A 57,671-nucleotide genomic window follows, 5' to 3' on the forward strand; every position below is an offset into this window, starting at 1 on the left:
GCGGCAACCTTTCTGAAATACGCGGCCGAAATCTATCTTGGCCTGGCAATGGCCTCGCTTGGCCCGTCGGTGTCGTCCATCTATAGCGGTCGTGTAAAGCTCAATCAGGCACTTGTGATCGCCATTTCGCAGTCCGGTGCAAGTCCGGACATCCTGTCGGTTGTTGAAAGCGCCGACAAGCAGGGGGCCTTCACGGTCGGTCTGACCAATACAGCCGACAGCGCGCTTGCCCGTTTGTCCAAGGCGACGGTGGATATCGGCGCCGGACCTGAGCGCAGCGTTGCCGCAACCAAGACCTTTGTGAACTCCGTTCTTGCGGGGCTGTTGCTGCTGGCCGAAATCGGCGGCGACAAGACTTTGCTCAAGGCGCTGGCAGATCTTCCCGGGCAGTTCGAAAAGGCCATCGACATGGATTGGCGGGCCTTGGCCGAGCCGATTGAAAAACGTGGATCGCTCTATGTGATCGGTCGTGGTCCCGGTCTCGCCATTGCCCATGAAGCTGCCCTTAAGTTCAAGGAAACGTGCCAGATTCATGCGGAGGCCTATTCGTCTGCGGAAGTGATGCACGGGCCTGTTTCCATCGTCGAAAACGGTTACCCCATCCTGGCGCTTGGCGTGCGCGATGCGGCGGAAGAAGGGCTTGCTCAGGCCGCTGACCGCATGGTCGATCAGGGCGGCAGCGTTTTTGCCACCAGCGACAAGGTGCTGCGCGCGCACAAATTGCCGTTTGTCTCGGCAGACCACCCGCTCACCGACGCGCTTGTGCAAATCGTGTCTTTCTACGCCTTCATCGAGTGGTTCGCACGTCATCGGGGCTTCAATCCCGATGTTCCCAAACATCTGAAAAAGGTGACGCAGACGGTATGACCGCCGCAACCGCCTATCTTTGCAGCCGGATCTTTGACGGCCGGACGCTTCACGAGAAAGCTGCGCTCGTTGTCGCCGACGGCGTGATTTCTGGTCTGGTTTCCTTCGATCAGCTCGACGAAAACCAGCGTCAGGTTGATCTCGGCGACGGGATCCTTGCACCGGGACTGATCGACCTGCAAGTGAATGGCGGCGGTGGATTGATGCTCGGCGATGCGGAGAGTGTCGAGGACATGGCACGCATTTGCCATGCCCACCTGCGGCTCGGCACGACGTCCCTGACACCAACCCTGATCACCGACACACCTGAAACAACACGCAAGGTGGTCAAGCTCGGGATCGAGGCCTGGGCGCGCGGCGTGCGCGGTTTCCAGGGGCTTCATCTTGAAGGACCGCATCTTTTCAAGGGGCGCAAGGGCGCGCATGACCCGGATCTGATCCGGCCCATGACAGAAGACGATATTGAACTCTACCTGTTCGCCGCCAGGCAGCTGCCCAGCCTGATCGTGACAATTGCACCGGAGACCGTCACCCCGGATCAGGTCCGCAGGCTTGCGGAGGGCGGCATCCATGTCAGCCTCGGCCATAGCGGTGCTTCCTATCGGGAGTGCAAGGCGGCTGCAGAGGCGGGGGCGTCCTGCGTCACCCACCTCTTTAATGCCATGAGCCCGTTGCAGCACCGGGAGCCGGGACTGGTGGGCGCGGCCCTCGATCTTGGAAGCCTGAGCGCAGGACTGATCGCCGACGGCGTTCATGTCGATCCGGTCGCGATCAAGGTTGCGTTGAAGGCAAAGAACGGCCCTGGTCGTATCTTCCTGGTGACTGATGCCATGTCACAGACCGGCACCGATGTGACCTCCTTTCACCTCGGTGGACGCGAGATTTTCCGCCGGGACGGCACGCTGACCCTTGCGGATGGCACACTGGCCGGCGCAGACATCGATCTGCCCGCTTCCTTAAGATACCTGACCGGGACGCTGAACATGCCGGTGGATGCGGCGCTTGCAATGGCGACTGCCGACCCCGCCGACTTCCTTGACCGGCCGCTGGGACACTTGCAACAAGGGCGAGCGGCGGATCTGGTGCATCTTGACGAGGACTTCGGCGTTGCCGGTGTCTGGGTCAACGGCCAGCCGCTCTCCTGACACTCTCGCTTGCGTTTCACATCTAGCCCTTAAACGCTGAACTCCGCGCTCTTAAAGCTGATTGAGACAGGTCAATGTTGGTCTGAGCGGGTCTTTGTACGCTCCCTCAATGTCCGGTTGCGACAAGCGCCGGATGCTTGAACGGGGGAGAGGACGTGTTCCAGGTACGATTTCACGGCCGGGGCGGTCAGGGTGTGGTCACCGCCGCCGAACTGTTGTCGATCGCGGCCTTCAAGGAAGGCAAGCACGCGCAGGCTTTTCCAAGTTTCGGGTCTGAGCGCATGGGCGCTCCGGTGGTCTCCTATTGCCGGATTGCCGATAGCGAGATCCGCTCCCGCGAACCGGTCGAGCACCCCGATGCCCTGGTGATCCAGGATCCGACCCTGATCCATTCCGTTGATCTTTTTTCCGGCCTCGACGCGACCGGATACATCTTGATCAATTCCCGCCGCAGCTTCGAAGAACTGGGCATTGCAGACTTTGCTGCCGGCTTTCCGGAAAACCATTTCCGGGATGTCGGCGCCAGCGAGATCGCCCGCAGGCATATCGGCAGACCGCTGCCCAATGCTGCCTTGCTCGGCAGCCTGGCTGCCATGTGCGGGAAAGTCTCGCTCAAGGCGGTAGAAGAAGCGATTGCCGAAAAATTCCCGGGGCAGGTCGGAGCCGCAAACGTGGCCGCCGCACGTGAAGCCTTCGACATTGCTGCCCGGACGGAGAAAGTCCATGCTTAAACAGATTGAAGGCTCCGCTGCCGTCGCCGAAGCTGTCGCACTCTGTCGGCCCGAAGTTGTCTGCGCCTATCCGATCACTCCGCAGACCCACATTGTTGAGGGCGTCGGCGCTCTGGTGAAGTCAGGTGCGCTTGAGAACTGCGAATATATCAACGTTGAATCCGAATTTGCGGCCCTGTCCGTTGCCATTGGCGCTTCGGCCGCCGGCGCGCGGGCTTACACTGCGACGGCCAGCCAGGGGCTGCTGTTCATGGCGGAGGCGGTTTACAACGCTTCCGGTCTCGGTTTGCCGATCGTCATGACCCTTGGCAATCGGGCCATCGGTGCGCCGATCAACATCTGGAACGATCACACCGACGCCATGTCGATGAAGGATGCCGGTTGGATTCAGCTTTTTGCCGAAACCAATCAGGAGGCCCTCGATCTTCACATCCAGGCCTTTCGTCTGGCCGAAGAACTGAGTTGTCCGGTCATGGTCTGCATGGACGGGTTCATTCTGACCCATGCCTATGAACGTCTCGACATCCCCACCCAGGAAGAAGTCGACGCCTTCCTGCCGCCCTATGAGCCAGTGCAGGTGCTGGACCCTGCAGATCCTTACTCCATCGGTGCCATGGTCGGTCCCGACGCCTTCACCGAAGTGCGCTATCTGGCGCATCACAAGCAGCTCCAAGCCCTGGAACTGATCCCCGAAATTGGCACGATCTTCAAGAAGGTATTCGGGCGAGACTCTGGCGGGCTGGTGCATTCCAACAAGGCAGAGGACGCCGACACCGTGTTCGTAGCCCTCGGATCCGTCAATGGCACGATCAAGGACGTCGTCGATCAGGAACGCGCAGAAGGTCGATCAGTCGGGTCCGTCAGCATCTGTTCATTCCGCCCGTTTCCCCTGGACCAGCTGAAAGCCGCTCTTGTGAACGCCAAGCGGGTCGTTGTGGTGGAAAAGAGCCTGGCGCCCGGCCTCGGCGGCGTTCTGGCCTCCAATGTGCGCATGGCGCTCCGCGAAACGACGCAGCCGGTACACACAGTGATTGCCGGACTTGGCGGACGACCGATCACAATGAAAGGCATTTCCGGCATCGCCAATGCGGCACAGGCCGGTGACCTTTCCGATGTCACCTTCCTTGGCATGAACCAGGCCGTGGTTGATCGAGAGATCGCGCGCACAGCCGAGATGCGTCACGCCGGGCCGGCGGCCGAGAGCGTCCTTAAGGCCATCCAGAACCGTCCTGCGGCAGAGCGGAGCAAAGCATCATGAGCGAGGAAACGGCACTGCAACGGGTGAAGTTCTACCAGACCGGAACCCACACGGTTGGCAACAGGCTGATGGATGCGGAAGCGCGCAGCGTGCAATCTTCCATTGATCGCTCCAACGCGATCACATCCGGTCACCGGGCCTGCCAGGGTTGCGGCGAGGCGCTTGGCGCGCGCTTTGCCCTCGACGCTGCGATGCGCGCCTCCGGCGGCGACATGGTGGCGGTAAATGCCACCGGCTGTCTGGAAGTCTTTACGACGCCCTATCCGGAAACCTCGTGGCAGATCCCGTGGATCCATTCCCTTTTCGGCAATGCGCCTGCGGTCGCGACGGGCGTGGCTGCGGCCATGCGTCGACGCGGCAAGGGGAAAACCCGTGTCGTTGCCCAGGGCGGCGACGGCGGCACGACGGATATCGGCTTCGGGTGTCTCTCCGGCATGTTCGAACGCAACGACGATGTGCTTTACATCTGTTACGACAACCAGGCCTATATGAACACGGGCGTGCAGCGGTCATCTGCAACACCGCCGGCTGCGCGCACGGCGACCACGCCTGCCGTGGGCAATGCGCCGGGCAATGTCTTCGGCACCGGCAAGAACATGCCTCTGATCGCGATGGCCCATAACATTCCCTATGTCGCAACTGCGTCGGTCGCCGATCTGCATGATCTGGAGGCCAAGGTGACCCATGCCATGGGCATGAGCGGGTCGCGTTACATCCACGTTCTGGTGACCTGTCCGCTCGGCTGGGGCTCGGCCACCGAGCATACGATCCTGCTGGCGCGCCTGGCCGTCGAAAGCGGTCTTTTCCCTTTGTTTGAAGCCGAACATGGCGAAGTCGTGCGCAGTCAGAAGATCCGGCGAAAGGTGCCGGTCGAGGACTATCTGAAACTCCAGAAGCGCTTTGCACATCTTTTCCGGAAGGGCCACGAGGACCGGGATTGCATCGCTGCTATTCAGCGCATGGCCGACGCGAATATCGAGCGCTTCAATCTTCTCGGAGAAAGGACGGCGCCATGACCCACGAACTGCCATTTGCCATCACGCTTGATCCGAGCACCAGCCTTGCCAACAAGACCGGATCCTGGCGTACCGAACGGCCGGTCTATCTGGACCGCCTGCCACCCTGCAACAACGCCTGTCCGGCCGGTGAAAACATCCAGAAATGGCTGTTTCACGCCGAGGAGGGCGATTATGAGCAGGCGTTCCAGGCGTTAATGGAAGACAACCCCATGCCCGGCGTCATGGGGCGTGTGTGTTATCACCCGTGCGAAAATGCCTGCAATCGCGGCCAGATGGACGAGCCCGTAGCGATCCATGCCATCGAACGGTTTCTGGGCCGGATTGCGTTTGAAAAGGGCTGGAAACCGAACATCCCGTCAGAGCCGAGCGGAAAGCATGTTCTTGTGGTCGGTGCGGGTCCGAGCGGGTTGAGTGCCGCCTATCACCTGCGCCGGTTCGGGCACGCGGTCACGATCCGTGAAGCTGGGCCGATGGCGGGCGGCATGATGCGTTTCGGAATTCCGAAATACCGGTTGCCCCGGGACGTCCTGGACTATGAGATCCAGCGCATCCTGGACACAGGTGTGACCCTGGAACTCAACACCAAGGTTGACGATATTGACGCTGCCTTCACGAAGGAAGGCTTCGACGCGGTTTTTGTTGCGGTCGGGGCGCATCTTGCCAAACGGATCGACATTCCGGCCCATGCGGCGGGCAAGATCCTCGACGCCGTCAGCGTCCTGAAGGACATGGAAACTGGCGAAGAACCGCCCAAACTCGGCCGCCGGGTGATCGTCTATGGCGGCGGCAACACGGCGATGGACGTTGCCCGAACCGCCAAGCGCCTCGGTGTCGACGAGGCCATGATTGTCTATCGCCGGTCGCGCAAGGAAATGCCGGCGCATGATTTCGAGGCAACCGAAGCCGAGGACGAGGGCGTCCTGATGCACTGGCTGCGCACCATCAAGGAGATCGACGGGTCAAGCGTGACAGTCGAGAAGATGGAAATTGACGATAGCGGCCGACCGCAGCCGACGGGAGAGTTCGAGACGATTGAGGCCGACACGCTGATTCTGGCGCTTGGCCAGAACGTCGACACCAGCTTCCTGGAACGGGTCGAGGGAGTCGAGATTGCTCGCGATGGTGTGGTCACGGTCAGTGATCAGATGATGACGGGCCGGGCAGGGTTGTTTGCCGGCGGCGACATGGTGCCGGCGGAGCGAACGGTCACGGTCGGCATCGGGCACGGCAAGAAGGCAGCGCGCAACATCGACGCCTGGCTGCGCGGGGAAACCTACGCAAAAGCAGACAAGCCGGAACTGGCCACCTTTGAAAACATCAATCCCTGGTATTACGACGACGCACCGCAGAGCAAACAGGACCAGCTGGATCCCGTCCGTCGGCAGACCGGTTTTGAGGAAGTGCTCAAGGGCCTGACGGACGACAATGCGCTTTACGAGGCGCGCCGCTGTCTTTCCTGCGGCAACTGCTTTGAATGCGACAATTGTTACGGCATCTGTCCGGACAACGCCGTGATCAAGCTCGGCCCAGGAAATCGCTTTCAGTTCAACTACGACTACTGCAAGGGCTGCGGTCTCTGCGCCTTCGAATGTCCTTGCGGAGCGATCAAAATGGAACGGGAAGGGGTCTGATAACCGATGAACGCAAATGACAGCGAATTGTCGAGCGTTCATTTCTGATTTTCAGGAAGGAGTGGTGATGGCTCCCCAGGCCGGACTCGAACCAGCGACCCAGCGATTAACAGTCGCTTGCTCTACCAACTGAGCTACTGGGGATCACCACGGTCGGGGTCAACACGTTGCCGCCCCGTCGATGGAGATGCGTATATCAAAGGCTTGATCCGTTTGCCAAGCCCCTCAAGGCGTTTTTTTCATCAAGCCGTCATTTTTTTGTGCTCGGTGTGGAAAACTTCAGTTTTTTCAGTTGCCTAAGCGTTACCTGCGACAAGGAAAACTCTGTGTTTTTGCGGTCAAGCACACGATCGCACGGGACACTAATGTAGCATGTTGCGCGAATTGAGCCCGGTGTGACCTTTCAGGAAGTGGTCTGGCAGGGCATTGCAGATCCAAACTGCGGCTTGTGCCGGTCTCAAGTTCCGGTTACGAAGTTCGGGACGGTTTCGGAAAGGGCTTGGCCCGATCCGGATGAAACGGGAATCCGGGACGGGCGTGTTGGCCCTTTGCCGGAGCTGCCCCCGCAACTGTGAGCGGTGAGCGGCTGCACAAAAACCACTGGCGTCAAAGGCCGGGAAGGAGTGCAGCTGGCGCGGATCCGCAAGCCAGGAGACCGGCCGTCGATAAGATCAACCTCGAACGCTGTCGGGTGGACGGCCGGGAGATGGAAGTGACGGATCATTCAAAACCGCGAACCGCCCTTGTTCTGGGTGGCGCCCGCTCCGGCAAGAGCACATTTGCCGAAAGACTGGCGGAACAGACCGGCCTCCAGAAAGTCTATGTCGCAACCTCGGCGGCCTTTGACACAGAGATGGAAGAGCGGATCGGGACCCATCGTCACCGGCGCGGGCCCAGCTGGATCACGATCGAGGAACAGCTGAACCTGAAGGACGTGCTCTTGCGCGAAAGTGCGCCTGATCGGGTTATCCTGGCGGATTGCCTGACGCTCTGGCTGTCCAACCTGACTTTTTCCGGCAAGGATATCGGCGAGGAAACCGCTGCCCTGTGCGAGACGGTCGCGCATCTGAAGGGGCCTTGCATCTTTGTCTCAAACGAAGTCGGCCTGGGCATTGTGCCGGAGAACCGCCTCTCCAGGTCGTTCCGCGACGCTCAGGGGCGTCTCAATCAGGATATGGCGGAAGTCTGCACGCAGGTTGTCTTTCTGGCGGCCGGCCAGCCGCTTCTTCTCAAACCCCGCACCCAACCGGACATCACACTATGAGCATACCTTCCCATCAGCCGGGTCAGAAAATCCCGGCAACGATTGTCACCGGGTTCCTGGGCGCGGGCAAAACCACCCTGATCCGCAACCTCCTGACCAATGCCAACGGCAAGCGCATTGCTTTGATCGTCAACGAATTCGGCGACATGGGGTTTGACGGGTCGCTGGTGAATGGCTGCGCGGATCCGGACTGCGCTGCCGAAGAAGTGGTCGAACTCACCAATGGCTGCATCTGCTGCACCGTTGCAGATGATTTTCTGCCGACCATGGAAATGCTGCTTGCCCGCGAAACACCGCCTGAACACATCGTCATTGAAACGTCCGGCCTTGCGTTGCCGCAACCGCTTGTGCGCGCCTTTTCCTGGCCGAGCGTGAAGCCGAAAGTCACGGTGGACGGGGTTGTGACCGTGCTCGATGCTGCTGCGCTGGCCGAAGGCCGGATCGCACTCGATGAAGAAGCTCTCGAAGCCCAGCGCGCGGCCGACGAAGCCCTTGACCATGAAAGCCCGGTGGAAGAACTCTTCCACGACCAGCTCCGCTGCGCCGACCTTGTGGTCCTGAACAAGGCCGATCTCGTCTCCGCCGAGGTTCTTGAAACCGTGCAGGGAAGAATATCCGAAGACGTGCGACCGGCTGTTCATGTCGTGTCGTCCGAAAAGGGCACATTGCCGATCGAGGTTCTGCTGGGCAGGGGCTCCGCAGCAGAAGACGACATGGACAGCCGTCACGAGCATCATCATCATCACCACGATGATCATGACCACGATCACGATGACGACCACCATCATCACGACCACCATCATGACCATCATCATCACGATGATTTTGAAAGCCATGTGCTTGATATCAGCCCCTTTGCCAGCCTGAAGGAAGCTGAGGCAAAAGTTCTCGAGGTGATGGCTCACAAGGGTGTGCTGCGTATCAAGGGGGCTGTTCACATTGACGGCAAATCGGCACCGGCAATGGTTCAGGCCGTTGGTCCGCGGGTGGAAACCTGGTTTGCAGCTGGTGCGGAAAGCGCCGGGCGCCTGGTCGTCATCGGTCTAAAGGGCCTTGATCTGGACGCAGCACGGGCTGTTCTCGGGCAGGCGGCCGAGGCCGCCTAACCGCGATCCTCAAAGCCGCGGCCAGCAAAAAAATCAACAAGAAGACATAAATGCACATTCTCGCCAGCCAGACGCGCCGTATCGATGACGGTGGAGACGCCGTCGATCTCGGCCAGTCGCCCGCCGAAATCCTGTTTTTATCAGCCGCCGACACGGAGCTCGGTAGCTTTGCTGCTGCGCAAAGGCGTCTTGGAACCACGGCCGCGAGCCTGCGTCTCGCCAATTTGATGGCGCTTTCGCATCCCTACTCGGTGGATCTTTATGCCGAGCAGACGATGCGTGGGTCGAAACTCGTCATCCTGCGCGTTCTGGGCGGGGTGGAATACTGGCGCTACGGGCTGGAGCGCTTCGAGGAAGAGGCACGGGCCAGCGGTGTCGAGCTGATCGTCATTCCGGGCGATGACAAGTGGGACGAAGAACTGACCGCGCGGTCTACAAGGCCGAGCGAAGAGGTTCACCGTTTCTGGCGGTATTGCGTCGAGGGCGGTGCGGAAAACTATGCCAACGCGCTCCTGTTCGCGGCCAGTCTCTTGAACAAGGGAGAGGAACCCGCGCATCCGGTTCCGCTGCCACGCGCCGGCATCTACCTGCCCGGAAGCGCAACACCAGACCTTGAGGCACTCAAGGCGACCTGGCGGGATCCATCGCGTCCTGTTGCGGCGATCACCTTCTATCGCGCCCTTGTCCAGGGTGCGCAGACGGCACCTGTCGACGCGCTCGTGGCCGCTCTCGACGAGGCTGGTGTCAACGCCTTGCCCGTGTTTGTGTCGAGCTTGAAAGAAGCCGAAAGTGTTGCCGTTCTTGAAACCCTGTTTGAAGGTGCCTCACCCGATGTCGTGCTGAACGGCACGGCCTTTGCCGTTTCCAAGGCTGGCGCTGCGCATCAGCCAACGCCCCTCGATCGGCCCGGCAAACCGGTGCTGCAGGTCGTCTTTTCCTCCTCTTCCAGAGAGGGCTGGGAGGAAAGCGATCAGGGCCTGTCGATCCGCGACCTTGCCATGCATGTCGTGCTGCCGGAAATCGATGGCAGGATCCTGTCCCGCGCCGTCTCTTTCAAGGAAGAAGGCGTTTTTGACGATGCCACGCAGTCCACGCCTGTCGCCTTTACGCCGGTGCCAGACCGGATCCGTTTTGTCGCCGATCTTGCGGCTGCCTGGGCTCGGCTTGGCCAGTCGCCGGCGCATAGCAAGAAAACGGCGCTGATCCTCGCCAACTACCCGAACAAGGATGGGCGCCTTGCCAATGGCGTAGGCCTCGACACACCTGCCTCCTGCGTTTCGGTTCTGAAGGCCATGGACGCGGGCGGTTATGATGTCGGAAACGCTCCTCACGACTCCTCAATCCTCATGGAGCTTTTGACCTCCGGAGTAACCAACGCGCTTGACGGGCGAGACCAGCGCGAAGGCTACCAGTCTTTGCCTTTAATTGACTATCTGCGCGTCTTTGAGAAGCTGCCGGTCTCTGTGCGCGAATCGGTTCAGGAGCGGTGGGGACGTCCTGAGAACGATCCGCATCTGGTGGATGGGGTATTTCGCCTGGGTCTTCATCGTTTTGGCAATCAGGTGGTCGGCATTCAGCCCGCGCGCGGTTACAATATCGATCCCGAGGACACCTATCACGATCCGGATCTGGTGCCTCCGCATCACTATTTCGCCTTCTACATCTGGCTGCGCGAAAGTTTTGACGTGGATGCGGTGATCCATCTTGGCAAACACGGCAATCTGGAATGGCTGCCGGGCAAGGCTCTGGCACTGTCGGCGGACTGTTTTCCCGAAGCTGCTCTGGGGCCGACGCCGAACATCTACCCCTTTATCGTCAACGATCCGGGCGAGGGGGCACAGGCCAAGAGGCGGACCTCCGCGGTCATCGTCGATCACCTGACACCGCCATTGGCCCGCGCCGAAAGCCACGGGGTTGCCGAAGAACTCGAAACGCTGCTCGACGAGTATTATCTGGCGAGCGGTGTCGATCCGCGCCGTCTCAAGGCGCTGACCCGGGACATCCTGGATGCAGCCACGCGCCACGGTCTGGACAAGGATATCGGTCTCAACGACGACATGGACGAGGAGACACGTCTTGCCCGGCTTGACGCGCATCTGTGCGACCTGAAGGAACTCCAGATACGGGACGGACTGCACGTCCTGGGCGAAAGCCCGCAGGGCAACCTGCTGACGGATCTGCTTGCCGCCCTGGCGCGCGTGCCGCGGGGGCGTGAACCGGGTCAGGAAAGCCTGCAACGGGCTATTGCCGCTGATCTTGGCCTTGACGGCTTCGATCCGCTCGATTGCGATTTCGCCGCCTCCTGGGCCTGGCGGAAACCGGAGATTTTGCAGGCGGTCAGCGAAGCTCCCTGGCGCTCGAACGGCGATGCGGTCGAACGGATAGAATTGCTGGCAAGCCGTTTGCTGGCAGGCGAGATCGAAACTCCTTTGGACTGGAACGTGACCAGCGCAGTGTTGCAGTCGATCGAAACCGGGCTGAAGCCGGCCGTGATTGGGTCCGGACCTTCGGAAACCCGCGCAGTCCTGACGGCCCTCTCAGGTGGGTTTGTGGAGCCTGGTCCTTCCGGGGCACCGTCTCGCGGCAGGCCCGATGTCTTGCCGACGGGCAGGAATTTTTATTCCGTTGATGTCCGGGCGGTGCCGACCGAAACCGCCTGGCGTCTCGGCTGGCAATCCGCCTCTCTGGTCGCGGACCGGTACTTCCAGGAAGAAGGCGACTGGCCGACATCTCTGGTGCTGACCTGCTGGGGCACGGCCAATATGCGCACGGGCGGCGACGACATTGCCCAGGCGCTCGCCCTGATTGGAGCAAAACCCGTCTGGGAACAGGCGTCCGGCCGCGTGACCGGCTTTGAAATCCTGAAACTGTCCGAGCTCGGGCGCCCGCGCATCGATGTCACCTTGCGTGTCTCCGGCTTTTTCCGCGATGCCTTCCCGCACCAGATGGATCTGTTCGACAGTGCTGTCAGGGCAGTTGGTGCGCTGGAAGAGCCCGCTGAAGCCAACCCGGTCGCGGCCCGCATGCGCGCGGAAGCTGAAAGACTGCGCGCAGAAGGGTTTGACGCGGAAACCGCGAAGCAACGCGCCGGCTTCCGCGTTTTCGGATCCAAACCCGGGGCCTATGGGGCCGGACTGCAGGCGTTGATCGACGAGGGTATCTGGCAGGAAAGGGGCGATTTTGCCGACGCCTTCCTGACCTGGGGCGGTTATGCCTACGGCGGCGGCGCCGAGGGCGCGGGAGCACGTTCCGAACTTGAAAACCGGCTGGGCGCGGTCGACGCGGTCCTTCACAATCAGGACAACCGCGAACACGACCTTCTCGACAGTGACGACTATTACCAGTTTGAAGGGGGGCTGGCCGCGACGGTCGAGACCCTTAAGGGTGAGGCGCCCAGGATCTATCACAACGATCATTCGCGGCCGGAACGCCCCGTGGTCCGCTCGCTCGCCGAGGAAATCGGCCGGGTGGTCAGAGGCCGGGCCGCCAATCCGAAATGGATCCGCGGGGTCATGCGGCACGGCTACAAGGGTGCGTTCGAAATGGTGGCGACGCTCGACTACCTCTTTGCCTTTGCCGCGACCACCCGCACCGTCGGCGACCATCATTTCGACCAGCTCTACGAGGCCTATCTGGACAACCCGGAGGTTCTTGAGTTTCTTCAGGACGCCAATCCGGCCGGCCTGCGGGAAATGCTCGACAGGTTTTTGGAAACAATCGATCGCGGCCTCTGGACGCCGCGGCGCAATTCGACCCATGCTGCCTTGGCCGACTTGAAATCAAAACTGGAAGGGACGGACGCATCGTGACTGCCGACAAGGACAAACCCGAACTCTCCGAAGAAGAGCTCAACGCTCGTCACGCGGAAAAGATGCGCAAGAAGAAGGCCGCCCGCGACAAGATCATGGCGACAAAGACCATCGAAAAGGGGCTCCTGATCGTCCACACGGGCAAGGGCAAAGGCAAGTCGACGGCCGGTTTTGGCATGGTGTTCCGCTCGCTCGGCCATGGTCACAAGGTCGGGGTCGTGCAATTCGTCAAGGGACGGATCGAGACCGGCGAGCGCATGGCGCTGGAACGGTTCTCCGATCTGGTGACCATCAAGCGCATGGGCGAAGGTTTCACCTGGGAAACCCAGGACCGCCAGCGAGACATCGACGCCGCGCAGGAAGCCTGGAATGCGGCCAAGGCAATGATCACCTCCGGCGATTACCGGCTGATCCTGTGTGACGAGCTCAACATCGTGTTGCGCTATGATTATCTCGATATCAACGAAGTGGCTGATTTCCTGAAAAACGAAAAGCCAGACGATGTCCACGTGGTCATCACGGGACGGAACGCCAAGGACGAGCTGATCGACATTGCCGATCTCGTCACCGACATGACCCAGGTCAAGCACCCGTTTCGCTCGGGCGTGAAACCGCAGGAAGGCATCGAGTTCTAGGCTTGTCCAGGGGTTCCGGGAAAACCACGCCCGCCCTCATGATCCAGGGCACCGGGTCCAATGTCGGCAAGAGCCTGGTTGTCGCCGGGCTTTGCCGTCTGTTTGCCAACAGGGGCATGCGGGTCAGGCCCTTCAAACCGCAGAACATGTCGAACAATGCCGCTGTCACGGTCGATGGCGGCGAGATCGGCCGTGCGCAGGCCTTGCAGGCGATGGGCTGCCGCGTGCCGCCCAGCGTGCACATGAACCCGGTGCTCTTGAAACCGGAAACCGACACGGGCGCCCAGGTCATTGTTCAGGGCAAGCGGTTCGGCACCATGCGTGCGCGTGAATACGGAAAGCAGAAAGCGGAGCTTTTACCAAAGGTTCTGGAGAGTTTTGAAATCAACGCTTCAGAAGCGGATCTCGTTCTTGTCGAGGGCGCCGGCAGCCCGGCTGAAATCAATCTCAGGGCCGGCGACATTGCCAATATGGGTTTCGCAGAGGCCGCAGACCTGCCGGTTATTCTTTGCGCCGACATAGATCGGGGCGGCGTGATCGCTTCGGTCGTCGGCACGCATGCGGTGCTCGAACCGGACGAACAACAGCGGATCAAGGGGTTCTTCGTCAACCGGTTCCGAGGCGACCCGAGCCTCTTTGACGACGGCATGCGCGAGATCGCGCTTCGCACGGGTTGGCGGGGACTTGGTGTCGTGCCCTGGTTTGGAAACGCGGCAAAACTGCCGGCGGAAGACGCGCTCGGGCTGTCGGACGGTTTCGGCCGCGGCGGGTTCAAGATCGTGGTGCCGGTCATCTCCAGAATTGCCAATTTCGATGATCTCGACCCGCTGCGTCTTGAGCCAGGCGTTACGCTCGAACTGGTTCAGCCGGGCACACCGCTGCCGGGCGATGCCGACCTGGTTCTGCTGCCCGGATCAAAATCGACGGTTGGCGATCTGGCTTTCTTCCGTGAACAGGGCTGGGACATCGATCTGAAAGCACATCACCGTCGAGGCGGTCACATACTTGGAGTCTGCGGCGGCTACCAGATGCTCGGGCGGACCATTTCCGATCCGGACGGCATCGAAGGAAAGCCTGGATCGGTCGAAGGGCTCGGCTACCTGGATGTGGAAACGCTGCTGACGTCCGAGAAATCAACGGTTCCGGCTTCCGGAACCCATGTGGCCTCTGGCGCTGATGTAGCGGGATACGAAATTCACATTGGCCGGACGAATGGCCCCGATTGCTCCAGACCCATGATGCAGCTTGCTGAGAGCGTGCCGGACGGCGCAACCTCTAAAGACGGGCGCGTTGCGGGGACCTACATGCATGGTCTTTTCACCGGCGATGAGTTTCGCAAGGCATTCCTCGGCGGTTTTGGTGTGGTGTCGGATCTCGCCTATGACCGCGATATCGATCTGATCCTGGACGACCTTGCGACCCACCTTGGCGCTGTCCTGGATATTGAGACGCTGCTGCATTTCGCTGAACAGCGTTAAAAAGGGCCTGGAGGCTTTGTCGTGCAGCCATCGTTTTACTCCATTCCTGTCCAGGCAAATGGGCAGTTGTTCCTCATGCCGAAGCCCTCAGGTGAGTGGCTCTCGGATGACCTGGGCAAGCTTCAGCGCAGCGGTGTCGGCTTGGTGGTCTCGATGCTTACGCCTGACGAGAGTTCCGCGTTGGGTCTGACGGGTGAAGAGGCATGTTGTGATCAACTTGGCCTGGAGTTCCTGGCGCTCCCGGTCGCGGACAGGACCGTTCCTGACCTTCGTCCGGTTCAAACACTGGTTTCCTTGATCGTGCAGCGGTTAAGGGAGGGTAAGGGCGTTGCCGTTCACTGCCGCGCCGGTATCGGCCGGTCCGGTCTGGTGGTCTGCTGCGTTCTGATTGCACTGGGAGCAAGGCCTGAGGACGCCGTTGGGATCGTTTCAGATGCCCGCAGTGTGCCTGTTCCCGACACAAGGGATCAGCGTGCTTTCATCATGTCGTATCCGACGTGAAAGCGCGTTAGCTGATACGATGACCTGATGCAGATCTTTCTTACTTCAAATCAAGCCTTACAAAAGAGCGGTGCCCAGAACCAGGAGCGCCTGCAATCCAAAAGCCCCGAACAAAACCCTTAGCGCTCGCGTAATATCCCGGGCCGTCGCATTCTTGCGACCATCTGCGTTCAGATAGCGATCATCGACCGTATATCCCGGATAGATCCTTGGTCCGGCGAGGGCCAGGCCGAGAGCGCCCGCCATTGCCGCTTCCGGCCAACCGGCATTGGGTGAGCGGTGCTTGCGGGCATCGTGAATGATGCAGGCAAGGCTTTTGCCGGGAGAACCACCGGCGAGCGGCGCGCTGAAGGCGATCAGCAGTCCGGCAAGCCGGGACGCCGGCAGGTTGACCAGGTCGTCGAACCGGGCCGACGCCCAGCCGAAATCCTGATAGATTTCGTTCTTGTGTCCAATCATGCTGTCGGCCGTGTTGACGGCCTTGTAGGCGATCAGACCTGGCAGGCCCAGCAGAGCGAACCAGACGAGCGGTGCGACGACACCATCAGAATAGTTCTCCGCGCAGGATTCGATCGCAGCTCGGGAAACGCCGGCTTCGTCAAGCTGCTTCGGGTCTCGGCCGACAATCATTGCGACTGCCTGGCGTCCGCCTTCCAGGCCACTTTGCTGCAATCCGTCCCGGACGGCTGCCACGTGCCGGTAAAGACTGTTCTGAGCAAGGAACACAGCGGCAATGATCACGATCAGACCGTCGCCATAGGGAACCAGGTCCGCCAGGGCATGGAGGCCGGTGCCCAGCAAAACGGCGCCGAGAACAAGAGCGCAGAGCGTTAAAACACCGCCGAGCTTTCGTGTTTCCGGGGAATAGTCTGACTTGTTGAAGTGACGATCAAAGACCGTGATTATCTTGCCGATCCAGACCACGGGATGGGGCAGACGCCGCCACAGCCAGTCCGGATCACCGATGACGGCGTCAAGCAGCAGTGCCGCCAGGAGAAGCCAGAGCGTGGTGTCATAAAGGAGCATGCAAGCTCGTTAGAGCTCCTGCATGGCTTCTGCAAGGGCTTCCGACAGCCGTTCCAGGTTTTCTGCACCGCCCGGCAAGCCAAAGCGGACCCAGGTCGGCGCGTAGTCGAAGATGCGTGTCCAAATTTGCCTGCGGGCAAGGGCTTCGTGCAACCCACTGGCGTTGCGAAGGCCGGCAAGGGCGTAAAGCGGTGTGCCCCCAAAAACACTCAGCCCGTGCCGGGACAAGGTCAGAGTGAGATCCGCCATTTCATCGACAAGCTGGCGGGTCATGGCCTCCTGCCAGGCGATATCCCTGAGCGCGGTTGTGCCGACTTCCAGCGCCGGACCGCTGAGGCACCAGCTTTCCAGAAGTGCCGCCATTTTGCTCGTGATCTCCTGTGCACCGGCAAGAAATCCGAGCCGCAGACCGGCAAGGCCGAAAAACTTGCCGAAAGACCGGAGCACGACGATGTTCTCGTCCTGAATATGCGGCAACAGGCTGGCGCCCGGCACCACATCGGCAAAAGCCTCGTCAACCACCAGAAATCCGCCGCGTTCGCTCAGCGTGCGGGCAATTTCCTTCAGGCTCTTGACGTCGATCAGCTGGCCATCCGGGTTGTTGGGATTAACCAGCAATACGATCTGGGCATCGGCGGGCAGGGCATAGATGCTGGAGAGCTCGACCGGCGCGCGCCCGTCTCTCGTCCAGACCTTCTTGTGACTGGAATAGGTTGGCGATGCGATCGCAACCGGACCTTCAGGCAACAGCGAGGGCAGCAAAGACAGCAGGATCTGGGTACCGGGTGCCGCAATGAGACCAAGGTGTTCGGGAACGGAATAGGCCTGGCGCGCCGCGGCAATCAGCTGCTCACTCGCAACCCTTCCCGGAAGCGCCGTCCAGGTGACGGCGGAAAATTCTGCAGGCAGAGGATAGTGATAGGGGTTTATCCCGGTCGACAGGTCGAGCCAGTCCACCCGTGCCCCACCAAATCGCTCGATTGCGAGGGTCAGGTCTCCACCATGTTCCATCTATACGGCCTCTTGATCCTGGGTCGCCGCGCAGATTGCGCTCCGAACCCCCATCTAGCCGGCCAGGTGTTTGAATGTACAGACAGTTCGCGACATGATGTGCCCAATCTCCGACGGTCTTGAACAGGAATTGCGAACAAAAGACCCTGCGCCTGTGAAGACGCAGGGCCGGATCTTGAGTTTCGCGCAATTGGCGGGCTTATCGGCCGTGCCAGTAAGTGTCCGGGATGGCCGCGATTTCCGCCGGTAGCAGAGGATTGTCGATTTCAAAACGGAGCCGGTCGTCGATCTTCGCCTGCTCGAACACCTTCTTGATGCGAGGGTGGTTTTCGAAATAGGCGAGGAAACTGCCGTCCTCATAGGCGTTCTTCAGGCCGGTCAACAAGATGTCGTAGCGTTCCTTGTCATCCTTGTTGAGGAACAGAAACATGTCGAATGGATAGACAATCATGACATGCTCATCGATCGTCAGGTTCTTCATGTCGCCGACACGTGCTGCAACTTCCGAATACGGTTCAGCGACTCCGCGGGCAAATCCATGAATGCGGCCCCGGTCAACCATCTTGAAGAGATTGTCGTATTTGGAGGATTCGACCTTGAAGCCGGCTTCCTCCAGGATGGTGGTGTCCGGCCAGCCTGTGCCGGAGCCGATGGATATCTGTTTCAGGTCATCCATGGATTTGACGGCGGCGACAGCATCCTTGGTGTCCTGACTGACAATCAGAATACGGTGGCCGAGCAGGCCACGCTGCATTGGCACCGGCACGGTTGCAAGTTTGTTGAAGCGTTCCTGGTCGATGCCGGAAAAGGTAACGTGAAAATCTGCATCTCCCGTCGACAGCATTTCCAGCATGCGGCTCTGATTGGTGTTGCCGGTATCGGTGATTTTCATCGTGTGGCCACCACCGGCCTTTTGGAGCGCCAGTTCGATAAGACCGATTTCATAATCGCTTTGACCGGTATCGCCGCGCTCGACGCCAACAAGAAATTCAACTGCCTGGACCGGCGCGATCGCGAGGCCAGTGGCAAAAAGGGCAGATAAAATAATGCGCATGGGTTCAGCCTCCAGATTGGGATGGCTGCACCATGGCGTGGAGCTCTTGCAGAAATCTTAAATCGATTAAATGACCGGAAAACTGCAGATCTATACATAAATGATCGGTTAAGTGCCCGTGCTATTTGCGATGTCACTTGGGTGATTCATTGCATCTTCCCTGGCACCTGGGGGCTAGCGCCAAGGACCCGCTCTAGCTTTGCCTACCACCCGGCAGGTCCATCATTGTAGACTTTGCAAACAGAGGGCGTTGTGATGCCCCCTGCGCTTCAAGCGTGTATTGACGCCTAGGCATCGTCGCAATAGAACAAAAGGGGAACATTTAGCGCTGGAGAAACCCTTGGCACCTGGAAAATCGATTGACCGATCCCCGCGTGCATTTTGCAGCCAGGAGGTTCTTGGCAAGCTCGGAGAAGCGCGCGCAGCACTGGTCGAGGTACAGAAGTCCTTGCGGCCGCGGTCCGGCCTGTCACGGTCCGCAAGCGCTGTCATCGCCGAAATCGACGAGTTTGCCTTCGTGCTGACCGGATCTTTGACCTATTTCCACACAGCGGCGCACGGGACACCACCCCGGCGGAATGGTGAGGAGCCGCAATAAGGTCAAAGGCCAGCCTGCGTTTCCTCAATCAGGTGATCGACAATGGCGACCAGCTTGTCCTGAGGTAGGTGGCTGTCCTCGGGAATATCACCGGCCAGCGCCAACTGCTTGTCCGCCGAAGTTCCGTTGCGGGCGATCTCGCGAATATGCGCAAGATCGGCTTCGCAGCCAAAATGCTCCGCATCCGGGCGAACAAGTTCGATCAGTTCTTCAACAAGATCCTGGAACGGCGCAGTTTCATTACGGCCGAAATCGATCAGACGGGCATCGGTTCCGTGTCGCTGTGCCTGCCAGCGATTTTCCGCCAGAAGAAAGCGGGAATATTGTCGCCAGCCTTGGTTCATGCGGCGCAGCCGGTAAAGCATCCGGCACAGGCATCGGAACAGGGCGGCGATGGCAACCGCATCGTCGAGGCGGGGGCAGACATCGGTAACGCGCATTTCAAGCGTCGGAAACCGGTCGGACGGCCGTAAGTCCCACCAGATCTTGGTGGCATCCTCGATAACACCGGCATGCGACAGGATGTCGACCGTGTGCCGGTACTCATAGTAACTTTCAAAACTTGGCGGCAGACCCGTGCGCGGCAATTCGTCGAAGATCGCCAGACGATAGGATTTCAGACCGGACTTCCGTCCGCGCCAGAACGGAGACGACGTGCTGAGCGCCAGCAGGTGCGGCAGGAAATAGGCGAGCTGGTTGAAGAGCTCGATCCGCAGTTCCTCGTCCTCGATGCCGATATGCACATGCATGCCGCAAATCAGCATACGCTTGGCGACGACCTGCATGGAGCGTGCGATCTCGTTGTAGCGCTCCTTGTCCGTGTGCGGCTGGTCCGTCCATTCGGCAAACGGATGGGTGGATGCAGCCAGGGGGGCGAGGGAGTAGGACGCTGCTTCCTGGGCGATGGTCTTGCGGAAATAGGCGAGCTCCGCACGAATTTCGGCCAGCGTCATGCAAACGGGCGTGCCGACTTCGATCTGGCATCGCAGGAATTCCGGACTGACCCGGCCCTCCAGTGCGCTTTCGCACGCCTTGAACAATTCGGGAGGCGGCGAACTCGCCAGCATCCGGGTGGTCTTGTCGACGAGGAGATACTCTTCTTCAACGCCGATGCTGAAGCTTGGCTCTTTCATGTCGAAAGCATCGGAAATTCTGCCATGGGGCGTCAAGGCAGTGGAATTGCGGATCTTTCTGGGTGACTACCAGATGTTGCCCGCACCGGGCGTGTAACTTGCTCCGATCACGGTGTTCGCCTGGATCACATCACACTGCACAATGCCGGAGAATTTGACGAGGGGGGCGTTGGTCTCCACCAGAGCTGCAGAAGCGATCAGTTTGGACCCTGCCGACAGTTCGACAGTATCCTGACCCTGTATCAGGACGCTTTTGGGAGCGCTGATGATGACGTCCTGATTTTGCAGGGAAATCACGCTCTCCAGCTCGGCGATGCGCGTTTCCAGGTCGTTCACACGCACGCGCAACGCCTCGATCAACGCTTCTGGGTCGCTGCTTGGTGAAACCAGTTGTGGAGATTTGCGCGGGCGGGGTGGGCCGACCCGTTTCATGGTTGATGTCGTTACCGGCTTTTTGACGGCAGGAGCGTGTCCACCAGGCGCTTTCATGATTGTTCCCCGGGTTGTCGGAAGGAAACAAACAATAGCATGCACCACGGGAACCTGGAGAGCCGGCGTGCCAGGAGGAACAAAGACTGTCAATCTGCTGGGAAAGTCTGGAGGCCCCGACCGGAAGTGCTGAATTGTTATTTTTCAATGACTTAGCGTTGAAGTGGGACGAAAAGCAAGGCGTTTGATATCAATAACTTAGCTTTTGAATTGTCCCACTTTTATAAAGTAACGCCTTGTAGCCCATAGCTATTCTGCGGCATCGTTCAATTCCGATTGCTTTTCCGGAAAAATTCGCTGGCCCTTTGGTGTGAACGAGAGACTAGCCGCTTCAAGAAAGTTTTGGTTTCGCACTTTGGCATCGCGCACTAGGTCCTTCCATTCAATGACTTCCATAGTTCCTCGATAGTCGCCACCAAGGTAAGTGAATTTACCTCGTCCGCTGGGTGAATCGTGCCAGCTCTTCGTATCGGTTTTGAGGTCGCCTACTAGGTCTGCAATAATGTAGCAGTGGAAGATCACGTCCTTAGAAATCTCTACAAGTTCACCATTGTAGGACCGAATTTTTCCTTCTTTTAGTTTGTCCATGTACTTATTCATCTGTCGGCCGATAACGTAGTCAGCCTTGTATGATGTACGCTCCGGTTTCTTAAACTCGACTAGCAACACTCGCTCTAGCTTGTCTTCGGAGCCCAAGCCCAAGCCGTGAATCTTGTCCCAAACCATGAGATCCACACGGGCTTCACCGTCGTCGTCCATGAAGTCTTTTATCTTCGCGTCACTGGCAAAATAGGTGGCCGGCGCCAGTCTCTCATCCAGCAGCCAGAGATCATGAGCGACGGGTTCCAACCTGTCGGGAGATCCCCCGACTACCCGCATGGGACAAATGAGTTGATGAAAAGTGTCCTCGAGGTGAGTATCAAGTTTACCCTCTAGGACTCTAACTTTACCAAGAAGAGCATTTAGAATTTCGATGATGAACTTCCGTCTCAGGACGTATTCCATCAGTTGGCGGTTTTCATCTTTAGAAACTTCTTCAGCAGCCTTGCGAATTTCCTCTGCCAAATCAGGTTTAATATCGTCTTCTCCAGTCAAACGATCCAAAACTGTTTGAACTAACTCACGGCGATCTTTATCGGCACGCAGCTTATGGGGAATAAGCGATTTCGCAAAAGCCTCAGGACTATCCGCGTTCACAGGGGTGCGGTTGAGCAAGATCCTCGAAGGTTCAAATCCAAAACTTGGATAAAGATCGACAAATTTTTCTAGCTGACCAAGTCTGTAGATTTCGTAGGAGTTTACCTCAGTTGGGATAATGTCCTCTTTCGTCTTTTGAACGCATTCTTTCGTGAGATCTTCAGCCGTTTTTTCAGAAAAATTGAATTGGGTACGCTCTTGATTTACGCGCTCGTCCAGAAACTGACCTGTGGCGCACACATGCAAAACACCGTTGCTGGCATCACCAATTCGCTTCACGCCAACTAGACCATCAATTTTTCTGGTTTGAACAGTTCTACCGGATGAGACAAGGTGGAGTTGATGACTGCCGTCTAGATCAGAACTCGCTTCAGGCTTCATGACGTGTGCGTCTAATTTCAGTTTTCCAAACGTTTCTGAGACGAATTCTACGCTTGGTTTTGTCTCAATCAGATAGTCATTTACGGTTTCGGGGAAATTGGCAGACCGTTCTTCGAAGGTCACAACTAACTCCGGCGCCTCTCCAAGCAAGAAGTCTGCGAGAAAGTGAGAACCGAAGTGTTTCACTGTTGCGGCGAACTGTAACGGGAGACAGGTCGAGTATGAGTTTGACCGAAGTCCTCTCATCGTGATCACTGTACCTGTTTCGCCACCGCCTTCAATTACCTCGATTTTTTCATTGTAGATCGGTTCGTCTTCAGAAAGTCCAAAATCAAACGACCGGCGTAGCAATCTCTCGCCATCACGATAGACGCTTACGACATTGGTGACTGAAAAAGCGTCAAGCCAAAGGAGGCGTCCAACTCCTTTGCCGCCTCTTTCAATTTTGAAGGCTGTATCAGTTGTGCAAAATGCCTTGAACCTCTCGTCCTCCAACCCCACACCATTGTCAGTGACTACGACCGTATAGTCGTTTGGGGTCTTTGTGTTGCTGAATTCAACCGTCACTCTGCCTTTTGCCTTAGCGGCGACCTCAAATCGATCATCAATCGCGTGTATGGCGTTGCTTACCGCCTCGAACACCGGTTGGAGTCCATCTGCAATATTTGATGGTTTTGGCAAGCGTCGGACCCGATTTTTTACGTCCCCAATCAGCACGGCCATGCCCAACTCCTCAGTGTAAAACCACTTTTCTGCAACTGGTTCATTTTGTAATGCAACTAGTAGATCAGAAGCAATCGTAAACGTCGCTGTAGTCGGGCTACTTTGATGATTTTTGGAGACACAAAAGCGGTGTGTTTCAGAGGTGCTGGTGTCTTGGTGATATTGATAAAGTTTGGGCGAATTCTAGTGGGACAAATGGTAGTCTATTTGGTTGGCGTGAAAAAACACCGCCTAAAAATCATAGGTTTATCAATAAGTTAGACGGGTTAGTAAAAATGTCCCACTTTTTAAAAAATGCCGGTGGGACAATTTTTATTTATTTAAATCAATGACTTAAGTGGTGATGGAGGCCCCGACCGGAATCGAACCGGTGTACACGGATTTGCAATCCGCTGCGTCACCACTCCGCCACAGGGCCCCGAGGTGGTGTGCCGCGCCTTATCGATCAGTTGCGGGCGTTGGTCAAGCCCTGATTGCGATAGCGGACAATTTTCCACCGCCCCGAAACAGCAGGCCGGCCTTCGACGAGATGCCGCCAGATTTTTTGCCAAATCCCCGGCTGTTCGAAGGATCCGTAATTGCCGATACTTGTCAGGGCGGCTCTGCGTCGCTAATGAACGGAGCCAAGAGGCGCCGGCAAGCCGGCAAGTCAAAGTGAGGGCCGATATGACGGACTTTAGCCAGTCCCGCCGCAAGATGGTGGACAACCAGCTGCGCACCAACGATGTGACCGACCACCGCATACTGGACGCTATGGAGCTGGTCCCTCGTGAACGGTTCGTGCCGGCCTCCAAGCGGACTGTTGCCTATATTGACGAGGATCTGCCCATCGGCTCTGCCGACAGCACCCGTGTGCTGATGAAACCTCATATCTTCGGCAAACTGGTGCAACTTGCGGAAATCCGTGAGGGAGATGTGGTTCTCGTGGTCGGTGCCGGCACCGGGTATGGCACTGCCGTGATTTCAAAACTCGCCGCGTCTGTCGTGGCACTCGAGGAAGACGAGGACCTTGCCAAAACGGCGACCGAGGTCCTGATGGACCTTGGCATTGAAAATGCGGTTGTTGTCGATGGACCTCTGGCGGCAGGTTACGCAGCCGAAGGTCCTTATGATGTCATCTTTGTTGACGGCGCCGTCGAGGTTTTGCCGGAAGCTCTGCTCGATCAGGTCAAATCGGGTGGCCGACTTGCGGTCGTCGAAGGCAAGGGCGGGGCAGGCGTTGCCAAGCTTTACCAGAAGTCTGGCGAGGCAGCGAGCAGCCGGTTCGGTTTCAATGCATCGGTCGGTTTGCTGCCGGGGTTCGAGAAGGCCGCCGAATTCGTTTTCTGAGGCGGTCAGTACAGTTTCAGGCCTGAATTGGCCCGCCAGTCAGGCGGGCTTTTTCATTTGCGTGTGGAATGCCGTTTCGGCAACTTGTTGCCATTAAGCCGCACTAGAAGATTTTCCGACGATATCGCCTTCAAAAGGTTGAAGAATAAAACCGCGCAGTTTACTCAACATGGTCGAGTGAGTTGGCCCGGAAGGAGTGTGGGGTGTCTGGTCGTTCAACGCTGAAAGCAGTGACCGTCGCGGTAGGCCTGTTGGGGGGCGTGTCTGCGGGGACGCTGGCCGGAGCCTTCCTGTCGCCTGCGCATGCCGAAACCATCCGGGAGTCGCTGGCGCTCGCCTATGCCAACAATCCCACCTTGAACGCGGCCCGCGCGCAATTGCGCGGTGTTGACGAGAATGTGCCGCAGGCATTGTCCGGTTGGCGCCCGACCGTTTCCGCTGCCGCCTCTGCGGGGCGGCTGAGAAGCAGCGCGGATTCGTTCGTCGATTACCGCAACAATGCATCGATCTCCCTGACAGTCAGCCAGACGCTGTTCCGCGGCTTTCGCACCATCAATTCGACCCGCCAGGCCGAATCGGTGGTCCGGGCGCAGCGCGAAAGCCTGATGTCGACCGAGCAGGACACGCTGCTGGATGCCTCGACTGCTTATGTCGATGTGATCCGCGACACCGCTCTGGTCTCCCTGCAGCGCAGTGACCTGGCCTTCCTTCAGGAACAGGTCCGGGCCGCACGCGACCGTTTCGATGTGGGTGAGGGCACCCGCACCGATGTGAGCCAGGCCGAGGCCCGTGCCGCCGAAGCCCGCGCCAGCCTCAACACCGCGCTTGCCAATCTGAACACCAGCCGTGCGATCTATCGCCAGGTGATCGGCATCGAGGCACGCAGCCTGTCCGCCGATACCACAATCAGCCGTTATGTGCCCAAGTCGCTCGACGAGGCGCTTCACAAGAGCGAGGCTCACCAGCCCCTGATCCGCCAGGCGCAGCATCTTGTCGATGCGGCCATTTTCAACGTGAAGGCGATTGAGGGCGAACTGCTTCCGACGGTGACATTGGATGGCAGCATCTCGCGGTCCTGGAACCCGTCTGCCACGACCGATATCAGCGACAATGCCCAGATCTTCGGTAATGTCAGCATTCCGATCTACCAAGGCGGCGGCGTCTCTTCACGGGTGCGGCAAGCCAAAGAAGAGCTTGGTCAGACACGCCTGCAGCTCGACGTCACCCGCGATCAGGTTCGCGCCAACGTGATTTCGGCCTGGGGCAACTATCAGGCGGCTGAAGCCTCCATTGTTGCCGCGCAGGCCGCCGTGGAAGCACAGCAGCTGGCCCTTGAAGGCGTGATCGAAGAACAACGTGTCGGTCAACGGACAACGTTGGATGTGCTTGACGCCCAGCGGGAGCTTGTGACCCAGCAATCCAATCTGGTGACCGCACAGCGCAATCGGATCGTCGGCGGGTACCAGCTGGTTGCCGCCGTAGGCCGGCTCGATGCCGATTCCCTCGGACTGAACGTTGCCCGCTACAATCCCAAACAGCACTACAAGGCTGTTCGCGACAAGTGGATCGGGCTGCGTACGCCGGACGGGCGCTAAGAAATCATTAACCACCTCGCTTCAGGATGACGGTCGCGGTCAAATGACCCGGCCGTCATTTGTTTTGGACGGCTACGACCGGCAAACCGCCGCTGCATGCGCGCACTACTGGCAAAATTACTCTTTTGATGCGGTGAAACCCGACTTAAGAGGGGAAAAGACGTTGGTAAAGAGTGCGCTTGCTTTGCGCCGTTCCTGCGCACCCGCATAATTTCGGTTAACGAATCATTCAGAGTGAACCGCGTGTTCCTTTGCATAGCCGAAGTACGGGGGAAGTCATGGCACAGGCGAAAAAGGCTGAAGAGCCGTCGATGGAGGAAATCCTCGCATCGATCCGCCGAATCATATCCGATGAGGACTCCCAGGGCGACGATGCCGCGGATGCCAGCGCGGAAGAACCAGTAGACACACCAGTAGAAGAAGAGGCGGCGGACGACATGGGCGATGCCTCCGAAATGTCCCAGGACGATCTCGACAAGCTGTTCGATATGGCCGGCGATGACGAGGACGTGGCAACGGATGAAGACGATGGTGCGGATGACATGGCAGCAGCCATGGCTGCCGATGCCGAGGAAGACGAGACCGACGACGTTCTGGAGTTGACCGAGGAACTTGCGGTCGAGGACGACGGCATGGAAATGGTCGAGGGCATGACTGATGACCTCGACGGGGATGGTGGCGATCTGTCCTTTGCCGAACCGCCGGCTCCGGAACCCGAGCCGATGCCGGAACCTGAATTTGTGCCTGAGCCGGAACCGGCTCCGGCCATGGCGTCCATGCCGATCCCGGATGATCTGCCGGAAATGACACCTGAAATGCCATTGACCTCTGCGGAGACCGGCCAGGCTGTCCATGCAGCTCTCGATAACTTCACCGACATGTTCATCGGCACTCAGGCACAAACCGTTGAAGAGCTGGTGAAGGACATGTTGCGGCCGATGCTGAAAGCCTGGCTGGATAAAAATCTTCCGCCGATGGTGGAAGAGATGGTCAAACGGGAAGTGCAACGGGTCATTCGCCGCCGTTGAAACGTTTGACTTGCGGGAAATCAGACAGGGGGTGCCAGATGGCATCCCCTGAATTTGTTTCCGGCGATGCGCGAACAGAGTTCCTGCCATTCGCAGCCGCCACAGGCTGAACGTATGTCGCCTGCGGAAAAGGCGTCTCGAAGGCGTTCTACAGTCCGACAGGTCAGGTTTATCCTGTCTCCGGCTCTCAACTCCAGACCGAGAATGCGGCCAATCTCAGTCGAAGCCTGATCGTCGCGCATGCGCACACTTTCGTTATGGCAATGGCACTGTGTTTCGCTCAACATCGGCTGACAGATGTCGTCCGGCCCCTGAACCAGGACCACGTCTTCCCCGGCATTCAGCCTGTCGACAAGTCTGCTGTAATTGGACACGAAGTCCGGCGTATAGCCCTTGCCGAGATAGGTCAGCATGCAGAGAAGGTGATGCGGGCGGATCGAAACAGTCATTCAGGGCTTATGGCAGCAAATGTTGAAGAACCCAAGAGGGGCGAACGATGATGTGGTTTCCCTGTGACAGCGAGCTCAAGGCGCGCAACTTCGCCATTTTTGCCGGTTGACTTGCGCTAGCCTATCCGATTTACACGGTGCTTCACGCAAATCGACATACTTCCTCCCATTGAGTGACCCAAATGCTGGAAAAGACCTACGATGCGGCCAGCGTTGAGCCGCGGATTTACGAAACCTGGGAAAAGGCGGAGGCCTTCAAGGCCGGAGCAGGCGCCAAGGACGGCGCGCCTGCCTTTTCAATCGTAATTCCGCCTCCGAACGTAAACGGCTCCCTGCATATGGGGCACGCGCTCAACAACACGCTGCAGGACATCCTGATCCGCTGGAAACGGATGCAAGGGTTTGACACGCTGTGGCAGCCGGGCACAGACCATGCCGGCATCGCTCTTCAAATTGCTGTTGAGCGGCAGATGGCGGAACGCCAGGAGCCGAGCCGCCGAGAGATCGGCCGCGAGGCCTTCGTCAAACGCGCCTGGACCTACAAGGAAGAGGTCGGCAGTGCGATCATCAATCAGCTTAAGCGGCTCGGGGCTTCCTGCGACTGGTCGCGCGAGCGCTTTACGATGGACGAAGGACTTTCTGAAGCTGTTCTGAAGGTTTTTGTCGAGCTCTATGACCAGGGGTTGATCTACAAGTCGAAGCGGCTCGTCAACTGGGACCCGAAGATGGAAACCGCCATTTCGGACCTGGAAGTCGAGAACATCGAATCCGATGGCCACATGTGGCACTTTCGCTACCCGCTGGCCGGTGGCGAAACTTATGAATATGTCGAGAAGGACGAGGACGGCAACGTCACGCTTCGCGAAACGCGCGACTACATCTCGATCGCCACGACCCGCCCGGAAACCATGCTGGGCGATGGTGCCGTCGCTGTGCATCCGGATGACGAACGCTACAAGCCTATCGTTGGCAAGCTCTGCGAAATTCCGGTCGGGCCGAAAGAGCAGCGCCGGCTGATCCCGATCATCACCGATGAGTATCCGGATCCGGAGTTCGGTTCGGGTGCGGTGAAGATCACCGGTGCGCACGACTTTAACGACTATGGCGTTGCACAGCGCAACAAGATCCCGATGTACCGCCTGATGGACACCAAGGGTGCGATGCGCTCGGACGGCGCGCCTTACGTGGAAGAAGCCGCCAAGGCGCAGGCGATCATTGACGGAGCCGAGATGACCCTCAACGAGGTCGATCTCATCAATATCGTTCCCGACGACCTGCGCGGTCTCGACAGGTTCGAGGCGCGTCAGCGCGTCATCGAGCAGATCACCGCGGAAGGACTGGCCGTCATGGTTCCCAGCGACCACCCGGAGGTCAGCTGGATGAAAGGCCAGGCAACCGGCTGGAATGCGCAGGGACGGGCGGTTCTGAAACCGCTCGGCGCAGACGACGAGGCGCCGGCCGAACTGCCGCTGGTCGAATCCAAGAAAATCATGCAGCCCTTCAGCGACCGGTCCAAGGTCGTCATTGAACCGATGCTGACCGACCAGTGGTTTGTCGACGCCAAGACGCTGGCGGCTCCGGCCCTGAAAGCGGTTCAGGAGGGGGACACCAAATTTGTTCCGGAAAACTGGGACAAGACCTACTACAACTGGCTGAACGATATTCAACCCTGGTGTATTTCGCGTCAGCTGTGGTGGGGGCACCAGATTCCGGTCTGGTATGACGAGGACGGTAACGAATATTGTGCGCATGACGAGGAAGAAGCGATCGCAAAGGCTGGCGGCAAGGCGCTGACCCGCGATCCCGACGTCCTCGACACGTGGTTCTCGTCCGCGCTCTGGCCGTTTTCGACACTCGGCTGGCCCAACAAGACACCGGAGCTTGAGCGCTACTACAAGACCGATGTGCTGATCACCGGATTTGACATCATCTTCTTCTGGGTGGCCCGGATGATGATGCAAGGCCTGCATTTCATGGACGAAGTGCCGTTCCACACGGTCTACATCAATTCGATCGTTGTCGACAAAAACGGGAAGAAAATGTCGAAATCGATCGGCAACGTTCTCGACCCGCTGGACCTGATCGACGGCTATGGTGCCGACGCGACCCGGTTTGCCCTGGCAAGCCAGGAGGTTCAGTCGCGCCGTACCTTGCGTATGTCGGACCAGGCGGCAGAAGGTGGACAACGCTTTGCCACGAAGCTCTGGAACGCTGCCCGTTTCGCCGAGATGAACGGCTGCGCCCGCGTCGCGGGTTTCGATCCGGCAAGCGCCAAGCTGACGCTCAACCGCTGGATCGCAACGGAAATGGGCCGCTGCATCACGGACGTGACGGCAGCGCTCGATGAACTGCGTTTCAACGACGCGTCCGGCGCGATCTATCGCTTCACCTGGAACACGTTTTGCGACTGGTTCCTGGAGCTGGCCAAGCCGATTTTCAACGGTGACGACGAAGCCGCCAAGGCGGAAACCCGTGCCACAGCAGCCTGGGCCATCGACGAGATCCTGAAGGTTCTGCATCCCTTTATGCCGTTCCTGACCGAGGAACTCTGGGCGCGCCTTGGCGAGGAAGGAACCAAGGCGGACGGCCTGTTGATCCTGGCCTCCTGGCCAACGCAAGGGGTCGTGGATGAAGACGCAGCCGCTGAAATCAACTGGCTTGTCGACCTGATCTCGGAGATCCGCTCTGTCCGGGCTGAAATGAACGTACCGGCAGGCGCCAAGGTCGCGATTGCAGTCACCGGCGCCAGCGAGGAGACCAGGGCGCGTCTGAGAACTCACGAGTCGGCGATCCTGCGGCTGGCCCGCGCGGAAAATGTCGAGGTCGTGGAGGCCGCGCCGGCCGGGTCCGCACAGATCATTGTCGGTGAAGCCACGATTTGCCTGCCGCTTGCCGGCATCATCGATCTCAGCGCCGAAACGGCGCGTCTTGCCAAGGAAGCTGCAAAGCTGGAAGGCGAGATCTCCAAGATCGAGAAGAAGCTGTCCAACCCGAAATTCCTGGATAAAGCGCCGGAAGAGATCGTGGACGGCGAACGGGAGAAGGTCGCTCTCGGCAAGGAAAAGCTGGAAAAAGTTCAGATTGCGCAAAAGCGCCTGGCTGAGATCGGCTAATTTGAGGATCGCTGCCCCGGAAAGCTGTGTTGTCTTTCCGGGGCCGCAATTCGGTGCTAGCGCCGCCCGGATGAACACGTATGCTTGGCACCTGGGGAATCATTTTGACGTTGATGGCTGACTTGTTTGAAACAATGAAAGCGGCGAAACGCGCCGGCGCGCTTATTGGCATTGCCGCATTTTCGGCAATGGCGCCGTCGGTTGCCCTGGCGGAGAAAATCGAAAACCCCGTTGCCGTGTTCTCCGGTCTCGACAAGATCACCGGACGGATCATTTCCTTTGACGTCTATATCGGCGAAACCGTGCAGTTCGGCGCGCTTCAGGTGACACCGCGGGTCTGTCATACGCGGCCGCAAACGGAATCACCTTTGACAACAGGGTTTGTTCAGGTCGACGAGATCACGCTCAACAATGAAGTCCGCCGGATCTTTTCCGGCTGGATGTATGCCGCCAGTCCGGGCCTCCATGCGGTCGAGCATCCCGTCTATGACATCTGGCTGACCAACTGCAAGCTGGCCTCCAAGGTGCCGCCGCCGGAAGATTATGATGGTCCACCGATCAAGGGTGTCGTCGCAGAAGGCGAAGATCCGCTGGCCGGACCGGACGATGGTGTTGACAGCGGTCCGGGCGTCCCGCGTCCGAAGCCGTTCCAGGGCTAAGGTCGATCCTGGCTAATTGCCGGATTTGCGTGTCGGAACGCCTGGGGCCCGGATTTCAAAGCCCGTCTTGGTGGTCTGAAACCCCAGGCTTTCATAAAAGCGATGGGCGTCCCGATTGGTGGAACCGGACATCAACATGACCTTGAAGCACCCCAGCTCAAAAGCCTTTTTGATCGCCGTCTGCATCAGGCGATGTCCGATGCCGAGACCGCGATGTTTTGTGCGCGTCACCACATTTTCAATGAGTGCATAGGAAGCGCATCCGCGCGTGAGGTTCGGAATGACAACCAGCGTGCAGGTCGCAACAGGCGTGCTGTCTCGTTCCGCAAGCAGGATTGTCAGGCCCGGATGTTGCAACATGTCCGCAAAGGTCTGGCGTTGCAGCGCGTCGGTTGCCGGCAGGTCCTCCGAATTCAGCTCATGGTAAAGCGTGCAAAGGGCGTCGAAATCGCCCTTTGACGCCGAGCGGACATGAACGTTGTCTGGTGGTCTCTGCACAGCCCAGGCCTTTGAAACAAAAAAGCCCGACGGGGGCGGGCTTTCGTGATCCGATGGATCAGTCGATATCGACGTAATCGGCTGGTGTCAGTCCAAGCCGTCCGTCAACATAAGTTCCGCAGCGGTCGATCAGGTCGTCCATGTCATTTTCAAAGAAATGATTGGCGCCGGGGATGGTCTCGTGATCGATCACGATGCCTTTCTGGGTTTTCAGTTTGTCGACCAGGGTCTGCACGTCTTTCTGCGGCACGACCTTGTCATTGTCGCCGTGGACAATCAGACCGGAAGACGGGCAGGGAGCCAGGAACGAGAAATCATGCAAGTTGGCGGGCGGGGCGACAGAGATGAAGCCTTCCACTTCCGGACGGCGCATCAAGAGCTGCATACCGATCCAGGCACCGAAGGAAAACCCGGCGATCCAGCAGGCACGTGCATCCGTGTGAACGGTCTGCACCCAGTCAAGCGCCGCGGCTGCATCGGACAGTTCACCCTGGCCGTGATCGAAGGTGCCCTGAGACCGCCCGACACCGCGGAAGTTGAAGCGCAATACGGCGAAGCCGCGCCGGGCGAACATGTAATACATCTGATAAACGATCTGGTTGTTCATCGTGCCGCCGAACTGCGGATGCAGATGCAAAACCAGGGCAATGGGCGCATTGCGCTTCTTGGCGGGATGGAACCGGCCCTCGAGCCGGCCGGCGGGACCGTTGAAGATCACCTCAGGCATGAAGAACTAAGTCCTTGTCATAGTGTCGCGCAGGGAATCCCGGCGAAGGAAATTAGGGGTCTGGATACGTGATTTCCCGTAAGTCTAAACTTGACTCTTAAGCTCCAAGTTTCTAGAACCCTGTTTAGAATTATTCGAAAGTTCGCACCGCCCTCCAGAGGAAGCCCTGAGACAGCAATGCTCGGTTCGACCGATTGGGGGGAGTTATCGTCATCACAGCGGAAAATATCAAGGTTTTTCGCAGATGTGTTTGTTCGATAAGCGGAATTTCGATTTTTGCAGGTGTTGATCAACGTTCAAGAGGTGGCATGCCGCGCGCGTCTGACCCGATCTATCTCGACCACAATGCCGGTGCTCCGCTGCGCCCGGCCGTGCGCGAGTGCATGATCGAAGTGCTGATGGATGCGGGAAATGCCTCTTCCGTGCATGGTCACGGCCGCAAGGCACGTGGCCGGATCGAGCGCGCACGCGAACAGGTCGCCCGGCTCTGCGGCGCCAAGACCCGCGCTGTAACATTCGTGTCGGGTGGTACCGAGGCCAACATGACGGCGCTGTCGCCGTCCTGGCAAGACCAGGGTGCGCCGATCTATCTCGACAAGCTGTTCCGGAGCGCGGTTGAACACCCGTCTGTCGTAACGGGCGGGCGCTTTGCGGTGGCTGACCAGGTAGTGGTGCCGGTTGATGCAGCAGGCCTTGTGCGTCTCGATTCCCTGGAAGACCTCGTCAAGGCTGCGGAGCCGAGCCTGATCTCGGTGATGGCCGCCAACAACGAGACGGGCGCAATTCAGCCCTTGGCCCGGATCGGAGAGATCGCTGCGGCCCATGGCCATTTCTTTCACGTCGATGCGGTTCAGGCCGCCGGACGCATGCCGATCGATCCGGACGCCTGGAAGGCGGATGTCGTGACCCTATCCGCCCACAAGTTCGGTGGTCCGCAAGGCATCGGCGCTGTTGTGGTGCGGTCCACTGCCCGGGTGCCATCGCCACTGATGGTCGGCGGCGGGCAGGAGAACTGGCGCCGCGGTGGCACTGAAAACGTCGCGGCGATTTCAGGGTTTGGTGTCGCAGCGACGGAAGCTCTTGCGGAACTGGAGAATATGGGCCAGCTGGCAGAGCTGAAAGCCAGGCTCGAGACGGGCCTGCGGTCCGTTTGTCCGGCCACGGTGATCTTCGGTGAAGACGCTGACCGGCTCGCCAACACAAGCTGTTTTGCTGTTCCCGGTATTCCGGCGGAAACAGCACTGATCGCTTTTGACCTGGAGTGCGTATCCGTTTCATCGGGGTCGGCGTGTTCGTCCGGCAAGGTGTCGGTGTCCCATGTCCTGACCGCCATGGGTGTCGAGGAGACGCTTGCCAAATGTGCGTTGCGGGTCAGCATGGGCTGGAACACGTCGGCGGAAGACATCGATCGGTTTCTCGGCCTTTGGCCGAAGATCGTGGATCGACTTAACCCGGAAGCGCGCCACCAGGCGGCCTGACCGGAAACGAAACTCTGCGGCATGGCCGCAAGACGTCGCAATGGGGAGATTGCTCCCCGCAGATTGACTGGAAGAGCGGGCCGGGCGCCCGCTGAATGGAGGCAAAAGATGCCAGCTGTACAGGAAACCATCGATCAGGTGAAAGCCATCGATGTTGACCAGTATAAATACGGTTTTGTCACTGACATCGAGTCTGAGAAGGGCGCAAAGGGCCTTTCGGAAGACACGATCCGGTTTTTGTCGGCCAAGAAGAACGAGCCGGAATGGATGACCGACTGGCGTCTCGACGCTCTGCGTCGTTTCCAGCAGATGGAAGAGCCGAGCTGGGCGCGTGTTTCCTATCCGAAGATCGACTTCGACGACCTCTACTACTGGGCTGCCCCCAAATCCGTTGAAGGTCCGAAGAGCCTGGACGAAGTCGATCCGGAGCTGCTGGCGACTTACGAGAAGCTTGGCATCCCGCTGGCCGAACAGGAAATTCTCGCTGGTGTCGAGCCGAAGAACCGCGTTGCCGTCGACGCGGTGTTCGACAGCGTGTCTGTTGTCACAACCTTCAAGGAAGAACTGAAGAAGGCCGGTGTCATCTTCTGTTCGATCTCCGAGGCTGTCCGCGAATATCCGGACCTTGTGAAGAAATACCTGGGCTCGGTCGTTCCGGTCACCGACAACTATTATGCAACGCTCAACTCGGCCGTCTTCTCCGACGGGTCCTTTGTCTACATTCCGGAAGGCGTTCGCTGCCCGATGGAGCTGTCGACCTATTTCCGGATCAATGAGCAGAACACCGGTCAGTTCGAGCGTACCCTGATCATTGCCGACAAGGGCTCTTACGTTTCGTATCTGGAAGGCTGCACCGCGCCGCAACGCGATGAAAACCAGCTGCATGCAGCGGTTGTTGAACTGGTTGCGCTGGACGATGCGGAGATCAAGTACTCCACCGTCCAGAACTGGTTCCCGGGCGACAAGGACGGCAAGGGCGGGATCTACAACTTCGTCACCAAGCGCGGTGACTGCCGCGGCAAGAACTCCAAGATCTCATGGACACAGGTGGAGACTGGCTCTGCGATTACCTGGAAATACCCGTCCTGCGTCCTGCGCGGCGACAATTCTCGCGGGGAGTTCTATTCGATCGCGGTGTCCAACGGTTACCAGCAGATCGACAGCGGCACCAAGATGATCCATCTGGGCAAGAACACGTCCAGCCGCGTGATCTCCAAGGGCATTTCCGCCGGCAAGTCGGAAAACACCTATCGCGGTCTGATCACGGCCCACCGCAAGGCGACGAATGCACGCAATTTCACCCAGTGCGATTCGCTGCTGATCGGTCAGGAATGCGGTGCCCACACGGTGCCCTACATTGAGAGCAAGAATGCGTCGGCCCAGTTCGAGCACGAGGCGACCACCTCGAAGATCTCTGACGACCAGATGTTCTACTGCCTGCAGCGCGGCCTGTCGGAAGAAGAAGCCGTGGCACTGATCGTCAACGGCTTCGTCAAGGACGTCATCCAGCAGCTGCCGATGGAATTCGCCGTTGAGGCACAAAAGCTGATCTCGATCAGCCTCGAAGGCTCGGTAGGGTAACCCGGTGGCAGAAACCGTGACGCTCTTCAGGCCGGTCGGACCGGAAGAATTGAAGCTGATCGAAGACAGCGGCTGGAAAGCCTTCCCGCCGCGTTTGCCCGAGCAGCCGATCTTCTATCCCGTGACGAACGAGGCCTATGCCGCCCAGATTGCCAGGGACTGGAATACCAAACACGGCTCCAGGCAGGGGTACGTGACCAGGTTCGATGTGGAGGCGGATTATGTCTCCAGGTTCGACCGCAAGATTGTCGGCGGGCGCCAGCATGAAGAGCTCTGGGTGCCGGCCGGGGAACTCGAAGAATTCAACACCAGGATCGTTGGCCCGATCACCGTGACCCAGCGGTTCGTGCCGGCGGAAAGCTGACCTCTGAACCAGTTAGCGCAGCATTGGCTGCAGCGATGAAACAGACGAGTAGAAAAATGCTTGAGATCAAGAACCTGCATGCCCGCATCGCGGACGATGAAACGGAAATCCTGCGCGGCGTCAACCTGACGGTCAATGCCGGCGAAGTCCATGCCATCATGGGGCCGAACGGTTCCGGCAAGTCGACGCTGTCCTATGTGCTGGCCGGCAAGGACGACTATGAGATCACTGAAGGCGAGGTGCTCTTCAACGGTGATAACATGCTGGACATGGAACCGGACGAGCGCGCCGCTGCCGGCATGTTCCTGGCGTTCCAGTATCCGATCGAGATCCCGGGTGTCGCCACCATGGAATTCCTGAAGACGGCTATGAACGCGCAGCGCAAGGCGCGCGGCGAGGATACGCTCTCCATTCCGGACTTCATGAAACGCGTCAAGGCGGCTGCCAGCCATCTGAACGTCTCCATGGACATGCTCAAGCGTCCGCTCAATGTCGGTTTTTCCGGCGGTGAGAAGAAACGTGCGGAAATTCTGCAGATGTCGCTGCTCGAGCCGAAACTCTGCGTGCTCGACGAAACCGACTCCGGCCTCGACATCGACGCACTGCGGATCGTGTCTGAAGGCGTCAACAAGCTGCGCGGGCCGGACCGGGCGATGGTGGTGATCACCCACTATCAGCGTCTGCTCGATCACATCGTGCCGGACGTCGTACATGTCTTGTCCAAGGGCCGGATCGTCAAGACCGGTGACAAGGATCTGGCGCTGGAGCTGGAAAAGAACGGTTACGCCGACTACATCGAAACGGCCGCCTAAGGAGCAACGCGACATGAACGCAAGCGTAGCGATCAAACATACGCAGGCTGAGAGCGATCTCCTGGAACGCTTTGACAGCGCCAAGGACGACCTGGCCGGCTCTGTTGCCGTGTCCGCCCTGCGCGAAGCCGCGCTCGGCCAGATCCGCGACCGCGGCCTGCCGCATCGGCGCGTTGAGGAATACAAGTATTCCGATCTGCGTGCCTTCCTGAAATCGGCTGCACCGCTTGCTGCCGAGGCTGATGCCGCAAGTGCCAAGTCCCTCCTGGACGGACATGACAGTTACGGCGAGCTTGACCGGTTCCGGATCGTAGTCGCCAATGGCCGCTTCCTGACGGACCTTTCAGACACGGAAGCGCTGGCAGCAGAAGGCGTGAGCCTGGTTGCCCTGACCGATGCTCTCGTGCAAGAGGGCGGCGCCCAGTTGCTGGCTTCACCGAAGACCGGCCCGAATGACGGCGTTGTTGCCTTGAACACAGCCTTCGTTCAGGGCGGTGTCGTCATCAAGGTTGCAGCGGGTGCGGAAATCTCGAAGCCCGTTGAGCTGGTGCAGGTGGCAACATCTGCCGGTGCACAGGTGACCCGCAACAGCGTCACGCTTGGTGAAGGTGCCAGGATGCGGCTGCTGGAGACATTCGTCGGGGACACCGGGAACGGTGAACTCAATACCGTACTGGAGTGTAACCTGGCGGACAGGTCCGCACTCGCGTCCACTCGTCTGATCGTGGGCGGTGTTGACACGGCACGCCTGTTCACGACGATTGCCACGCTCGGTGCGGAAACCGAATTCAAGTCGCTCGGCTTCATTGCCGGTCCGCGCTTCACCCGCAATCAGCAGTTCATCAATTTCACCGGTGAGAATTCGGAAGCCAAGATCTACGGTGTCACCATGGCCGGCGGGGACGCCCTCGCTGACCAGACACTGATCGTCGATCATGCTGTGCCGCATTGTAACAGCCGTGAATTCTTCAAGACCGTGCTCGACGGTCGTGCGAAAGGCGTTTATCAGGGCCGCATCAATGTCGCCCCGCACGCACAGAAGACGGATGGCGAGATGATGACCCAGGCTCTGCTTCTGTCCGAAGACGCGGAGATGGCCAACAAGCCGGAACTGGAAATCTTTGCGGATGACGTGCTGTGCGCACATGGGGCGACCAGCGGTCAGATCGACGAAGATCTGCTGTTCTACCTGCGCGCCCGCGGCATTCCGGAAGATGAAGCCAAGACCCTTCTGGTTCTGGCCTTCCTGTCCGAAGCGATTGAGGAATATGGCGAGGACGATGTAACCGAAGGCCTGGAAGCGCGTGTGCGCGACTGGCTTGCCGGCCACTAGGTCCTGCACATTTATGAGGAGCAGCGCCGCATGACGGTCGCCACCGCAGAACAAACCACCGGCACGGCCGGTTATGATGTCGAGGCAATACGCGGGGATTTTCCGATCCTGTCGCGTGAGGTCTATGGCAAACCGCTGGTTTATCTGGACAACGGCGCGTCCGCCCAGAAGCCAAAGGCGGTGATCGATGCGGTGACCAAGGCCTATTCGGAAGAATATGCCAACGTCCATCGCGGCCTGCACTATCTCTCCAACACGGCAACGGACAATTACGAAGCCGCACGCGAAAAGGTGCGCCGCTTCCTCAACGCCAAGTCGGTCGATGACGTGGTCTTCACCAAATCGACCACGGAAGCCATCAACCTGGTGTCCTACGGCCTTGGACCTGACTTTTTCGCCGACGGTGGCGAGATCGTGCTGTCCATCATGGAGCACCATTCCAACATCGTGCCCTGGCACTTTCATCGCGAGCGCCACGGCGCGCAGTTGAAATGGGTTTACGTACGCGAGGACGGATCATTTGATCTGGACGCGTTCGAGGCATCCCTCAGCGACAAGACCAGACTGGTCGCCATTACACATATGTCGAATGTACTCGGCACGGTGGTGCCGGTGAAGGAGATTTGCCGGATCGCTCATGAACGCGGCATCCAGGTACTGATCGATGGCAGCCAGGCGGCCGTTCACCTGCCGGTGGATGTCCAGGACATTGACTGCGACTATTATGTCTTCACCGGACACAAGGTCTATGGCCCGTCCGGCATCGGCGTTCTTTGGGGCAAACCGGAGCGTCTGAAAGCGCTGCGCCCGTTCAACGGCGGCGGTGAGATGATCCTTGATGTGACCGAGGATGTTGTCACCTACAACGATCCTCCGCATCGTTTTGAAGCCGGTACGCCGCCGATTGTCCAGGCCATTGGCCTGGGCGCTGCGCTCGATTACATGGATGCGATCGGCCGGGAGAATATTGCCCGCCACGAGGCTGAATTGAAGGATTATGCGCATCAGAAGCTGCGCGAGATCAATTCGCTTCGGATCTTCGGCGATGCACCGGACAAGGGCGCGATTGTGTCCTTCGAGCTGGAAGGCGCCCACGCCCACGATGTTGCCACGATCATCGACAGGGCAGGGGTTGCAGTCCGCGCCGGCACCCATTGTGCGCAGCCGCTCTTGGCAAGATACGGTGTAACCTCTACATGTCGGGCAAGTTTCGGGCTTTACAACACGCGTGCCGAGGTGGACGCTTTGTATGAAGCCTTGTTGAAAGCACAGAGCTTTTTCGGGTAAGGACGGACCCTATGGAAAACGCTACCACAATTGACACCGCCGCCGACGGCGAAGAGCTTCAGGCAGAGGTTTCGGCGAAAAGTGCCATTCCGGCAGATGAGCTGGATCGGCTGACGACCGACATTGTCGGTGCACTGAAGACGGTTTATGACCCGGAAATCCCTTGCGACATCTATGAACTCGGCCTGATCTACAAGGTCGATATCGACGACGATCGCTCGATCAACATCGACATGACCCTGACGGCGCCCGGATGCCCGGTTGCCGGCGAGATGCCGGGCTGGGTCGAAAACGCGGTCGCATCTGTGGCCGGCGTCGGTCCGGTCAATGTCGACATGGTTTTCGATCCCCCCTGGACGCCGGACCGAATGTCGGACGAAGCCAAGGTTGCGCTCAACTGGTATTGAGCAAAAGGGCTTTTTTCCGATAAGCTGACCACCTATATCAGGTTTGGTACCCGGAACTGATTGAGGACTGCATGGCTTCCGCCGCAAAATTTCAGGTCGTAACCCTGACAGACGCAGCTGCAGAGCGCGTGAAGGACCTTGTCGATAACTCCGACAAGAACGCAATAGGGTTGCGAGTCGGTATCAAGAAGGGCGGCTGCGCCGGCATGGAATACACCATGGACCTGGTCGAAGAGGCCAAGGCAGGCGATGACGTGATCGAGGACAAGGGGGCCAAACTCTTTGTCGATCCGTCCGCAGTGCTGTTCCTGCTCGGTACGGAGATGGACTTTGAAGTCACCAAGTTCCGGTCCGGATTCGTGTTCAAGAACCCCAATGAAGTCTCTGCTTGCGGCTGCGGCGAATCTGTTTCGCTTCAGGCAGCCGACCTGAAGACGCTTGCGCGCTGACAGGTGCGTTGGTCCCCTGCTGAAATCGAGTGCTTTCATGACCTTGTTTGCCCGGCTGAAGGCCGACGCAGCCCCTCAGTGGGCTGATTACACCTGCCATGACTTCGTCGAGCAATTGGGAAACGCCAGCCTGCCGCTGGAGAGTTTCAAGCACTATCTGGTGCAGGACTACCTGTTCCTGATCCAGTTTGCGCGCGCTTATGCGCTCGGCGTCTACAAAAGCCAGAGCGTCGCCGACATGCGTCAGTCGCTTGAAGGTGTGAAGGCTATTCTGGATGTTGAGCTCGATTTGCACCTGGAGCTTTGTGGCACCTGGGGGATGGACCGGTCGGCCATCGAGACCGCTCCGGAAGACACGCCGACAATGGCCTATACCCGCTTTGTCCTTGATGCAGGCATGGCCGGTGATCTCCTCGACCTGCAAGCTGCCTTGGCGCCTTGCGTGATCGGTTATGCGGAGATTGGCGCGCGTCTTGCCGGTGAGGGCAAGGATGGTGATACAAACCCGTATCAGCGGTGGATCCGGGAATATGCCGGTGACGCCTACCAGGGGCTTGCGAAAGATTTTATTGCCTGGATGGATGCAACGGCAGACCAGGTATTGACCGAACAGCGATATCCACGAGTTCTGTCCCTGTTTGAAAAAGCCTGCCGGCTGGAAAGCGATTTCTGGCAGATGGGCCTGAACGCAAAAGGCTGAGCCGGCGGCCGCCCGGGCTCAGATCAAACTGCTGAATTGCTCTCAGACTGCCTTAGGCCACGTCTTCCTGGCCCTGCGAATCGGCCAGGTCCTGCTCCGTTCTGACGAGGTTCCTGCCGTCATTCTTGGCCAGATAAAGGGCTTCGTCCGCACGAGAAACGATCGAGTGTGCGGTATCCATCTTCTTGAAGGTCGCGACGCCGACTGAAATCGTCACCCGGCCGAGATTTTCTCCAGTCGAACGCTTGACGAGTTCCTTGGACATCACGGCGTTGCGAATGTTCTCACCGATTGCGGCAGCTTCTTCCAAGGCGATGTGAGGCAGGATGATCGCAAACTCCTCACCGCCATAACGACAGGCAATGTCCTGCGCCTTGATGTTTTGCTTGACTGCAAGGGCTACAAGACGAAGCACCTGGTCGCCGGTCTGGTGGCCGTAGGTATCGTTGAAATTCTTGAAATGATCGATATCCGTCATCAGCAGGGAGAAGCCGCGACCACTTTCAATCGAGTGGTCGATGACCCGTTCGATGGAATTCTCGAAATGCTTGCGGTTGTTGAGCGTCGTCAGTTCATCCGTGAGGCTTTCATAGCGGATGGCCTCCAGAGATGATTGGAGGTTCTCGATGTGCTTCTTGGATTCGAGCAACTGGCTCTCAAGCTTCCGGTTTGATGCGACAGCGTTCTGGGTCGACTTGACCAGATGGGTCACATACATCTGCAGTTTTTTGGGATCTTCGACCGATTTGATTTTTTCACCGGCCTGTTCGAGCGCAGTGCCGTAATCGGAAGTGACGTCTGCGCTCAGTTTGAGTGTGTCCACCAGTTCTTCGACTTCCTTGGACACCTTTGTCCCGACTTCATCGAGCCGGTCGCCGAGGCGGGTCGGCGACAGGAAGCGCCCGTAGAGCGTCAGCATTTCGTCTGTGCTGATTCTGCCCTGGGTCTTGATCGTCTCGTTGACTGCCCGGTTTAGACCCTGATTGTAACCGGCCGCATAGGTGTACCAAAGCTCATAGGAGCGCGGGTAGGCGGGCAGTGTGTTTTTCTTGATGTAAGTGATCGCGGATTCTCCATACTGGATCGTCCGCTTATGGTCATCTTCATCCGACATCAGGGTTCTCTCAACATTGTCCTGCGAGTCCGCCCCACACGGCCGCAAGATCTAGTACTAAAACTCTGATGGAAGGCTTAAGGAGCCGTTAAATCGGCGTCGAAAGCTTGAGCGAACTCGAAGTTATGAAGCCTTTTTGGGCCTAGGTTCGCGCAGAAGGAATGCCGGGATGTGTACGCCCGCACTGAAGGCCGGCTCCATCTTGTCGCTGCGAGGCTTTTTCCCGCCCGATCTTTGCGGAAGTTTCGAAACTGAACTCGTCGGTGTCACGGCTTCAGACTGCTCCTCTTTGACTTTCCTGGATTCGTCGCGAGATTTGCTCTGCGACCGGCGGCGTCCGCCATTGTCGGCCTGTTCTGCTTCGTTGTCGTTGCTTGAGCGGGTGGACTTTGACGACTTGCCGGCCTTTCTGCGCGCCTTGCGTTCCTGCGCAGCTGCCTCGAAGTCGATCGCCTCACCGGTCCAATCGATCTTCTTGTTGATCAGGGCTTCGATCGCATCGAGATACTTCTGGTCTTCACCCGTGACGAGCGTATAGGCTGTGCCGGTGCGGCCAGCGCGGCCGGTCCGACCGATTCGGTGAACGTAGTCCTCGGCATTGCTCGGCACGTCGTAATTGAAGACATGACTGACTTCAGGAATATCGAGACCACGTGCGGCAACGTCACTTGCCACCAGAAGCTTGATGTTCCCCTTGCGGAAATTGTCCAGCATCATCATGCGGGTGCGCTGATCCATGTCACCATGCAAAGCGCCGACATTGTATTCATGGCGCTCGAGCGACCGGAACAGTGTTGAAACATCACGCTTGCGGTTGCAAAAGACGATGGCGTTGTTGAGCTCTTCGGCTTCCTCCAGAAGTTCACGAAGGGCAGCGCGCTTTTCATAATCCTTGGACGGCGACGATTTCAGGTACTGGGACACGTTGTCGGCAGTCGAAGACGTCGGTGCAACTTCGATCCGCGCCGGGTTCTGCAGGAAGGTTTCCGTCAGTCTCTGGATTTCCGGCGGCATGGTCGCGGAGAAGAACAATGTTTGCCGGGTGAACGGGATCAGCTTGCAGATCCGCTCGATGTCCGGGATGAAGCCCATGTCCAGCATGCGGTCGGCTTCGTCAATGACCAGAATTTCAACGCCTTGCAGAAGCAGCTTGCCGCGTTCGAAATGGTCGAGCAACCGGCCGGGTGTTGCAATCAGAACATCCGTGCCTCTGTCGAGCTTCTTGTCCTGATCGGCAAAGGAGACACCGCCGATCAGCAGAGCGACATTGAGCTTGTGATTGGTGCCGTATTTCTCGAAATTCTCTTCAACCTGGGCGGCCAGCTCACGGGTTGGCTCCAGAATGAGCGTTCGCGGCATGCGTGCCCGGGCGCGGCCCTTTTCCAGGAGCGTCAGCATCGGCAAAGTAAAGCTGGCGGTTTTACCGGTACCCGTCTGAGCGATGCCGAGTATGTCGCGGCGCTCCAGCACCTGCGGGATTGCGCCCGCCTGGATTGCTGTGGGTTCTTTATAACCTGCTGCTTCAACTGCAGCGAGGACCTTCTCGCTAAGACCGAGAGTATCAAATGCCATGGAGCGCGTTGCCCGGATGTTGAGATTGTTCTTTTCCGGCACCGGGGGAACCGCCGGTGCCAATGTGCGCTCACACTACATTCATGCGCTCAAGTGTCAATGCGCAGGAGTGGTAAAATGGCAAGAAATTCGAGTATTTCCGCGGATGATCTGACATCGCAGTTAATAGTGCGCTCTGCGAGCTTTATGAAGTTTGAGTGAAATCTCTGACCGGGTGTTGATTTTATGCATCCGAGACCTGACCGCGGTTCAAAAACATCGAACAATCGGCGCCCCGGAAGCGGTGCCAGCAACTCATTGATGATTTCAGGCGATCAGGGCGTCTTGAGAACTGAGCAGTAAATAGTCTGAGCGATACCGCCTTTTCAGCTTCTGCATCAGCGCAGCTTCGCTGAATGCACGCAAGGTCGATTGGGAGACAAAACTCGACAGGCGATAAGGAGCCACCGCCAACGCGCGGCTCTTCAGCCTGCTCTCGGCAAAAAAGCGGGTCAGAGACCGTTCGAAGTCCTCGAGTGGCAGCACGACATCTGCTGCAAGCGTTCCTTTATAAGTCAGGAAGGCCGTCTGACTGCGAAACAGGTTATCGGCCTCAAGATCCGAAATGCCCGAAACCTGGTTTACGAACTCGTCTGGCGTCATGGAAGGCGCAAAGTACCGTTCCCGGTAATAGGACGGCATGGGGTCTGAATTCAGAATGATCTTCTCATAACAATAGGCAAGCCGGTGCAGTGGGTCCTGAACCCAGGCCAGTATCTTCATGTCAGGGTGGCGACGCTTGAGTTCCCTGGCGGTCAAAAGCTCGACGTCGCCGTGGAAAAGCAGCCGCTCCGATCCGGAGGGCGCATCGGCATCCGGACTGTTTGCCGGCAACAGACCTTCCGTGCCCGCGAGACGGTGCAGCACCGGACGCAGCAACTGAAAGGCCGGTTCGGCAATGCGCGCATAGGCGATGTTGTGCTTGGGAAAAGCCAAAAAGACATGATTGCGCAGCGGACGGATCCGCTTGTCAAAAATGGAATAAACCCGGTTTAACATGGTACTTTTCCGACCGGACACGTTGCTGAAACTGAACTTAAAGACTCGTTTGGTGCCCCCAAGCACCTGAACTTCTGACAAAATACTCAATCTCGGGATCAAATATCAAGGTCTTCTGCAAATTCCGCTCTTTCCTGAATGAAGCGGAACCGTGCTTCCGGCTTGTTGCCCATGAGCCTCTCGACCGTGTCATTGGTCTCGGCAACAGCTTCTTCCTCGACCTGGACTTTCAACATCGATCGTTTTGAGGGATCCATGGTGGTCTCTTTGAGCTGTGCGGGAAGCATCTCACCTAGACCTTTGAAGCGGCCGATTTCCACCTTTGATCTGCCCTTGAACACGGTCTCGAGCAGCTCGTCCTTATGGGCATCGTTCCGGGCGTAAAGGGTCTTGCCACCCTGGCTGAGGCGGTACAGCGGAGGCACGGCCAGGAAAAGATGGCCGGTGCGGATCAACTCGGGCATTTCACGATAGAAGAAGGTAATGAGCAAAGAGGCGATATGCGCGCCGTCTACGTCGGCATCGGTCATGATGACGATTTTTTCGTAGCGCAGATCACTTTCCTTGTAGTTGGATCGCGTGCCGCAGCCGAGCGCCTGGATAAGGTCGGCCAGCTGCTGGTTGGCGACCAGCTTGTCGCGTCCGGCATTGGCCACATTCAGGATTTTGCCGCGCAGCGGAAGAACGGCCTGATTGGATCTGTTCCGAGCCTGCTTTGCAGAACCACCGGCCGAGTCGCCCTCCACGATAAACAGTTCGGTTCCATCAGCCTGATTGGCAGAGCAATCCGCCAGTTTGCCGGGCAGGCGCAGTTTTCGTACGGCGGTTTTGCGGGCGACGTCTTTTTCCTGACGGCGGCGCAGGCGTTCGTCCGCCCGGTCGATCACCCATTCCAGAAGCTTGTTGGCCTGGTTCGGCGAGGCCGTGAGCCAGTGATCAAAGGCGTCGCGCACCGCTGCTTCCGTGATGCGGGTCGCTTCATTGGTCGCCAGTTTGTCTTTGGTCTGACCAACAAATTCCGGTTCGCGTATAAAGACCGAAAGCATGCCGCCGGCAGACGTCATGACGTCATCGCCGGTGATGATGGATGCCTTCTTGTTGTTGGTGAGTTCCCCGTAGGCCTTCAGGCCGCGCAAGAGCGCATAGCGGAAGCCGGCTTCGTGCGTGCCGCCTTCCGGTGTCGGGACGGTGTTACAGTAGGAATTGACGAACCCATCGCCCGCAAACCAGCTTACGGCCCATTCAACAGACCCGTGTTTGCCGGCATTGTCTGTCCGTCCCGAGAAGACTTCGTCGACGACGCGGCGTTCCTTGTTCAGCCGCTCACCCAGAAAATCCCTGAGACCGCCCGGAAAATGAAACACGGCTTCTGCAGGCGTTTCGTCTTTTTCAGATATGAGCCCTGGCGCACAGTGCCAGCGGATTTCGACGCCGCCAAACAGATAGGCCTTTGACCGCGCCATTTTCAGGAGCCGGGCAGGCTTGAAGTGAGCGCCTTTTCCGAAAATCTGTTGATCGGGCTTGAAACGAACCTGTGTACCGCGGCGGTTCTGGGTGTCTCCGACAAGTTCAAGGCCGCCCTGCGGATGTCCGCGCCGGAAAACCTGACGATAAAGCTTGCGGCTGCGAGCCACTTCTACGACCAGTTCTTCGGAGAGGGCGTTGACGACGGAAACGCCGACGCCGTGAAGACCGCCCGACGTCTCGTAGACCTTGCTGTCGAACTTGCCGCCCGCATGCAGGGTGGTCATGATGACTTCAAGCGCGGACTTGTCCTTGAATTTGGGATGCGGATCGACCGGAATGCCCCGGCCATTGTCGGTTATCGTCAGGTAGCCGTCTTCGGACAGGGCAACGTCGATCCAGGTGGCGTGACCCGCCACCGCTTCGTCCATCGAATTGTCGATCACTTCCGCAAAAAGATGGTGCAGGGCCTTTTCGTCGGTGCCGCCGATATACATACCCGGGCGCCGTCGTACAGGTTCAAGTCCCTCCAGAACTTCGATGTCCGCGGCGGAATAGTCTTCAGGCACGGCCGTCACCGGAGCGAGTTGTGGCGATTTTTGCGGCTTGGGCGCGGGTGGCTCATCTGAAAGGGGAGCGGAGACCGCCGCATTGCCAGCAAATAGATCGTCTTTTGCACTCATTCCGTATCGCCTGATGGGTGTGTAATCGCAGGAACCTGTTCTTCAGCGCCGTTACCTACACCGAATCACAGTCCAGTTTGAAGGACAAAGATAGAACAGCAAACGCTTTTGGCCAAAAGCCCCCGTTTTCAACAGGCTTGCGTAGCAAAATGGCGGCCTGGCAACACATCATCAACTCCCCTGTGATGAGATGCTCATGTCCAGTCAGGGCATGAGGGGTGCCGGAATTGTGCTAATTGAGCAACACATGCTGACAGACTCGCGTGTCGCAGGGTCGATTGCAGGTGGTTGCCCATGTTCGGCCATGTTTCCGGGACACCCGTTGAGCTATCGTTTTGGAGTGCTTGTCGTGAGCTGGTCCTGTAGGGCTTCTCAAGGACAACAAGAGAACCAGGAATTGGTCTTAATTGAGCGCAATCTGGCCCAACTTAAGACCAAATGATCGGTCAAATTGTTACTCAACGGAAAGAGCTCACCTCTTGTGGCCTTGGCTGTATTGAGGTGACGGAACAACGAATGCGCTTCGCGCGGATAAAAGCAAGAGTGTCCGTCGGGGGACCTTGGTGTCGCCGACGGATAATTGTGTGACTGGGATGCAAAAGAACAGCACAATGTTTCAACGCATGACAAAAGCCGGAACTGTGCTCGGCGCGTTGATTGTTATGGGACTGGCAGGAAACGCCCTGGCGTTTGACGGCCAGCCGACCGCACCAAACCGGTCGATCGGTCCTGAAGACCTTTCGCCGACTGAGGCCTTGCGCGCCGGTGCGCGCTATTACTATTCCGGTGACAAGGCAGCGGCTCTGAATTCGTTGCAATATGCCGCAGAGAACGGTCAGCCGATGGCTGCCTGGAAACTCGGCGAGATGTATGCGAAGGGCGATGGGGTCGCCGAAGACGACCTGAAAGCCTTCGAGTATTACAGCCAGATCGTGCGTGAACACGGTGAGGACCGGCCGGACGCACCTGACGCACCGTTTGTGTCGAGTGCCTTTGTCGCTCTCGGCTCCTATTACCTGAATGGCATCGACGGCGCCGTGCCGAAAAACGAGGCACGCGCGCGTCAGGTGTTCACCCATGCCGCTTCCTATTTTGGGGATGCAGAAGCCCAGTATGAACTTGGACGCATGTACCAGGACAACAATCACCGCATGGCGGTGCGCTGGTACAATCTTGCCGCTCTCAAGGGACATATTGGAGCACAGGCCCGGCTTGGTGAGACACTTTATGCGCTGGGGTCCTCGGACAAGAAAAAGGCGCGCGGTCTGATGTGGATGACCGTTGCGCGGCAGCAGGCCGAAGGGCCGGAGGCTTCCTGGATCAATGCCATGCACGAGCAGTATTTTGCCGTGTCTCCGGAGCCGGTCCGTCAGATGGCGCGCTCCCTGGCTGATGGCTGGCTGCAGCAGAACAGGCCCGATGTCCTGACCGCTCAGGTGCCGTCCCAGTAGTTTCGAAGGAGTGTTTCGCTTCGCAAACGGCACGAGCGGTTCCCGGCTTGCTCGTTAGCGCTACGTATGCGCCGGTCTTTCCTTTTCGCAAGGCTTCGAATTTGAAGACGTTGGTGTGGTGTCAGGCCGCTCCCGGAAGGCGTTGCGGGACGGTTGTTGTTGCGAGACACTGCGACAGTTCAGGAAGGCCGCGAAACGCCTCTTTGAGATGGCTGTGGCTTTATCGGCTCTTCAGCGTTCCATTCGGTATCAGGCAAAGCGCGGTCAGGCTCCCACAAAGTGAGCGGGCAGGGGGCGTTGCTAAACTTCCAGGATGTGTTGTTCAGCACCATGGCACAGGTCGCCATGCGCATGCCGTTGGAGCCTTTCAGGCAAATGGATTCGCCGATGCCGTAATCCTGGCCCTGATAGCGGCAGGTGCAGGAAACACTCTGCGCCGTTGCGGCAACAGTGCCGGTCAGGAGCCAAACGCCGGAGAGCAGCAGAAATGCAAGGGCTTTCGGACGAAACAAAGGTGTGGGTGCACATCCTGAATGTGCAGCCAGCCGGTGTCCGCATGTTGCGCGCGCGGACGTGATGCGCCGTTGCGTTATCCCATGACTTGGAAAGCTTACCATGACGGCAGGTAACCGCAAGTCTGGCTGGGGATATCGCCTCCCAAAGCGCTCTTCAGAAACGCAAGGTCCGGTGAAACGGGCTGTCGCCGAAAGGTCTGCCCCGGCAGCGGTTTTTATGGGCGCAGCAGCTCAAATGGGCTGAAATCCGGATTGGGTCAGGCGGCGAGTTTCACCCAGACAGGCACATGGTCAGAGGGTTTTTCCCAGCCACGCACATGCTTGTCGATGCCGACGCCCTGCATCAGATCGGTGGCCTGGGCCGACATCAGGATATGGTCGATGCGAATGCCGTTGTTCTTTTGCCAGGCACCAGCCTGATAGTCCCAGAACGTGTAGGTTTCGGCAGCTTCCGTGGTCGCCCGGACCGCCTCGGTCATGCCCAGATGCGTCAGAGCCCGGAAATTGCGGCGGCTTTCAGGCTGATAGAGCGCGTCATCCACCCAGTTTCCCGGGTTTTTGGCATCGATCGGATCCGGGATGACGTTGTAGTCGCCCAGAAGCAGGAACGGTGTTTCTTCCGCAAGGCGACGTTCGGCATGCACAATCAGCCGCTCCATCCATTCCAGTTTGTACGGAAACTTTTCGGTCCCGAGCGGATTGCCGTTTGGAAGATAAAGGCAACCGACGCGCACTGCGCCGCGATCGGTCGAAACGCTGGCCTCAATGTATCGCGCTTGTTGGTCTTCGTCGTTGCCTGGTAATCCGCGCTGAACATCCTCCAGGGGTTTCTTGGACAGGAGTGCAACACCGTTGAAACCCTTTTGGCCGTGCGTTTCGACATTGTAGCCGAGATCTTCGAACACCGACCTTGGAAAGTTTTCGTCTACGGATTTTATTTCCTGAAGACAGGCAAGGTCCGGAGAGGCTTCCTTTAGCCACTCCTGAACCGTGTCGATCCGGGCCTTGACGCCATTGATGTTCCAGGTCGCGATTTTCATGACGGGTTGCCTCGGCAATGAGGGAGCCGGGGCAACCGGCAAGGTAGGGCGTTCAGATGGTAAAGCTCGTGCCGCAGCCGCAGCCCGCTACCGCGTTGGGGTTGTTGATCTGAAAGGACTGGCCAATCAGGTCATCGACAAAATCGATCTCCGATCCGCCCATATATTGCAGCGAAATGGAATCGATCAGCACGGTGGCACCCGGGTTTTCGATCACAAAATCGTCGTCCTCGCGGCTGTCCACCACGTCATATTTATACTGCAGCCCGGAACAGCCGCCGCCCTCGACGCTCACCCGCAGCATGCTGCCGGAGGCTTCTTTTGACAAAATCGCCGCGATACGCTTGGCAGCGCGGTCGCTGACTGTTACTCGACTTTCAAGTGTCTCGGTCATGTTTTACCGACTCGCTGAGGCCCCGGCCTGGCGGGACACATAAACCTGATCTGGACAGATAAGTATGTTTTGGAACCGCCCGCGTCAATGCAGAGACATCGGCCATTGCGGGGACGCAACCCTCAAGACGCTTCTGGCGAGGGGATGAAGAAGATGACCGCGGATATCGGATTTGGGGCGCAGGCCCTCGCAGTCTATGCGCAAAATCCCTTTGAGAGCAGGGGGCGTCTCTATCCAGAACCAGAAAGCCCGACACGGACACCCTTCCAAAGGGATCGGGACCGGATCATCCATTCGTCAGCATTCAGACGTCTGAAACATAAGACCCAGGTCTTTGTCTATCACGAGGGCGATCATTTCCGGACGCGGCTGACCCACACGATCGAAGTGTCCCAGATTGCACGATCCCTGGCTCGGGCGCTCCGGCTAGACGAAGATCTGGCGGAATGTCTCGCACTCTCGCATGACCTCGGACACACGCCTTTTGGTCATGAGGGTGAAGACGTCATGCATGAGTGCATGGCGCCTTTTGGCGGATTTGACCACAATGCCCAGTCGCTGCGCGTCGTCACGCATCTGGAGCAGCGCTACGCCGAGTTTGACGGACTGAACCTGGCCTGGGAGACGCTGGAAGGCCTCGTCAAGCACAACGGTCCCCTGCTGGATCCGGATGGTGCCCCGCTTGGAAAGTTCAGGAACAGCGAATTGCCCTTTGCAATTCGAGATTACGCCGCTCGACAGGATCTCCTGCTGTCGACTTGGCCGAGTGCCGAGGCGCAGGCCGCCGCGATCGCCGATGACATTGCCTATGACGCCCACGATCTGGATGACGGTCTGAGGGCGGGTCTGTTCGCCATCGAAGACATGCGTGAAGTTCCGTTCCTGGCCGACATTCTGAGCGAAGTGGACGGGAAGTATCCCGGGCTGGAGGAAAGCCGCCGCATCCACGAGATCGTCCGCCGGTCAATCACGCGCATGGTGGAAGACGTGATCCGTTTCGGCATGCAGAACCTGGACGAGCTGGCACCGAAATCTGCAAATGACATTCGAATGGCCGGTCGTTGCCTGGTCGGCTTCTCGGATGCGATGACGACCGCGGAGAAAGAGGTCAAGAGATTCCTGTTCGCCCGGGTCTATCGGCACGAGGATGTGCTCGCGGTCCGTCGGCTTGTCGCGCGTGTTGTCCGGGATCTCTTCACGCGGTTCATAAGCGAACCGGACCTCATGCCGAAACCCTGGAATGTGGGTCTGGAGGGCCTTGGTGAAGAAGCTACGGCACGTCGTGTCTGCGACTACATTGCGGGCATGACGGACCGGTATGCCATTGAAGAGCACCGCAGATTGTTTGACGACACCCCGGATTTGGGGTAGGCGCTTGGCAATTAAAACGCCCTGTGGCGCCGGAGGCCCGTCCTTCGCAGCGCACGGGGAGTTTGTGTTTGAACGGCCAAACCCGATCGGTGCTCCATGAATATCTTTGCGGACTTCACGCAACGCGTCAAAAATATCCTTCAAGATCTTGATTTAAAAGACGCCAATGGTGTCGCGCCGAATCTTTCCCGTGTGGTGGTCGAGGCTCCCCGCGATCCAGCACATGGCGACCTGGCTACAAATGCTGCCATGGTCCTGGCCAAGTCGCTCGGCATGAAGCCCCGCGATCTGGCCGAGCAGCTGGTTGCGAAGCTGAATGCGGACGAAGACGTGACCGAAACGACGATCGCGGGCCCGGGCTTCATAAACATGCGCGTTGCACCTGCCGTCTGGCACCGTGTCCTGACCAGTGTCCTTGAGGCTGGCACACGGTTCGGAGCGCAGGAAAAGGACAATCCGCGCAAGGTCAATGTCGAGTATGTTTCGGCGAACCCGACCGGTCCCATGCATGTCGGTCATATCCGCGGCGCCGTCGTGGGAGATGTGTTGGCAAACTTGCTGGAATTCGCGGGCGATGAAGTGGTCAAGGAATACTACATCAACGACGCCGGGTCTCAGATCGACACACTCGCGCGTAGCGCGTTCCTGAGATATCGCGAGGCTCTCGGGGAAGACATCGGTGAAATTCCGTCAGGGTTCTATCCCGGGGACTATCTGGTTCCCGTGGGCGAGTTGCTGAAGGAAGAATTCGGCGCGTCCCTGAAGGAAAAAGGCGAAAGCGAGTGGCTGCCGCTCGTAAAAGAGCGTGCGATTGCGGCAATGCTCGATCTGATCCGGGAAGACCTGGCCACGCTCGGTGTCACCCATGAGATCTTCTATTCCGAAAAGACCCTGCATGATCGCAGCGGTGCCAACGGATCAAAGATTGATCACATGCTGGACACCCTGCGTGACAAGGGCCTGGTCTACCAGGGCACGCTGCCGCCACCCAAGGGACAGGTTCCTGAGGACTGGGAAGACAGGGAACAGACCTTGTTCAAGGCGAGCGATTTTGGTGATGACACGGACCGCGCCTTGAAGAAGTCCGACGGTTCCTACACCTATTTTGCTGCGGATGTTGCCTATTTTCAGGACAAGTTCGAACGCGGTTTCAATGAAACCATCTATGTGCTGGGTGCCGACCACAGCGGCTATGCCAAACGTCTGCAGGCGGTTGGCAAGGCGGTTTCCGACGGCAAGACGGATGTGATCGTGCGCTTCTGTCAGCTGGTCAAGCTGATGCGGGACGGTGAACCGGTCAAGATGTCGAAGCGTTCTGGAGACTTTATCACGCTGCGCGAAGTCGTTGACGAGGTCGGTTCCGATCCGGTCCGGTTCATGATGCTGTTCCGCAAGAACGATGCGCCGCTCGATTTCGACTTCAAGAAGGTCACCGAGCAGTCGAAGGACAATCCGGTATTCTATGTCCAGTATGGTCACGCAAGATGCAGGTCAGTCTTGCGGCGGGCCATTGAGGAGACGTCTCTTGAGTCGATAGACGACACTGAGCTCACGCGTGCTGATCTGGCGCTGCTGGACGACAGCGGAGAGCTTGAGCTCTTCGCGAAACTTGCAGAGTGGCCGAAAGTTGTAGAAGCATCAGCTGAAACACATGAGCCGCACAGAATCGCCTTTTATCTGCACGAGCTCGCAAGTTCTCTGCAGGGTCAGTACAACAAAGGCTACGATTTGCCGCATTTACGGTTTATTCAGTCTGGTAACTTGAAATTAACCCTAGCGCGTCTTGCTTTGGTTCGTGCAGTATCTCTGGTGCTCGCTTCAGGATTATCGATTCTCGGTGTGAATGCTCCTGAAGAAATGCGATAGACTAATCGCGGCTGCCAGAGGCAAAGTTGGTTTCTAAGAGTGCCGAAGTGGACCGGTTTTCGTAAAGCTCATGTCACAAGACCACGAAACAAAGCAATCTGATTTGCGCGCTTCCCGGGATGAACCGGGCGGCGACCGTCCGGCTGCGGAAGATCCGTTGGTCGAGCTTGCGCGAATTGTCCACAAGAACAAGCAATCGGGGGCAAATGTGAGCAGTGGCCGCGTCGGCAGCACGGACTATTTCGCTGGACTTGAAGATGTGGCCGTTGATCCGGTTGCGCCGGCCAATTCCGATCAGGGTCGTCAGGAACCGACCTTTGCACCTGTTACACCGGTAGCAGCAGCTCCAGTTGCACCGGTGGACGAGATCCCGCCGCATTCGGAACCGATTGCCCCAGCAGATCCAACGCCCCTCGGGCTGTCCCTCGACGGTCTGGCGCAAACCTCTCAAGCGGCGGCAACATCTGAACCTGGGCAGTCGTCCCACGTGTCCTCGCTCTGGCCGGACATCCAGGCGAATGAGCCACAAGCGACAACCGCCGCGCCAACGCATGATGCACCTGTTGAGCCGGAGGCGCGGCTTAGCGAAATTTCTCCTGGCCAGGCAGCTCCCTTCGAACGTGTTGCGGCAAACGACCAGACCAGCCTGTCGCCCCCTCTGTCGGTCGATCTGGAGCAAAACCTGACGGCGGAGCTTGAGGACGAACTGATCGGCGCCTTGCGTCAGTCTGTCGATGACACACCGCCGGTGTCCACGCCACAGCCGATAGCACCCCAAGTCGAAAATCGTACTGAACACTCCGGTTATGCCGGGCTGTCCGATTCTTTCGGTAAGGAATTTGAGGCCGGGCTGCAGCAACACACTTCCGAGGTTCTGCAAGGAGATCATTATCTTGCCGAACCGACACCGGCCCCTGCCGTATCTGTTCCCGCTTCGGAATTGATCAGGCCGGTGGAAACTCAGCCGGAGAGCGCCCCCTTTGCACCGGTCGGGAATGAAACTGCAGCCGCTGTTTCGCGCGCCACGTCGTCATTCGCTCCGGAGGAACCACGTGCGACGGTTTCCGGATTCAATGAACCTGTACAGCCGGTCGAGCCGGCGACACCGGAGGCCGCATCCCGGCCTCGCATTGACGAGAATGACCTGTTCGCAGCCCTGAATCCGGCGGCAGCTGCATCGACGGTCGGCGACCCCGTCGCCCCGCAGGATGGTTCGGCTGAACCTGCAGGCATCGACGCGTTGTTTGCAGACCTGGATTTTCCGCCCCCGGGCGACCGCAACGCAGCACCGTCACCCACCGTTCAAACGCCAGCACCTGCGCCCGAACCACAAGCTGGAGCGTCTGACATTGACGATATGACGTGGCCCGCAGCAGCTGCTGAAGTACCTGAGACGGATGAGGAAGACGATACGCCACCGCCGCCCGAAGGTTATGACCTGGATGCGGTTGCCAGGGCGATGCAGGAAAGCGATCCGAGCCTGACGGGTGCCGGCGTATTGCCGCCGCATTCGGCCGCCGAGAAGGAAGCTGTCCCGCAGGCGAAAGAAAAGTCGCGCCGCGGACTGTTTGTTGCTGCGGGCGTGATGGGTGTTGCCGTTCTTGGCGCGGCCGGGTTCTTCCTGGTCGACGGAGACGGTGTGGTTGTGCCAAGTGGCCCGCCACCGGTTATCAGCGGTCTGCAGGAACCACTCAAGATCTATCCTGAAGAAAGCCCGGCACCTGCCGATAGCCAGACGACAAAGATGATCTACGACCGGGTTAACGAGAACAACGGATCGGCACCGTCCAATCTGGTTCTGCCCGAGACGCCTCAGCCTGCTGAGCTGCCACCGGCACCGGCCGGTACCAATAACGGTGCAGAGCTGGTTCCAGGGGCTCCCAAGCGTGTGCGTACGGTCATAGTTCGACCGGACGGTACGATCGTTTCTGAAGATGATCCGGCGGCGCCAGCCGCAGCTGTTCCAACACCGGCCACAACGCCGGCGCCTGCCGCCGCGGCGCCGGCACCTGCAGCGCCGGCTACACCGGCAAATAGCGACGCCTCACGGGTGGTGGCGACGACGCCGATAACAGGAACACCGGAGCCAGTGGCGCCAGCTGCGACGCCTGAACCGGCCGCGCCAACCCCTGCTGTTTCCGAGACGCCGGCAATTGTCGCCGGTACCGGTGAGCCGGCGGCTGGACAGACCGAAGCGCAGCCGCCGGCGGAGATTGTCAGCGTTACACCGCGCAAGAAACCGAATGCGCCGGTACAGGTGGCAAGTGCGCCACCAGCAGCGGCAACGCCTGCACCCGCAGCCCAGAACAACGGACCGCTCAATCTGAACCAGACAGCCAGCGCACCGGCGGCAACGCCTGCACCCGCCGGTAACACCGGCACGATTGCCTCCGGGACTTACATCGTTCAGGTCACGTCGCAGCGGTCTGCCGCCGCCGCGTCAGACGCCTACTCGGGTCTGCAGCGACGGTTCCCGGCCATTCTCGGCAACCGCAACGCCGTTATCGTCGCCGCCAATGTCCAGGATCGCGGCGTGTTCTATCGCGCACGTATTCCAACGACGTCTCGCGACGAAGCGATTTCGCTCTGTGAAAACCTGCAGGCTGCCGGGGGCGACTGTTTTGTCCGCAGGCAGCCTTAGAAGAACTCTGCAATATGACGTGAAACGCCGCCCTTGAGCGGCGTTTTGCTATTCGGCCGCTGCCAACGGCACAGACGGGGGGCGCCCTTGCAGCAGCGGCGCCATTGAATGGTAGATTGTTGCGATGGCGTCCATCGCCGTGCGCACTGCCGGCTCGCGCCGCAGGTCCCGGTGAACAATGATGTGTTCAGCATTTGTGAGTTCGGGGAGCGGCTCGGTCAGCCGGACCAGGGCAGGGTTCTGATCGCCCATGAACACCGGCAACAGGGCAAGGCCGACACCGGCCTGGGTCATGTTCATCAAGGTGGTCATGGTGTTGGACCGAAGTTTCGGTCTGTCCGGCAAACGTGTCTCCAGCCAGCGCATGTGAGACGGATACCAGAGATCGTCCGGTGCAAATCCAAGCCAGTTGCAGGCCGAATAGCGCTCGTCGCTGTGGGCTGCCGGATTGTCTGCCACATAGCGGGCCGACCCGTAGACCGCGTAGGCGAGGTCTCCGATTTTCCGGGCGATTAGGGTATCGGTTTCCGGCAGGCAATTGCGGATCTGCAGTTCGATGCTGCGCGACTGGTGATTGACATGAAGGTGACTGGAAATGAGTTCCAGTTCTATGTCCTGCATCAGGTCGGTAAGTTCGGCAAACCGGTCGGAAAGGACACGCGCGCGGACCTCATCAACCGCAACCCTGACAACTTTCAGCGCTGAACCGGACAGATCCGGCAGAATACGACTGGCGGCTTCCGCGTTCTTGCGCATGTCGTCGGCAAGCGGGATCAGGCGCAAACCGGCTTCGGTCGGCTTCAGACCAGTCGGCGTCCGATCAAAAAGCCGCGCTCCAATTCTGTCCTCAAAATTCTTCAGCCGCCGGCTCAGTTGCGGCTGGCTGATGTCCAGCGAACGCGCTGCGCCCGAAAGCGATCGCATACGGGCGGCGGCATCAACAAGTTTCAGATCATCCCAGTTCATACCCACGATATACCTAAATGCAACAGGAGGGGCAATGGTATGCGTTTTTGCATGCCCTGCATCTCAATTTCACGGCTGTGGCGGCGTTCTCACACCTGCTAGGAGGGGAGTGAAAAGGAAATCCAAGTCATGTCCGTCAGCTCGACCTATAACAGACCCGAAAACACACCTGTTGCCTTGCTTCTGGCGCTTGCTGGCATGTCGGCATTCACGCCTATCTTTGCCGCTGGCAAGATCGCCGACGGCCTGCTGCCAGTCGTTGTTCTGGTCTGGCTGCGCTTCCTGGGAGGAGCGTTAACGATCCTGTCGGTTGCTGCCGTTCGGCAGACACCGGTGTTTTCGCGTGTCAGCGGACTTTGGAAATTGCATTTGCTACGAGCAATCTGCGGTGTCGGCGGGCTTGGCTGCTCGATCTATGCCGCCAGCGTTTTGCCATTGGCGGACGCGACAGCCATCGGCCTGACAAAAGGTATCATCGCCATTGTCATGGCAGGTCTCATCCTGAAGGAGCTGATCACCGGTCGTCACTGGCTCGCAGGCGGCTTGTGCGCCATAGGTGCCTACCTGGTGGTCCAGGCGGCAGAAAGTGGCGGCGGATATGGCAACCTGGCCTTCGCCGGTGTTCTCGCGGCCCTTGCCGGTGCCGTGTTCATGGCGTCTGAAGCCTTGATCATGCGCTATATTGCACAAC

The 57,671-nt window shown here is 58.6% G+C and carries 48 protein-coding genes, 2 tRNA genes and 1 riboswitch (2 of these 51 only partly in view); of the genes, 32 read left to right on the forward strand and 18 right to left on the reverse strand.

What is annotated here, in order from left to right:
• From ACO6TG_RS28225 to ACO6TG_RS28250, 6 genes are all read left to right on the forward strand, one after another.
• Positions 1-867, forward strand: the 3' portion of a protein-coding gene (locus ACO6TG_RS28225; protein ID WP_422376248.1) for an SIS domain-containing protein. Its footprint begins 174 nt before the window's first position; 867 of the gene's 1,041 nt are visible here — the last part of the coding sequence; its start codon lies beyond the left edge, outside the window; it ends in the stop codon at positions 865-867.
• On the forward strand, positions 864-2,012 hold the full coding sequence (gene nagA, locus ACO6TG_RS28230) for an N-acetylglucosamine-6-phosphate deacetylase (RefSeq protein WP_422376249.1): 1,149 nt from the start codon (positions 864-866) through the stop codon (positions 2,010-2,012). Before ACO6TG_RS28225 ends, nagA begins: the two co-directional genes overlap by 4 nt.
• 155 nt (positions 2,013-2,167) lie before the next feature.
• Entirely contained in the window at positions 2,168-2,743 is a 576-nt protein-coding gene (locus ACO6TG_RS28235; RefSeq protein WP_422376250.1) for a 2-oxoacid:acceptor oxidoreductase family protein, read from the forward strand.
• Positions 2,736-4,001: a pyruvate ferredoxin oxidoreductase gene (gene porA / locus ACO6TG_RS28240; RefSeq protein ID WP_422376251.1), complete on the forward strand. Its 1,266-nt coding sequence runs from the start codon at positions 2,736-2,738 to the stop codon at positions 3,999-4,001. Before ACO6TG_RS28235 ends, porA begins: the two co-directional genes overlap by 8 nt.
• Complete coding sequence (locus ACO6TG_RS28245; protein WP_422376252.1) at positions 3,998-5,017, forward strand: thiamine pyrophosphate-dependent enzyme; 1,020 nt, start codon at positions 3,998-4,000, stop codon at positions 5,015-5,017. Before porA ends, ACO6TG_RS28245 begins: the two co-directional genes overlap by 4 nt.
• Positions 5,014-6,651, forward strand: coding sequence for an NAD(P)-binding protein (locus ACO6TG_RS28250; RefSeq protein WP_422376253.1), 1,638 nt, complete (start codon positions 5,014-5,016; stop codon positions 6,649-6,651). Before ACO6TG_RS28245 ends, ACO6TG_RS28250 begins: the two co-directional genes overlap by 4 nt.
• Positions 6,652-6,719: 68 nt before the next feature.
• On the opposite strand, the gene ACO6TG_RS28255 is transcribed toward ACO6TG_RS28250, so the two are convergent.
• A tRNA-Asn gene (locus ACO6TG_RS28255) sits at positions 6,720-6,795 on the reverse strand.
• A gap of 322 nt (positions 6,796-7,117) precedes the next feature.
• Positions 7,118-7,329: riboswitch (cobalamin riboswitch) on the forward strand.
• Positions 7,330-7,357: 28 nt separating this feature from the next.
• On the opposite strand from ACO6TG_RS28255, the gene cobU reads away from it, so the two are divergent.
• The 6 genes from cobU (at position 7,358) to ACO6TG_RS28285 (ending at position 15,444) form a co-directional block, all read left to right on the forward strand.
• Entirely contained in the window at positions 7,358-7,915 is a 558-nt protein-coding gene (gene cobU / locus ACO6TG_RS28260) for a bifunctional adenosylcobinamide kinase/adenosylcobinamide-phosphate guanylyltransferase (RefSeq protein ID WP_422376254.1), read from the forward strand.
• Positions 7,912-9,021 (forward strand): cobalamin biosynthesis protein CobW, encoded by a 1,110-nt coding sequence (gene cobW, locus ACO6TG_RS28265; protein ID WP_422376255.1) that lies wholly within the window; start codon positions 7,912-7,914, stop codon positions 9,019-9,021. Before cobU ends, cobW begins: the two co-directional genes overlap by 4 nt.
• A 50-nt stretch (positions 9,022-9,071) precedes the next feature.
• Positions 9,072-12,830, forward strand: coding sequence for a cobaltochelatase subunit CobN (gene cobN / locus ACO6TG_RS28270; RefSeq protein WP_422376256.1), 3,759 nt, complete (start codon positions 9,072-9,074; stop codon positions 12,828-12,830).
• The gene (gene cobO, locus ACO6TG_RS28275; protein ID WP_422376257.1) at positions 12,827-13,465 is read left to right on the forward strand and encodes a cob(I)yrinic acid a,c-diamide adenosyltransferase; all 639 of its coding nucleotides are present in this window, start codon (positions 12,827-12,829) and stop codon (positions 13,463-13,465) included. The genes cobN and cobO overlap by 4 nt, the downstream gene beginning before the upstream one ends.
• A gap of 38 nt (positions 13,466-13,503) precedes the next feature.
• Positions 13,504-14,943 (forward strand): cobyric acid synthase, encoded by a 1,440-nt coding sequence (locus tag ACO6TG_RS28280; RefSeq protein WP_422378964.1) that lies wholly within the window; start codon positions 13,504-13,506, stop codon positions 14,941-14,943.
• A 75-nt stretch (positions 14,944-15,018) separates the two neighbouring features.
• Positions 15,019-15,444 (forward strand): protein-tyrosine phosphatase family protein, encoded by a 426-nt coding sequence (locus ACO6TG_RS28285; protein WP_422376258.1) that lies wholly within the window; start codon positions 15,019-15,021, stop codon positions 15,442-15,444.
• Between the two features lie 57 nt (positions 15,445-15,501).
• On the opposite strand, the gene cbiB is transcribed toward ACO6TG_RS28285, so the two are convergent.
• The 3 genes from cbiB to ACO6TG_RS28300 all read right to left on the reverse strand — a co-directional run bounded on the left by cbiB (position 15,502) and on the right by ACO6TG_RS28300 (position 18,535).
• Positions 15,502-16,470, reverse strand: a complete 969-nt coding sequence (cbiB, locus tag ACO6TG_RS28290) for an adenosylcobinamide-phosphate synthase CbiB (protein ID WP_422376259.1) — start codon at positions 16,468-16,470, stop codon at positions 15,502-15,504.
• Positions 16,471-16,479: 9 nt separating this feature from the next.
• The gene (gene cobD, locus ACO6TG_RS28295; RefSeq protein WP_422376260.1) at positions 16,480-17,481 is read right to left on the reverse strand and encodes a threonine-phosphate decarboxylase CobD; all 1,002 of its coding nucleotides are present in this window, start codon (positions 17,479-17,481) and stop codon (positions 16,480-16,482) included.
• A 199-nt stretch (positions 17,482-17,680) separates the two neighbouring features.
• Positions 17,681-18,535, reverse strand: coding sequence for a hypothetical protein (locus ACO6TG_RS28300; protein ID WP_422376261.1), 855 nt, complete (start codon positions 18,533-18,535; stop codon positions 17,681-17,683).
• A gap of 340 nt (positions 18,536-18,875) precedes the next feature.
• Here ACO6TG_RS28300 and ACO6TG_RS28305 point away from each other — a divergent pair, with 340 nt between their 5' ends.
• Positions 18,876-19,133, forward strand: a complete 258-nt coding sequence (locus ACO6TG_RS28305) for a hypothetical protein (protein ID WP_422376262.1) — start codon at positions 18,876-18,878, stop codon at positions 19,131-19,133.
• Positions 19,134-19,135: 2 nt separating this feature from the next.
• Here ACO6TG_RS28305 and ACO6TG_RS28310 read toward each other — a convergent pair whose 3' ends face one another.
• The 4 genes from ACO6TG_RS28310 to ACO6TG_RS28325 all read right to left on the reverse strand — a co-directional run bounded on the left by ACO6TG_RS28310 (position 19,136) and on the right by ACO6TG_RS28325 (position 23,474).
• A complete protein-coding gene (locus tag ACO6TG_RS28310; protein WP_422376263.1) occupies positions 19,136-20,266 on the reverse strand; it encodes a carboxylate-amine ligase in 1,131 nt (376 codons plus the stop codon).
• Positions 20,267-20,332: 66 nt separating this feature from the next.
• Entirely contained in the window at positions 20,333-20,755 is a 423-nt protein-coding gene (locus ACO6TG_RS28315) for a hypothetical protein (protein WP_422376264.1), read from the reverse strand.
• 249 nt (positions 20,756-21,004) lie between these two features.
• Positions 21,005-23,056, reverse strand: coding sequence for an ATP-binding protein (locus ACO6TG_RS28320; protein WP_422376265.1), 2,052 nt, complete (start codon positions 23,054-23,056; stop codon positions 21,005-21,007).
• A gap of 344 nt (positions 23,057-23,400) precedes the next feature.
• Positions 23,401-23,474 (reverse strand) — tRNA-Cys (locus ACO6TG_RS28325).
• Between the two features lie 248 nt (positions 23,475-23,722).
• On the opposite strand from ACO6TG_RS28325, the gene ACO6TG_RS28330 reads away from it, so the two are divergent.
• The 3 genes from ACO6TG_RS28330 to ACO6TG_RS28340 all read left to right on the forward strand — a co-directional run bounded on the left by ACO6TG_RS28330 (position 23,723) and on the right by ACO6TG_RS28340 (position 27,008).
• On the forward strand, positions 23,723-24,385 hold the full coding sequence (locus tag ACO6TG_RS28330; RefSeq protein WP_422376266.1) for a protein-L-isoaspartate O-methyltransferase family protein: 663 nt from the start codon (positions 23,723-23,725) through the stop codon (positions 24,383-24,385).
• 290 nt (positions 24,386-24,675) lie between these two features.
• On the forward strand, positions 24,676-25,980 hold the full coding sequence (locus ACO6TG_RS28335; RefSeq protein ID WP_208988897.1) for a TolC family outer membrane protein: 1,305 nt from the start codon (positions 24,676-24,678) through the stop codon (positions 25,978-25,980).
• A 278-nt stretch (positions 25,981-26,258) separates the two neighbouring features.
• Positions 26,259-27,008, forward strand: coding sequence for a PopZ family protein (locus tag ACO6TG_RS28340; RefSeq protein ID WP_422376267.1), 750 nt, complete (start codon positions 26,259-26,261; stop codon positions 27,006-27,008).
• Between the two features lie 20 nt (positions 27,009-27,028).
• Here ACO6TG_RS28340 and ACO6TG_RS28345 read toward each other — a convergent pair whose 3' ends face one another.
• Positions 27,029-27,457, reverse strand: a complete 429-nt coding sequence (locus ACO6TG_RS28345; RefSeq protein ID WP_422376268.1) for a DUF1284 domain-containing protein — start codon at positions 27,455-27,457, stop codon at positions 27,029-27,031.
• Positions 27,458-27,639: 182 nt separating this feature from the next.
• On the opposite strand from ACO6TG_RS28345, the gene ACO6TG_RS28350 reads away from it, so the two are divergent.
• Positions 27,640-30,570, forward strand: a complete 2,931-nt coding sequence (locus ACO6TG_RS28350; RefSeq protein ID WP_422376269.1) for a valine--tRNA ligase — start codon at positions 27,640-27,642, stop codon at positions 30,568-30,570.
• Positions 30,571-30,683: 113 nt separating this feature from the next.
• Complete coding sequence (locus tag ACO6TG_RS28355) at positions 30,684-31,229, forward strand: DUF2155 domain-containing protein (RefSeq protein WP_422376270.1); 546 nt, start codon at positions 30,684-30,686, stop codon at positions 31,227-31,229.
• A 12-nt stretch (positions 31,230-31,241) separates the two neighbouring features.
• Here the strand turns inward: ACO6TG_RS28355 and ACO6TG_RS28360 are convergent, their stop codons facing one another.
• Both ACO6TG_RS28360 and ACO6TG_RS28365 read right to left on the reverse strand, forming a co-directional pair.
• On the reverse strand, positions 31,242-31,727 hold the full coding sequence (locus ACO6TG_RS28360; protein WP_422376271.1) for a GNAT family N-acetyltransferase: 486 nt from the start codon (positions 31,725-31,727) through the stop codon (positions 31,242-31,244).
• Between the two features lie 58 nt (positions 31,728-31,785).
• Entirely contained in the window at positions 31,786-32,454 is a 669-nt protein-coding gene (locus ACO6TG_RS28365; RefSeq protein WP_094070633.1) for an alpha/beta hydrolase, read from the reverse strand.
• A gap of 308 nt (positions 32,455-32,762) precedes the next feature.
• Here ACO6TG_RS28365 and ACO6TG_RS28370 point away from each other — a divergent pair, with 308 nt between their 5' ends.
• The 9 genes from ACO6TG_RS28370 (at position 32,763) to tenA (ending at position 40,865) form a co-directional block, all read left to right on the forward strand.
• A complete protein-coding gene (locus ACO6TG_RS28370) occupies positions 32,763-33,932 on the forward strand; it encodes a cysteine desulfurase family protein (protein ID WP_422376272.1) in 1,170 nt (389 codons plus the stop codon).
• A 108-nt stretch (positions 33,933-34,040) separates the two neighbouring features.
• Positions 34,041-35,513 (forward strand): Fe-S cluster assembly protein SufB, encoded by a 1,473-nt coding sequence (gene sufB / locus ACO6TG_RS28375; protein ID WP_422376273.1) that lies wholly within the window; start codon positions 34,041-34,043, stop codon positions 35,511-35,513.
• Positions 35,514-35,517: 4 nt separating this feature from the next.
• Complete coding sequence (locus ACO6TG_RS28380) at positions 35,518-35,877, forward strand: ADP-ribosylation/crystallin J1 (protein ID WP_422376274.1); 360 nt, start codon at positions 35,518-35,520, stop codon at positions 35,875-35,877.
• 56 nt (positions 35,878-35,933) lie between these two features.
• Positions 35,934-36,689: a Fe-S cluster assembly ATPase SufC gene (gene sufC, locus ACO6TG_RS28385; protein ID WP_422376275.1), complete on the forward strand. Its 756-nt coding sequence runs from the start codon at positions 35,934-35,936 to the stop codon at positions 36,687-36,689.
• Between the two features lie 13 nt (positions 36,690-36,702).
• A complete protein-coding gene (locus tag ACO6TG_RS28390) occupies positions 36,703-38,022 on the forward strand; it encodes a SufB/SufD family protein (RefSeq protein WP_422376276.1) in 1,320 nt (439 codons plus the stop codon).
• Positions 38,023-38,052: 30 nt separating this feature from the next.
• The gene (locus ACO6TG_RS28395) at positions 38,053-39,309 is read left to right on the forward strand and encodes a cysteine desulfurase (RefSeq protein ID WP_422376277.1); all 1,257 of its coding nucleotides are present in this window, start codon (positions 38,053-38,055) and stop codon (positions 39,307-39,309) included.
• Between the two features lie 11 nt (positions 39,310-39,320).
• Positions 39,321-39,716, forward strand: a complete 396-nt coding sequence (locus ACO6TG_RS28400; RefSeq protein ID WP_094070640.1) for an SUF system Fe-S cluster assembly protein — start codon at positions 39,321-39,323, stop codon at positions 39,714-39,716.
• Positions 39,717-39,787: 71 nt separating this feature from the next.
• Entirely contained in the window at positions 39,788-40,165 is a 378-nt protein-coding gene (gene sufA, locus ACO6TG_RS28405) for a Fe-S cluster assembly scaffold SufA (protein ID WP_422376278.1), read from the forward strand.
• A 37-nt stretch (positions 40,166-40,202) separates the two neighbouring features.
• Positions 40,203-40,865, forward strand: a complete 663-nt coding sequence (gene tenA / locus ACO6TG_RS28410; protein ID WP_422376279.1) for a thiaminase II — start codon at positions 40,203-40,205, stop codon at positions 40,863-40,865.
• A gap of 52 nt (positions 40,866-40,917) precedes the next feature.
• Here the strand turns inward: tenA and ACO6TG_RS28415 are convergent, their stop codons facing one another.
• From ACO6TG_RS28415 to parE, 4 genes are all read right to left on the reverse strand, one after another.
• Positions 40,918-41,979 carry a GGDEF domain-containing protein gene (locus ACO6TG_RS28415; RefSeq protein WP_422376280.1) on the reverse strand — a complete coding sequence of 354 codons (1,062 nt, stop codon included), beginning with the start codon at positions 41,977-41,979 and terminating at the stop codon, positions 40,918-40,920.
• A gap of 123 nt (positions 41,980-42,102) precedes the next feature.
• Positions 42,103-43,551: a DEAD/DEAH box helicase gene (locus tag ACO6TG_RS28420; RefSeq protein ID WP_422378965.1), complete on the reverse strand. Its 1,449-nt coding sequence runs from the start codon at positions 43,549-43,551 to the stop codon at positions 42,103-42,105.
• Between the two features lie 306 nt (positions 43,552-43,857).
• The gene (locus tag ACO6TG_RS28425; protein ID WP_422376281.1) at positions 43,858-44,589 is read right to left on the reverse strand and encodes a hypothetical protein; all 732 of its coding nucleotides are present in this window, start codon (positions 44,587-44,589) and stop codon (positions 43,858-43,860) included.
• A gap of 98 nt (positions 44,590-44,687) precedes the next feature.
• Positions 44,688-46,736, reverse strand: coding sequence for a DNA topoisomerase IV subunit B (gene parE / locus ACO6TG_RS28430; RefSeq protein WP_422376282.1), 2,049 nt, complete (start codon positions 46,734-46,736; stop codon positions 44,688-44,690).
• 611 nt (positions 46,737-47,347) lie between these two features.
• Between parE and ACO6TG_RS28435 the strand changes: the two genes are divergently transcribed.
• Positions 47,348-48,187: a tetratricopeptide repeat protein gene (locus ACO6TG_RS28435; protein ID WP_422376283.1), complete on the forward strand. Its 840-nt coding sequence runs from the start codon at positions 47,348-47,350 to the stop codon at positions 48,185-48,187.
• A gap of 772 nt (positions 48,188-48,959) precedes the next feature.
• Here the strand turns inward: ACO6TG_RS28435 and xth are convergent.
• Together xth and erpA are read right to left on the reverse strand one after the other, a co-directional pair.
• The gene (gene xth / locus ACO6TG_RS28440; protein ID WP_422376284.1) at positions 48,960-49,742 is read right to left on the reverse strand and encodes an exodeoxyribonuclease III; all 783 of its coding nucleotides are present in this window, start codon (positions 49,740-49,742) and stop codon (positions 48,960-48,962) included.
• 52 nt (positions 49,743-49,794) lie between these two features.
• Positions 49,795-50,136, reverse strand: coding sequence for an iron-sulfur cluster insertion protein ErpA (gene erpA / locus ACO6TG_RS28445; protein WP_094070649.1), 342 nt, complete (start codon positions 50,134-50,136; stop codon positions 49,795-49,797).
• Between the two features lie 153 nt (positions 50,137-50,289).
• Between erpA and ACO6TG_RS28450 the strand changes: the two genes are divergently transcribed.
• From ACO6TG_RS28450 to ACO6TG_RS28460, 3 genes are all read left to right on the forward strand, one after another.
• Positions 50,290-51,507 (forward strand): deoxyguanosinetriphosphate triphosphohydrolase, encoded by a 1,218-nt coding sequence (locus ACO6TG_RS28450; RefSeq protein WP_422376285.1) that lies wholly within the window; start codon positions 50,290-50,292, stop codon positions 51,505-51,507.
• Between the two features lie 96 nt (positions 51,508-51,603).
• On the forward strand, positions 51,604-53,373 hold the full coding sequence (gene argS / locus ACO6TG_RS28455; protein ID WP_422376286.1) for an arginine--tRNA ligase: 1,770 nt from the start codon (positions 51,604-51,606) through the stop codon (positions 53,371-53,373).
• A 208-nt stretch (positions 53,374-53,581) separates the two neighbouring features.
• Positions 53,582-56,014, forward strand: coding sequence for an SPOR domain-containing protein (locus ACO6TG_RS28460; RefSeq protein ID WP_422376287.1), 2,433 nt, complete (start codon positions 53,582-53,584; stop codon positions 56,012-56,014).
• Between the two features lie 48 nt (positions 56,015-56,062).
• On the opposite strand, the gene ACO6TG_RS28465 is transcribed toward ACO6TG_RS28460, so the two are convergent.
• Positions 56,063-56,980, reverse strand: coding sequence for a LysR family transcriptional regulator (locus ACO6TG_RS28465; protein ID WP_422376288.1), 918 nt, complete (start codon positions 56,978-56,980; stop codon positions 56,063-56,065).
• Positions 56,981-57,109: 129 nt separating this feature from the next.
• Between ACO6TG_RS28465 and ACO6TG_RS28470 the strand changes: the two genes are divergently transcribed.
• A protein-coding gene (locus tag ACO6TG_RS28470; protein ID WP_422376289.1) for a DMT family transporter crosses the window boundary here: on the forward strand, positions 57,110-57,671 show its 5' portion. It continues 362 nt past the right edge of the window; the window shows 562 of its 924 coding nt (coding positions 1-562); it begins with the start codon at positions 57,110-57,112; the stop codon falls past the right edge of the window.

The sequence above is a fragment of the Roseibium sp. genome, from assembly GCF_965233565.1.
GTDB lineage: Bacteria > Pseudomonadota > Alphaproteobacteria > Rhizobiales > Stappiaceae > Roseibium.

Excerpts from the sequence above, each read along its gene's own strand:
- ACO6TG_RS28345 (WP_422376268.1), bottom strand. The coding sequence starts at position 27,457 with ATGACTGTTTCGATCCGCCCGCATCACCTTCTCTGCATGCTGACCTAT.
- ACO6TG_RS28450 (WP_422376285.1), top strand. The coding sequence starts at position 50,290 with ATGACCGCGGATATCGGATTTGGGGCGCAGGCCCTCGCAGTCTATGCG.
- ACO6TG_RS28425 (WP_422376281.1), bottom strand. The coding sequence starts at position 44,589 with ATGTTAAACCGGGTTTATTCCATTTTTGACAAGCGGATCCGTCCGCTG.
- ACO6TG_RS28435 (WP_422376283.1), top strand. The coding sequence starts at position 47,348 with ATGTTTCAACGCATGACAAAAGCCGGAACTGTGCTCGGCGCGTTGATT.
- ACO6TG_RS28280 (WP_422378964.1), top strand. The coding sequence starts at position 13,504 with ATGATCCAGGGCACCGGGTCCAATGTCGGCAAGAGCCTGGTTGTCGCC.
- sufC (WP_422376275.1), top strand. The coding sequence starts at position 35,934 with ATGCTTGAGATCAAGAACCTGCATGCCCGCATCGCGGACGATGAAACG.
- xth (WP_422376284.1), bottom strand. The coding sequence starts at position 49,742 with ATGAAAATCGCGACCTGGAACATCAATGGCGTCAAGGCCCGGATCGAC.
- tenA (WP_422376279.1), top strand. The coding sequence starts at position 40,203 with ATGACCTTGTTTGCCCGGCTGAAGGCCGACGCAGCCCCTCAGTGGGCT.
- ACO6TG_RS28465 (WP_422376288.1), bottom strand. The coding sequence starts at position 56,980 with ATGAACTGGGATGATCTGAAACTTGTTGATGCCGCCGCCCGTATGCGA.
- ACO6TG_RS28245 (WP_422376252.1), top strand. The coding sequence starts at position 3,998 with ATGAGCGAGGAAACGGCACTGCAACGGGTGAAGTTCTACCAGACCGGA.
- ACO6TG_RS28340 (WP_422376267.1), top strand. The coding sequence starts at position 26,259 with ATGGCACAGGCGAAAAAGGCTGAAGAGCCGTCGATGGAGGAAATCCTC.
- ACO6TG_RS28330 (WP_422376266.1), top strand. The coding sequence starts at position 23,723 with ATGACGGACTTTAGCCAGTCCCGCCGCAAGATGGTGGACAACCAGCTG.
- ACO6TG_RS28370 (WP_422376272.1), top strand. The coding sequence starts at position 32,763 with ATGCCGCGCGCGTCTGACCCGATCTATCTCGACCACAATGCCGGTGCT.
- ACO6TG_RS28395 (WP_422376277.1), top strand. The coding sequence starts at position 38,053 with ATGACGGTCGCCACCGCAGAACAAACCACCGGCACGGCCGGTTATGAT.
- ACO6TG_RS28310 (WP_422376263.1), bottom strand. The coding sequence starts at position 20,266 with ATGAAAGAGCCAAGCTTCAGCATCGGCGTTGAAGAAGAGTATCTCCTC.
- argS (WP_422376286.1), top strand. The coding sequence starts at position 51,604 with ATGAATATCTTTGCGGACTTCACGCAACGCGTCAAAAATATCCTTCAA.
- porA (WP_422376251.1), top strand. The coding sequence starts at position 2,736 with ATGCTTAAACAGATTGAAGGCTCCGCTGCCGTCGCCGAAGCTGTCGCA.
- sufA (WP_422376278.1), top strand. The coding sequence starts at position 39,788 with ATGGCTTCCGCCGCAAAATTTCAGGTCGTAACCCTGACAGACGCAGCT.
- ACO6TG_RS28320 (WP_422376265.1), bottom strand. The coding sequence starts at position 23,056 with ATGGCCGTGCTGATTGGGGACGTAAAAAATCGGGTCCGACGCTTGCCA.
- cbiB (WP_422376259.1), bottom strand. The coding sequence starts at position 16,470 with ATGCTCCTTTATGACACCACGCTCTGGCTTCTCCTGGCGGCACTGCTG.
- ACO6TG_RS28285 (WP_422376258.1), top strand. The coding sequence starts at position 15,019 with ATGCCGAAGCCCTCAGGTGAGTGGCTCTCGGATGACCTGGGCAAGCTT.
- ACO6TG_RS28420 (WP_422378965.1), bottom strand. The coding sequence starts at position 43,551 with ATGGCATTTGATACTCTCGGTCTTAGCGAGAAGGTCCTCGCTGCAGTT.
- ACO6TG_RS28355 (WP_422376270.1), top strand. The coding sequence starts at position 30,684 with ATGGCTGACTTGTTTGAAACAATGAAAGCGGCGAAACGCGCCGGCGCG.
- ACO6TG_RS28365 (WP_094070633.1), bottom strand. The coding sequence starts at position 32,454 with ATGCCTGAGGTGATCTTCAACGGTCCCGCCGGCCGGCTCGAGGGCCGG.
- ACO6TG_RS28300 (WP_422376261.1), bottom strand. The coding sequence starts at position 18,535 with ATGCGCATTATTTTATCTGCCCTTTTTGCCACTGGCCTCGCGATCGCG.
- cobD (WP_422376260.1), bottom strand. The coding sequence starts at position 17,481 with ATGGAACATGGTGGAGACCTGACCCTCGCAATCGAGCGATTTGGTGGG.
- ACO6TG_RS28350 (WP_422376269.1), top strand. The coding sequence starts at position 27,640 with ATGCTGGAAAAGACCTACGATGCGGCCAGCGTTGAGCCGCGGATTTAC.
- cobU (WP_422376254.1), top strand. The coding sequence starts at position 7,358 with ATGGAAGTGACGGATCATTCAAAACCGCGAACCGCCCTTGTTCTGGGT.
- cobW (WP_422376255.1), top strand. The coding sequence starts at position 7,912 with ATGAGCATACCTTCCCATCAGCCGGGTCAGAAAATCCCGGCAACGATT.
- ACO6TG_RS28415 (WP_422376280.1), bottom strand. The coding sequence starts at position 41,979 with ATGTCGGATGAAGATGACCATAAGCGGACGATCCAGTATGGAGAATCC.
- ACO6TG_RS28315 (WP_422376264.1), bottom strand. The coding sequence starts at position 20,755 with ATGAAAGCGCCTGGTGGACACGCTCCTGCCGTCAAAAAGCCGGTAACG.
- ACO6TG_RS28400 (WP_094070640.1), top strand. The coding sequence starts at position 39,321 with ATGGAAAACGCTACCACAATTGACACCGCCGCCGACGGCGAAGAGCTT.
- sufB (WP_422376273.1), top strand. The coding sequence starts at position 34,041 with ATGCCAGCTGTACAGGAAACCATCGATCAGGTGAAAGCCATCGATGTT.
- nagA (WP_422376249.1), top strand. The coding sequence starts at position 864 with ATGACCGCCGCAACCGCCTATCTTTGCAGCCGGATCTTTGACGGCCGG.
- ACO6TG_RS28250 (WP_422376253.1), top strand. The coding sequence starts at position 5,014 with ATGACCCACGAACTGCCATTTGCCATCACGCTTGATCCGAGCACCAGC.
- erpA (WP_094070649.1), bottom strand. The coding sequence starts at position 50,136 with ATGACCGAGACACTTGAAAGTCGAGTAACAGTCAGCGACCGCGCTGCC.
- cobN (WP_422376256.1), top strand. The coding sequence starts at position 9,072 with ATGCACATTCTCGCCAGCCAGACGCGCCGTATCGATGACGGTGGAGAC.
- parE (WP_422376282.1), bottom strand. The coding sequence starts at position 46,736 with ATGAGTGCAAAAGACGATCTATTTGCTGGCAATGCGGCGGTCTCCGCT.
- ACO6TG_RS28390 (WP_422376276.1), top strand. The coding sequence starts at position 36,703 with ATGAACGCAAGCGTAGCGATCAAACATACGCAGGCTGAGAGCGATCTC.